At 73.2% G+C, this 56,708-nt stretch carries 51 protein-coding genes, 4 pseudogenes and 1 riboswitch (2 of these 56 cut by a window edge); of the genes and pseudogenes, 28 read left to right on the forward strand and 27 right to left on the reverse strand.

Translation table 11 applies throughout. The features are described 5' to 3' along the window. On the forward strand, positions 1-1,091 hold the 3' portion of the coding sequence (locus FU792_RS12530; protein ID WP_033418899.1) for an isochorismate synthase. The gene continues 244 nt to the left of window position 1, outside the view; only the last 1,091 of its 1,335 coding nucleotides appear in the window; the start codon falls outside the window, past its left edge; it ends in the stop codon at positions 1,089-1,091. Here the strand turns inward: FU792_RS12530 and FU792_RS12535 are convergent. Then, positions 1,078-1,602: a GNAT family N-acetyltransferase gene (locus tag FU792_RS12535; RefSeq protein WP_022925190.1), complete on the reverse strand. Its 525-nt coding sequence runs from the start codon at positions 1,600-1,602 to the stop codon at positions 1,078-1,080. The two genes, FU792_RS12530 and FU792_RS12535, sit on opposite strands and share 14 nt — an antisense overlap. Beyond that, positions 1,602-2,813, reverse strand: coding sequence for an MFS transporter (locus FU792_RS12540; RefSeq protein ID WP_022925189.1), 1,212 nt, complete (start codon positions 2,811-2,813; stop codon positions 1,602-1,604). Before FU792_RS12540 ends, FU792_RS12535 begins: the two co-directional genes overlap by 1 nt. Before the next feature lie 67 nt (positions 2,814-2,880). Between FU792_RS12540 and FU792_RS12545 the strand changes: the two genes are divergently transcribed. Continuing rightward, complete coding sequence (locus FU792_RS12545) at positions 2,881-4,209, forward strand: GNAT family N-acetyltransferase (protein ID WP_161600254.1); 1,329 nt, start codon at positions 2,881-2,883, stop codon at positions 4,207-4,209. A 9-nt stretch (positions 4,210-4,218) separates the two neighbouring features. Here FU792_RS12545 and FU792_RS12550 read toward each other — a convergent pair whose 3' ends face one another. Then, on the reverse strand, positions 4,219-4,401 hold the full coding sequence (locus tag FU792_RS12550) for a hypothetical protein (protein WP_202804744.1): 183 nt from the start codon (positions 4,399-4,401) through the stop codon (positions 4,219-4,221). 126 nt (positions 4,402-4,527) lie between these two features. Then, a complete protein-coding gene (menD, locus tag FU792_RS12555; RefSeq protein WP_022925186.1) occupies positions 4,528-6,243 on the reverse strand; it encodes a 2-succinyl-5-enolpyruvyl-6-hydroxy-3-cyclohexene-1-carboxylic-acid synthase in 1,716 nt (571 codons plus the stop codon). Positions 6,244-6,321: 78 nt separating this feature from the next. Here menD and FU792_RS12560 point away from each other — a divergent pair, with 78 nt between their 5' ends. The 5 genes and pseudogenes from FU792_RS12560 (at position 6,322) to FU792_RS19300 (ending at position 12,213) form a co-directional block, all read left to right on the forward strand. Next, on the forward strand, positions 6,322-7,821 hold the full coding sequence (locus FU792_RS12560) for a gluconokinase (protein ID WP_022925185.1): 1,500 nt from the start codon (positions 6,322-6,324) through the stop codon (positions 7,819-7,821). Continuing rightward, on the forward strand, positions 7,814-8,569 hold the full coding sequence (locus FU792_RS12565; RefSeq protein ID WP_149814804.1) for a hypothetical protein: 756 nt from the start codon (positions 7,814-7,816) through the stop codon (positions 8,567-8,569). Before FU792_RS12560 ends, FU792_RS12565 begins: the two co-directional genes overlap by 8 nt. 623 nt (positions 8,570-9,192) lie before the next feature. Then, positions 9,193-9,504, forward strand: a pseudogene (locus FU792_RS19295) (helicase-associated domain-containing protein); the annotation flags it as partial. Between the two features lie 64 nt (positions 9,505-9,568). Further along, positions 9,569-10,069 carry a hypothetical protein gene (locus FU792_RS17070; protein ID WP_168714882.1) on the forward strand — a complete coding sequence of 167 codons (501 nt, stop codon included), beginning with the start codon at positions 9,569-9,571 and terminating at the stop codon, positions 10,067-10,069. A gap of 223 nt (positions 10,070-10,292) precedes the next feature. After that, a pseudogene (locus tag FU792_RS19300) lies at positions 10,293-12,213 on the forward strand (acyltransferase family protein). Between the two features lie 19 nt (positions 12,214-12,232). On the opposite strand, the gene FU792_RS12580 reads toward FU792_RS19300, so the two are convergent. The 4 genes from FU792_RS12580 to FU792_RS17370 form a co-directional block, all read right to left on the reverse strand. Continuing rightward, positions 12,233-14,215, reverse strand: a complete 1,983-nt coding sequence (locus FU792_RS12580) for a M13 family metallopeptidase (RefSeq protein ID WP_022925182.1) — start codon at positions 14,213-14,215, stop codon at positions 12,233-12,235. Between the two features lie 58 nt (positions 14,216-14,273). Beyond that, positions 14,274-14,456, reverse strand: coding sequence for a hypothetical protein (locus tag FU792_RS12585; protein WP_149814807.1), 183 nt, complete (start codon positions 14,454-14,456; stop codon positions 14,274-14,276). Positions 14,457-14,711: 255 nt separating this feature from the next. After that, on the reverse strand, positions 14,712-14,990 hold the full coding sequence (locus FU792_RS12590; RefSeq protein ID WP_028131049.1) for a hypothetical protein: 279 nt from the start codon (positions 14,988-14,990) through the stop codon (positions 14,712-14,714). A 30-nt stretch (positions 14,991-15,020) separates the two neighbouring features. Beyond that, positions 15,021-15,485, reverse strand: coding sequence for an NUDIX domain-containing protein (locus FU792_RS17370; protein WP_022925179.1), 465 nt, complete (start codon positions 15,483-15,485; stop codon positions 15,021-15,023). Positions 15,486-15,602: 117 nt separating this feature from the next. On the opposite strand from FU792_RS17370, the gene FU792_RS12600 reads away from it, so the two are divergent. Both FU792_RS12600 and FU792_RS16825 read left to right on the forward strand, forming a co-directional pair. Beyond that, on the forward strand, positions 15,603-16,493 hold the full coding sequence (locus tag FU792_RS12600) for an ABC transporter ATP-binding protein (protein ID WP_022925178.1): 891 nt from the start codon (positions 15,603-15,605) through the stop codon (positions 16,491-16,493). Beyond that, a complete protein-coding gene (locus tag FU792_RS16825) occupies positions 16,490-18,085 on the forward strand; it encodes an ABC transporter permease (protein WP_022925177.1) in 1,596 nt (531 codons plus the stop codon). The genes FU792_RS12600 and FU792_RS16825 overlap by 4 nt, the downstream gene beginning before the upstream one ends. A gap of 203 nt (positions 18,086-18,288) precedes the next feature. Here the strand turns inward: FU792_RS16825 and FU792_RS12605 are convergent, their stop codons facing one another. The 6 genes from FU792_RS12605 to ribD form a co-directional block, all read right to left on the reverse strand. After that, positions 18,289-19,020, reverse strand: a complete 732-nt coding sequence (locus FU792_RS12605; protein WP_033418896.1) for a GOLPH3/VPS74 family protein — start codon at positions 19,018-19,020, stop codon at positions 18,289-18,291. Positions 19,021-19,059: 39 nt separating this feature from the next. Beyond that, entirely contained in the window at positions 19,060-19,998 is a 939-nt protein-coding gene (locus tag FU792_RS12610) for a hydroxymethylglutaryl-CoA lyase (protein WP_022925175.1), read from the reverse strand. A gap of 77 nt (positions 19,999-20,075) precedes the next feature. Next, positions 20,076-20,537 (reverse strand): 6,7-dimethyl-8-ribityllumazine synthase, encoded by a 462-nt coding sequence (gene ribH, locus FU792_RS12615; RefSeq protein ID WP_022925174.1) that lies wholly within the window; start codon positions 20,535-20,537, stop codon positions 20,076-20,078. Next, positions 20,534-21,775 (reverse strand): 3,4-dihydroxy-2-butanone-4-phosphate synthase, encoded by a 1,242-nt coding sequence (ribB, locus tag FU792_RS12620; protein WP_022925173.1) that lies wholly within the window; start codon positions 21,773-21,775, stop codon positions 20,534-20,536. The genes ribH and ribB overlap by 4 nt, the downstream gene beginning before the upstream one ends. Continuing rightward, complete coding sequence (locus FU792_RS12625) at positions 21,772-22,371, reverse strand: riboflavin synthase (RefSeq protein ID WP_022925172.1); 600 nt, start codon at positions 22,369-22,371, stop codon at positions 21,772-21,774. Before FU792_RS12625 ends, ribB begins: the two co-directional genes overlap by 4 nt. After that, entirely contained in the window at positions 22,371-23,621 is a 1,251-nt protein-coding gene (gene ribD / locus FU792_RS12630) for a bifunctional diaminohydroxyphosphoribosylaminopyrimidine deaminase/5-amino-6-(5-phosphoribosylamino)uracil reductase RibD (protein ID WP_022925171.1), read from the reverse strand. The genes FU792_RS12625 and ribD overlap by 1 nt, the downstream gene beginning before the upstream one ends. Positions 23,622-23,739: 118 nt before the next feature. Continuing rightward, a riboswitch (FMN riboswitch) is annotated at positions 23,740-23,870 on the reverse strand. A 202-nt stretch (positions 23,871-24,072) separates the two neighbouring features. On the opposite strand from ribD, the gene FU792_RS12635 reads away from it, so the two are divergent. Next, positions 24,073-25,752 carry a DNA repair helicase XPB gene (locus tag FU792_RS12635; protein ID WP_022925170.1) on the forward strand — a complete coding sequence of 560 codons (1,680 nt, stop codon included), beginning with the start codon at positions 24,073-24,075 and terminating at the stop codon, positions 25,750-25,752. Here the strand turns inward: FU792_RS12635 and FU792_RS12640 are convergent. From FU792_RS12640 to FU792_RS19305, 3 genes are all read right to left on the reverse strand, one after another. Further along, positions 25,698-26,378 (reverse strand): ABC transporter ATP-binding protein, encoded by a 681-nt coding sequence (locus tag FU792_RS12640; protein WP_022925169.1) that lies wholly within the window; start codon positions 26,376-26,378, stop codon positions 25,698-25,700. The genes FU792_RS12635 and FU792_RS12640 overlap by 55 nt on opposite strands. Before the next feature lie 11 nt (positions 26,379-26,389). Beyond that, entirely contained in the window at positions 26,390-28,297 is a 1,908-nt protein-coding gene (locus tag FU792_RS12645) for a hypothetical protein (protein ID WP_149814808.1), read from the reverse strand. 80 nt (positions 28,298-28,377) lie between these two features. Further along, positions 28,378-28,656 (reverse strand): lactococcin 972 family bacteriocin, encoded by a 279-nt coding sequence (locus FU792_RS19305; protein WP_084485173.1) that lies wholly within the window; start codon positions 28,654-28,656, stop codon positions 28,378-28,380. A gap of 131 nt (positions 28,657-28,787) precedes the next feature. On the opposite strand from FU792_RS19305, the gene FU792_RS12655 reads away from it, so the two are divergent. From FU792_RS12655 to FU792_RS12665, 3 genes are read left to right on the forward strand one after another with little or no spacing between them, the layout of a single operon-like run. Then, complete coding sequence (locus FU792_RS12655; RefSeq protein WP_028131047.1) at positions 28,788-29,495, forward strand: response regulator transcription factor; 708 nt, start codon at positions 28,788-28,790, stop codon at positions 29,493-29,495. Positions 29,496-29,512: 17 nt separating this feature from the next. Further along, complete coding sequence (locus FU792_RS12660; protein WP_022925166.1) at positions 29,513-31,003, forward strand: sensor histidine kinase; 1,491 nt, start codon at positions 29,513-29,515, stop codon at positions 31,001-31,003. Positions 31,004-31,047: 44 nt separating this feature from the next. Beyond that, positions 31,048-32,409: a S1C family serine protease gene (locus FU792_RS12665; RefSeq protein ID WP_084485172.1), complete on the forward strand. Its 1,362-nt coding sequence runs from the start codon at positions 31,048-31,050 to the stop codon at positions 32,407-32,409. A 34-nt stretch (positions 32,410-32,443) separates the two neighbouring features. Here FU792_RS12665 and FU792_RS12670 read toward each other — a convergent pair. Further along, positions 32,444-34,143 (reverse strand): annotated as a pseudogene (locus FU792_RS12670) (ABC-F family ATP-binding cassette domain-containing protein). 144 nt (positions 34,144-34,287) lie between these two features. Between FU792_RS12670 and FU792_RS12675 the strand changes: the two are divergent. From FU792_RS12675 to FU792_RS12685, 3 genes are all read left to right on the forward strand, one after another. Next, positions 34,288-35,565: an NAD-dependent epimerase/dehydratase family protein gene (locus FU792_RS12675; RefSeq protein WP_022925164.1), complete on the forward strand. Its 1,278-nt coding sequence runs from the start codon at positions 34,288-34,290 to the stop codon at positions 35,563-35,565. A 20-nt stretch (positions 35,566-35,585) separates the two neighbouring features. Then, positions 35,586-36,836 (forward strand): glycosyltransferase family 4 protein, encoded by a 1,251-nt coding sequence (locus FU792_RS12680; RefSeq protein WP_238705987.1) that lies wholly within the window; start codon positions 35,586-35,588, stop codon positions 36,834-36,836. Between the two features lie 81 nt (positions 36,837-36,917). After that, a complete protein-coding gene (locus tag FU792_RS12685; RefSeq protein WP_202980378.1) occupies positions 36,918-38,123 on the forward strand; it encodes an NRAMP family divalent metal transporter in 1,206 nt (401 codons plus the stop codon). Between the two features lie 124 nt (positions 38,124-38,247). Here the strand turns inward: FU792_RS12685 and FU792_RS12690 are convergent. After that, positions 38,248-38,508 (reverse strand): annotated as a pseudogene (locus FU792_RS12690) (MTH1187 family thiamine-binding protein); the annotation flags it as partial. A gap of 201 nt (positions 38,509-38,709) precedes the next feature. On the opposite strand from FU792_RS12690, the gene FU792_RS18935 reads away from it, so the two are divergent. Further along, positions 38,710-39,828 (forward strand): HelD family protein, encoded by a 1,119-nt coding sequence (locus FU792_RS18935; protein ID WP_338101124.1) that lies wholly within the window; start codon positions 38,710-38,712, stop codon positions 39,826-39,828. Further along, positions 39,762-40,760, forward strand: a complete 999-nt coding sequence (locus FU792_RS18940; RefSeq protein ID WP_338101125.1) for a helicase domain-containing protein — start codon at positions 39,762-39,764, stop codon at positions 40,758-40,760. The genes FU792_RS18935 and FU792_RS18940 overlap by 67 nt, the downstream gene beginning before the upstream one ends. 38 nt (positions 40,761-40,798) lie before the next feature. Here the strand turns inward: FU792_RS18940 and FU792_RS12700 are convergent, their stop codons facing one another. Next, the gene (locus tag FU792_RS12700; RefSeq protein WP_022925159.1) at positions 40,799-41,785 is read right to left on the reverse strand and encodes a glycosyltransferase family 2 protein; all 987 of its coding nucleotides are present in this window, start codon (positions 41,783-41,785) and stop codon (positions 40,799-40,801) included. Then, complete coding sequence (locus FU792_RS12705) at positions 41,782-43,167, reverse strand: hypothetical protein (RefSeq protein ID WP_149814810.1); 1,386 nt, start codon at positions 43,165-43,167, stop codon at positions 41,782-41,784. Before FU792_RS12705 ends, FU792_RS12700 begins: the two co-directional genes overlap by 4 nt. 263 nt (positions 43,168-43,430) lie before the next feature. Between FU792_RS12705 and FU792_RS17375 the strand changes: the two genes are divergently transcribed. After that, positions 43,431-44,075: a hypothetical protein gene (locus tag FU792_RS17375; protein WP_022925157.1), complete on the forward strand. Its 645-nt coding sequence runs from the start codon at positions 43,431-43,433 to the stop codon at positions 44,073-44,075. 1 nt (position 44,076) lies between these two features. Here the strand turns inward: FU792_RS17375 and FU792_RS12715 are convergent, their stop codons facing one another. Next, a complete protein-coding gene (locus FU792_RS12715; protein ID WP_022925156.1) occupies positions 44,077-44,337 on the reverse strand; it encodes a hypothetical protein in 261 nt (86 codons plus the stop codon). A gap of 269 nt (positions 44,338-44,606) precedes the next feature. Between FU792_RS12715 and FU792_RS12720 the strand changes: the two genes are divergently transcribed. Continuing rightward, positions 44,607-45,278: an HD domain-containing protein gene (locus FU792_RS12720; protein WP_028131043.1), complete on the forward strand. Its 672-nt coding sequence runs from the start codon at positions 44,607-44,609 to the stop codon at positions 45,276-45,278. Between the two features lie 581 nt (positions 45,279-45,859). On the opposite strand, the gene FU792_RS18945 is transcribed toward FU792_RS12720, so the two are convergent. Next, entirely contained in the window at positions 45,860-46,639 is a 780-nt protein-coding gene (locus FU792_RS18945) for a DUF4031 domain-containing protein (RefSeq protein WP_022925155.1), read from the reverse strand. 106 nt (positions 46,640-46,745) lie between these two features. Here FU792_RS18945 and FU792_RS12730 point away from each other — a divergent pair, with 106 nt between their 5' ends. Further along, positions 46,746-47,042, forward strand: coding sequence for a WXG100 family type VII secretion target (locus tag FU792_RS12730; RefSeq protein ID WP_022925154.1), 297 nt, complete (start codon positions 46,746-46,748; stop codon positions 47,040-47,042). 220 nt (positions 47,043-47,262) lie between these two features. On the opposite strand, the gene groL is transcribed toward FU792_RS12730, so the two are convergent. Together groL and FU792_RS12740 are read right to left on the reverse strand one after the other, a co-directional pair. Continuing rightward, the gene (groL, locus tag FU792_RS12735) at positions 47,263-48,888 is read right to left on the reverse strand and encodes a chaperonin GroEL (RefSeq protein ID WP_022925153.1); all 1,626 of its coding nucleotides are present in this window, start codon (positions 48,886-48,888) and stop codon (positions 47,263-47,265) included. A gap of 256 nt (positions 48,889-49,144) precedes the next feature. Further along, positions 49,145-49,981, reverse strand: a complete 837-nt coding sequence (locus tag FU792_RS12740; RefSeq protein ID WP_022925152.1) for an MBL fold metallo-hydrolase — start codon at positions 49,979-49,981, stop codon at positions 49,145-49,147. 147 nt (positions 49,982-50,128) lie between these two features. On the opposite strand from FU792_RS12740, the gene FU792_RS12745 reads away from it, so the two are divergent. Genes FU792_RS12745 through FU792_RS18570 form a run of 3 tightly spaced genes read left to right on the forward strand, consistent with a single transcriptional unit; the run spans position 50,129 to position 52,244 of the window. After that, a complete protein-coding gene (locus FU792_RS12745) occupies positions 50,129-50,572 on the forward strand; it encodes a universal stress protein (RefSeq protein ID WP_022925151.1) in 444 nt (147 codons plus the stop codon). Then, positions 50,569-51,624 carry a sodium:solute symporter family transporter gene (locus tag FU792_RS18565; RefSeq protein WP_149814811.1) on the forward strand — a complete coding sequence of 352 codons (1,056 nt, stop codon included), beginning with the start codon at positions 50,569-50,571 and terminating at the stop codon, positions 51,622-51,624. Before FU792_RS12745 ends, FU792_RS18565 begins: the two co-directional genes overlap by 4 nt. Then, positions 51,531-52,244, forward strand: a complete 714-nt coding sequence (locus FU792_RS18570) for a sodium:solute symporter family transporter (RefSeq protein ID WP_149814812.1) — start codon at positions 51,531-51,533, stop codon at positions 52,242-52,244. The genes FU792_RS18565 and FU792_RS18570 overlap by 94 nt, the downstream gene beginning before the upstream one ends. On the opposite strand, the gene FU792_RS12760 is transcribed toward FU792_RS18570, so the two are convergent. Further along, positions 52,241-53,908 (reverse strand): formate--tetrahydrofolate ligase, encoded by a 1,668-nt coding sequence (locus tag FU792_RS12760; RefSeq protein ID WP_149814813.1) that lies wholly within the window; start codon positions 53,906-53,908, stop codon positions 52,241-52,243. The two genes, FU792_RS18570 and FU792_RS12760, sit on opposite strands and share 4 nt — an antisense overlap. A gap of 86 nt (positions 53,909-53,994) precedes the next feature. Then, complete coding sequence (locus FU792_RS12765) at positions 53,995-54,285, reverse strand: DUF3263 domain-containing protein (protein WP_022925148.1); 291 nt, start codon at positions 54,283-54,285, stop codon at positions 53,995-53,997. A 291-nt stretch (positions 54,286-54,576) separates the two neighbouring features. Between FU792_RS12765 and FU792_RS12770 the strand changes: the two genes are divergently transcribed. The 4 genes from FU792_RS12770 to modA all read left to right on the forward strand — a co-directional run. Continuing rightward, entirely contained in the window at positions 54,577-55,254 is a 678-nt protein-coding gene (locus FU792_RS12770) for a uracil-DNA glycosylase (protein WP_028131041.1), read from the forward strand. Next, positions 55,251-56,120, forward strand: coding sequence for an SGNH/GDSL hydrolase family protein (locus FU792_RS12775; protein ID WP_022925146.1), 870 nt, complete (start codon positions 55,251-55,253; stop codon positions 56,118-56,120). Before FU792_RS12770 ends, FU792_RS12775 begins: the two co-directional genes overlap by 4 nt. A 72-nt stretch (positions 56,121-56,192) precedes the next feature. Beyond that, positions 56,193-56,588, forward strand: a complete 396-nt coding sequence (locus FU792_RS12780) for a TOBE domain-containing protein (RefSeq protein ID WP_022925145.1) — start codon at positions 56,193-56,195, stop codon at positions 56,586-56,588. Beyond that, positions 56,585-56,708, forward strand: partial view of a molybdate ABC transporter substrate-binding protein gene (modA, locus tag FU792_RS12785; protein WP_022925144.1) — the beginning only. Its footprint extends 725 nt past the window's final position; 124 of the gene's 849 nt are visible here — the first part of the coding sequence; its start codon is at positions 56,585-56,587; the stop codon falls past the right edge of the window. The genes FU792_RS12780 and modA overlap by 4 nt, the downstream gene beginning before the upstream one ends.

The raw sequence follows: 56,708 nt of genomic DNA on the forward strand, positions 1-56,708 counted from the left end.
AGGTCCGGCTGCCCGGCACCGGTCTCGTGACCTTCGGCTCCTTCACCTTCGCCGCCGACTCCCGGGACGAGAGCAGCCTCACGATCCCCCGGGTCGTCATCGGGCGCCGGGACGGCCTGGCCTGGGTCACCCAGGTGGTCGCCGAGGACGAACCGTGGCCGGTCGAGCACCCCGCGGAGCTGCTGGGGCGCGTCAATGAGGACATCGAGGTGGCCGACCCGCTGGTCGAGTCCGACGGCTCCGTGGGCGCCGAGGACTGGCCGGGCGTCGTGGCGGCCGCGGTGCGCCGGATCGACCAGGGTGAGGTCGACAAGGTGGTGCTGGCCCGGGACGTGACGGTGCGGCACCGCGAGGGTCGGGTGGTGCGGGTCGCCCCGGTGCTCGAGCGGCTGGAGAAGCGGTATGCCGCCACCTGGACTTTCGCCGTCTCGGGGCTGGTGGGGGCCACCCCGGAGATGCTGGTCCGGCTGCAGGGCGGCAAGGTCCGCTCGCGGGTCCTGGCCGGCACGATCCGACGGCCGAACGGCATCCCCGCTCCCGACACCGACGTGCCCGGCACCGGCGACCCCGCGCACCCGGTCGACCCTCGGCTGCGGCTCGTCAGCAGCACCAAGGACCTGGACGAGCACGACTACGCCGTGCGGTCGGTGGCCGAGGCCCTGGCGCCCCACTGCAGCGACCTCGTCGTCCCGGAGGCGCCCTACGTGCTGGAGCTGCCGGACGTCTACCACCTCGCCAGCGACCTCATCGGCACCATGCACAGCGAGGCCACCTCGCTGCGGCTGGCCGCGGCGCTGCACCCCTCGGCGGCGGTCTGCGGCACCCCCACCGAGGCGGCGGCGCGGGTGATCGGCGAGCTGGAGGGCATGGACCGCGGCCGGTATGCCGGCCCGGTCGGCTGGATGGACGGCTCCGGCGACGGCGACTGGGGCATCGCGCTGCGCTGCGGCGAGCTGGCCGACGACCGGCACTCGATGCGCATCTTCGCCGGCGGCGGGATCGTCGCGGCCTCCGACCCGGCCGCCGAGCTGGCCGAGACCGAGGTCAAGCTCACCGCGATGCGGCACGCCCTGGGCCTCACCGACGCCTGAGCGGCACCACCGGGGCCGGGATCCAGTAGCGGCGTTTGGGCATGCCGCCGCCGGGCGGGGTGCGCAGGTCCGCGAGGACCCCGCCGCAGCGCTCGATGGCTCGCGCGGAGCCGACGTTGTCGTCGTCGCAGGTCACCAGCACGTCCCCCACGCCGAGGCCGCGCAGCCGCTCGACCGACTGGCGCAGGATCTCGGTGGCGTGGCCGCGGCGGCGGAAGGGCGGGGCGACGGCATACCCCACGTGGCCGCCGACCTCGCGCAGGAAGGGCGTGACCTCGTGCCGGATCGACACCCGACCCACCGGTGTACCCTCGGCCTCGGCCACGAGGAAGTCCGCGCGCACCCGGCCCGGGGGCAGGTCGGACCCGTCGGCCTCGCGCCGCACCTGCGCCAGGATCTCCTCCCAGCTCCCCTGGGCGAGCAGCAGGTCGAAGCCCTCGACGGCGAGCTGCTCGTGCATGCGGCGCAGCGCGGTCTCGTCGGCCGCGGTAGGCGGGCGCAGGGTGAGCATCAGCCCAGGGTGGCGGGCGCGCGCCCGGGGCGGCCAGCCGTTTTCTCCCGCATCACCGGGGACAGCACGAGGAGCAGCCCGAGGAAGCCCACGACGAGGAAGAGCGCGCGGTCCAGGCCGATGGCCTCGGCGAGCACGCCGATCGTCGGGGCGCCGAAGAGGAAGGCGCCGTAGGCGATGGTCGACACCGAGGTGATGGCCCGGTTGCCCCGCCCGGGCACCTCGCCGGCGGCGGAGATCGCGGCCGGGAAGATCGTGGCCACGCCGAGCCCCCACATCAGCCCGCCGACCAGCGCCAGCGTGAGCGAGGAGGTCAGGGTGACGAGCAGGATGGCCGCGGCCGCCAGCACCGCCCCGGTGCGCACCACGGTGGCGCGCCCGAAGCGGTCGATGGCCGGGCCGCCGGCGAGCCGCCCGATCGTCATCGTCAGGTTGAAGGCGGTGAGGGTCAGCGCACCGAAGGCGGCGGGCGCCCCGTGCACGTCCACGAGCAGCAGCGCCAGCCAGTCGTTGGCCGACCCCTCGGCCAGGGCACCGGCGAGGCAGATGAGCCCGATGAGCACCTCGGTCGCGGTCAGCCCGCGCCGTTCTGGCTCGGGGGCAGCCCCGGACGATGCGCCGCCGTCGGGCACCGGCTCCGGATCCAGCACCTCCGGCGCCTCGGGCACGAAGCGGCTCGCCCCCCAGACCCCGGCGACCGCCGCCACCGCGGCGAGCACCGGCAGCTGGCCGAGCCCGATCCCCCACCACGCCGCGAGCGCGCTCGACCCGGCGCCGAGCACCGCACCCCCGGAAAAGGCGGCGTGGAAGTAGGGCATGAGCGAGCGGTGGCGCGACTGCTCGACATGGGTGCCTTGGATGTTCATGGCGACGTCCCAGACGCCGATGTTCATGCCGGTGAGCACGAGGATGCCGAGCAGCACCGGCACCGAGGGCGCGAGCGCCACCAGCCCCCACCCCAGGCACCCGAGCAGCACGGTGACGAGCACCACCCGGCGGGACCCGAAGCGGTCCACCGCCCGGCCGGTGAAGGGCATCGCGAGCAACGAGCCCAGGCCCATCCCCATGAGCACCAGACCCAGCTGTGCCTTGTCGGCACCGAGGTGGTCGCGCACGGCGGGGACCCGGGAGAGGGCCTGGCCCATGACATACCCCGAGCTCGCGAAGACCACGAGCACCGCGAGCACCGACCCGCGCACGTCCCGCTCCACGCGGTCCTCCTCCTCAGTCCCACGAAAATCCCCTGACGGACCAGCGTAGATGGTCCAGACTGACCCCGTGCCACCCGAGACCGATGCCGCCTTCACCTTCACCGACCTGACCACCGACGACCTGGCCCGCGTGCGGGACCTGGTCGAGACGGTGTGGTTCAGCGTCACCCCCGGCAAGACGCTGGAGGACCTCGACGACGAGGTGGACCTCAGCCACGCGCGCGGCGTGGTGCGGACCGGTGGACCGCTGCCCGGCGAGGCCGACGAGGGCGGGGCCGCGCCGCTCATGGCGTTCTACAGCGCCTTCGACATGGGGCTCACCGCCCCCGGGCCGGGCGACGCCCTGACCAGGGTCCCGATGGACGGTCTGACCTTCGTCAGCGTGCACCCCGACGCCCGCCGCCGCGGCGTGCTGCGGGCGATGATGACCGACCACCTGCACCGCGTCCACGAGCGCGGCGAGTGCGCGATCGCGGGGCTGCACGCGTCGGAGACCGCGATCTACGGCCGCTTCGGCTACGGCTGCGCCTCGGTCGAGGCCAAGCTGACGCTGGGGCGTGGCACCGAGCTGAGGGCGCCGGCCCCGCTCGCGGCCGAGGCGGACGGGGTGTCGACCCACGTCGTGACCGTGGACTCCGAGGCGGCGCTCGCCGTGCTGCACGAGGCGCACCTCGCCTGCGCCGGCGTCACGCTCGGCGCGGTCACCCGGCCCGAGGCCCTGGCGCAGCGATGGTTCGCCTTCCGCGACCACCCGCAGGCGCGGGGCAGCAAGGAGCCCCAGCGGCTGCTCGTCGCGCGGCGGGACGGACAGGTCAGCGGGTATGCCGTCTTCCGCCGGGAGAGCAAGTGGGAGGACGGCAAGCCGGCGGGCGAGGTCACCGTGGGCGAGCTGGGCGCCACCGACGACGCCACCCTGCTCGCGCTGGCCCGACGCCTGGTGGACCTCGACCTCACGGCGAGGACGACCTTCTGGTCCCGGCCGACCGACGACCCGGTCGCGTGGTGGACGGGCGGGCCGCGCGGCGCCGACGTGCAGCTCTTCGACGCGCTGTGGATCCGGCTGGTCGACCTGCCCCGAGCGCTGACCGAGCGTGGCTACGCCGACGGCTCGCCGCTGGACCTCGTGCTCGAGGTGACCGACGAGGTCTGCCCGTGGAACGCAGGGCGGTGGCGGCTGCGGATCGAGGCCGACGGGCGGGCCGAGGTGAGCGCGAGCGACGCCGACCCGGACCTCGAGACGCCGGTGGCGGCGCTGGGCGCGGCATACCTCGGCGGGCGGACGCTGCTCTCCCAGGCGGCCACCCTCGGGGTCACCGAGCGGACGCCGGGCGCGCTGCGCGGGCTGTCGCGCGCCCTGCGGGCCGACCGCGACCCGGTGCCGGCGATCGGGTTCTGACCCGACCCGCTACCGCGAGCGGTCGGTGACGACCGCCGTGTGCTGCTGCGCGAGCAGCCGGAGCGCCGAGAGCACGGCGTCGACCAGCACCGTGCCGACGACGACCTGCCGGACGGCGGCCTGCGGCTCGTCGGGGACGGAGGCGACGTCGACCCTCACCACCCCCTCGACCGCGTCCGCGTAGGCGTCCATGCGCTCCTCGTCCAGTCCGATCCCGGCGTCCTCGCAGGCATGGTCGCGATGGGCCGCCGCGGCCGGCACGCCCAGCAGCGGCTCGGCGGCGCGCTCAGCGCCTGACGCACCGTGCGCGCACCGGGGTCAGCGCAGCGCGTCCCGCAGCCGGCGGTGGCCGGCCCGGTCGACCGGGACCTCGACCACCTGTATGCCCCGGGCCGGCTTCGCGAGCGCCGCCCGGAGGTCGTCGAGGGAGTCGGCGCGGAGGTGGTCCACGTGGTGCGCCGCGCACAGCGCGGCCAGGTCGGCGCCGTGCGGGGTGCCGAAGACCCGCTCGGTGACAGCGGCCCGCTCCGGGGTGTCGCTGCGCCCGGGCTCGCCGTACTCCAGCGTCGAGAAGATGCCGCCGCCGTCGTCGTTGACGACGACCAGGGTGAGGTCCGGGCGCGGCTCCCCCGGCCCGACGAGCAGCCCGCCCGCGTCGTGCAGGAAGGTGAGGTCGCCCAGCAGCGCGGTCGTCCGCGCGCCGGTGGCCAGCCCGGCGCCGACGGCCGTCGACACGGTGCCGTCGATCCCCGCGAGCCCGCGGTTGGCGACCACCCGCACCGGCGGCTGCCCGCCGTCGAGCACCAGCGCGAGGTCGCGTGGCGGGTTGGACGAGCCGAGCACGAGCAGGTCACCCGCCGCGAGCGAGGCGACGACGGCGGCCGCGACGCCCGGACCGGTGAGGTCTCCCCCTGCCACCGCGTCGGACACCCAGGGCCCGAGCGCTCTCCCGGCGCCCACCCAGGCGTCCACCCACGCACGAGCACCCGGCGCGGGCTCCGGCGGCACGGCCAGCACGCCCGGGCCGTGCACCCGGCTCACGACGTGCGAGGGATCGGTCCACGTCGCCCGGGCCGACACCTGCTCCACCTCGACCCCCGGCAGCCGCCCGAGGGCGCCGAGCTCGCGGAAGAGCGTCAGCCGCCCCACGGTGAGCACCCGGTCGGGCCGCAGCTCCGCCAGCTCGCCGCGGGCGACCCGGTCGGCCACGAGCACCCCTTGCGGCACGACACCGGGCCCGGTGGGCAGCACCCCGAACGGCTCGGCCAGCACCGGCCACCCGGCGGTGGCCGCCCAGCGCAGCGCGGCCCGGGTCTGCTCCGGGTCGGGCAGGTCGCCGAGCAGCACCACGGTGCGCTCCGTGCCCGCGACCGGGTCGGCCGCCGCCGGCGGCGGTGCGGCCACCACGGTCCACGGCGACCCGTCCGGCCTGCCCGGCGGCGCCTCCCCCGTGCTCTGGAGGTCCGGGGCGAGCGGGTCGCGGAAGGCCACGTCGAGGTGCACCGGTCCACCGTGAGCGCCACCGCCCTCAGCTCCGGTCCCGTGCCCCCGGGCGGCGGCCAGCGCGCGGCACACCGTCGTCCGCCAGTGCGCCGCCGCGGTCGCGGCGATGCTCTCCGGTGCGGGCAGGTCCGCCTCCCACGACACGGCACCCGCGAAGATCCCCGGCTGGACGGTCGTCTGGTTGGCGCCGGTGCCGCGCAGCTCGGCGGGGCGGTCGGCGGAGAGCACGACGAGCGGTATGCCGCTGTGGTGCGCCTCGAGGACGGCCGGGTGGAGGTTGGCGACCGCGGTCCCCGAGGTCGTGACGACCGGGACCGGCCGCCCGCTCCCCCGGGCCAGGCCCAGCGCCAGGAAGCCGGCGCTGCGCTCGTCGACCCGCACGTGCAGCCGCAGCCGGCCGGCCCGGTCGGCCTCGGCGAGCGCGTAGGCCAGCGGCGCGGACCGGGAACCGGGCGCCAGGACCGCCTCCCGCACCCCGCCGCGTACCAGCTCGTCGACGAGGACGGTGGCCAGGGCGGTCGAGGGGTGCACGCCCCGATGCTCCCACGGACCTCGCTTCGCCCTCGCCGATGCCTCGGATCGCCCCGATCCGGCCTAGAGTTGGCGCTCATGGCCTCGAACTTCGACATCGAGCGCAAGGACGCCGAGCTGCCCCTGGTCCTCGCGGTCGACGTGGGCTCCACCGCCAGCCGGGGGATGATCTACGACGCGCAGGGCCGCCCGGTGGGCAAACGGGCCAAGGTCGCGCACTCCTTCACCGTGGCCGCCGACGGCACCTCCGAGATCGATCCCGACCAGGTCGTCCAGGAGGTCCGCGGGATCATCGAGGACCTGCTGGCCGCCCTCAAGGACGAGCAGGTCGCCGGGGTCGCGCTCGACACCTTCGCCTCCTCCCTGGTCGTCGTGGACGCCGATGGGGCAGCCCTGACCCCCTGCTTCACGTATGCCGACGGGCGGTGCGCGGCGCAGGTCGTCGAGCTGCGCGAGGAGCTCTCGGAGGAGAACCTGCAGCAGCGCACCGGCACCCGGGTGCACTCCAGCTATTGGCCGGCCCGGCTGCGCTGGCTGCAGGCCGAGCGCCCCGAGGTGATGAAGCAGGCGGCCACCGTCCTGTCCCTCGGCGACTACGTCATGCTCCACCTCACCGGGACCCTCGCGACCGGCACCTCCACCGCCTCCTGGACCGGTCTGGTCGACCGGCACACGGCGCAGTGGTATCCCGAGCTCGTCGAGATCAGCGGCATCGACGCCGACCAGCTCCCGCCGATCCACCACCTGGACGAGCCGGTGGCGGTCGCGCCGGAGCACGCCGAGCGGATCGCGCAGGAGTGGCCGGCCCTGGCGCAGGCGCAGTGGTATGCCCCCATCACCGACGGCCTGGCCGCCAACGTCGGCCTCGGTGCGCACGACGAGACCGCGATCGGCGCCTCGTGCGCCACCTCCGGAGCGATCCGCGTCCTGGTGCGGGAGATGCCCGAGACCCTCCCGCCGGGGCTGTGGTGCTACCGCGTGTCGCACGACCGCTCGCTCATCGGCGGCGCGCTCAACGACGTGGGTCGTGCCCTCGCCTGGGCGGACGTCACCCTGGCTGTCGACGACGTCGGCCCGGAGGCGCTCTCCGAGGCGCTGCGTGCCGAACCGCACGAGACGACGCCGCTGGTGCTGCCGTTCTTCACCGGCGAGCGGAGCACCGGCTGGGCCTCGGAGGCACGGGCGGTCATGGTGGGCGTCACCGCGGCCTCGGCGCCGGCCGAGGTATACCGGGGTGTCGTCGAGGGGATCGCGCTGTCCTACGCCCGCATCGCCAAGCAGCTGCGCGAGGTCGCGCCGCAGCCGGAGAAGCTCTACGCCGGCGGCGGCGTCGCCGCGGACCGGCCCGAGCTCATGCAGATCATGGCCGACGCGATGCGGACGCCGGTGACGCCGGTGAAGATGAAGCGCTCGACGCTGCACGGCACCGCCCTGCTCGCGCTGGAGAGCCTGGCCCCGGACGTGCGCCGGGCCCGGCCGGAGCGCGGCGAGACCCTGGCCCCGGACTACGCCCGCCGGCCCTACTACAGCGAGCGCTTCGGCCGCTTCCAGCTCGTCTACGAGGCGCTCTTTGACTGACCGGCCCGCCCGCTCCCTCGCCGACGACCTCCGGGACCGCACCGACGACGAGCTGGCCGCCCTGCTCCAGCGCCGTCCGGACCTCGCGCGACCCGCCCCGGCCGACGTCACCGCGCTCGCCGGACGCGCCACCACCCGCACCAGCGTGCAGCGCGCGCTGGACGGGCTGGACCTCGCGCACCTGCAGGCGCTGGAGGCGCTGCTCGTGGCCCACCCGGCCGAGCCGGCCGACCTCGCCACCCTGCTCGCGACCGACGAGGACACCGCCGCGCGCCTGACGTCGGACCTGCGGGAGCTGGCCCTGGCGTGGCGCTCGCCGGAAGGCCTGCGGCCGGCCCGGACCCTGGGCGAGGTCGTCGGCGTCCCGGCGGGCCTCGGGCCGGTGGGCGAGCGGGTCCCCGAGCCCGACCGGCTGAGCACGGCGCTGGCGGAGCTGGACCCGCGGCAGCGCAGCCTGCTCGACGCGCTGACCTGGGGCCCGGCCCGCGGCGCGGTGGCGATCGCCGCCCCGGACGGCACCGCCTCGCCGGTCGCGGCCGCGGCCGGCGAGCTCGTCGCCGCAGGGCTGCTGGAGCGTGAGGACGAGGGCCACGTGGTGCTCCCCCGGAGGTCGCGCTCGCCCTGCGCGGCGGGCGGCTGCACCAGCACCCGGCACCGCGCCCACCGGCCGTGGAGCACGCCGCTCTCGACCCCGACGTCGTCGACGCCGCCGCCGGGGGCAGGGCCGGCGAGCTCCTCGTCCTCGTGACGGAGATCGTCGAGGAGTGGGGCACCCGCCCACCGCGGGTGCTGCGCTCCGGCGGCGTGGCCGTCCGCGACCTCTCCCGCCTCGCGGCCCACCTCGAGACCTCCCCGGAGGAGACGGCCTGGCTGCTCGAGACCGCGCACGCCGCCGGGCTGCTGGCCGTCGACGACGGCAGCCGCCGCCAGGACCAGCCTGCCCAGTGGGCGCCGACCCCGGCGGCGGACGACTGGTTGGACAACGCCGCCGGGGCACGGTGGGCCGCTCTCGCGAGCGCCTGGTGGGCCTCCTCCGCCGCGGCGGACCTCGTCGGGACCACGGACAGCGGCCGCGTCAACGCGCTGTCGACCGCGACGTCATACCCCCTCGGGCGGCAGCGCCGCCAGGACGCGCTGCGCGCCCTCGCCACGCTGCCGGCCGGAGCCGTGGCGCAGGAGGACGCGCTGGGCGAGCTGCTGCGGTGGCGGCACCCGCTGCGGATGGCGCGGCACGCCGCCAGCGCCGACACCGCTGCCAGCCTCGTCACCGTGCTGCGCGAGGCGGAGTGGGCCGGGGTCACCGGTCGGGGGGCGCTGAGCGGACCGGGCCGGGCGGTCGTGGCGGGTGACGCCGGCGGTGCCGCCGACCTCATGGAGCCCCTGGTCCCGGCGGCCGTCGACCACGTGCTGCTGCAGGCCGACCTCACCGCGATCGCGCCGGGCCGGCTGGACGGAGCGGCACGGGCGCTCATGCGGCTCGTCAGCGACGTGGAGTCGCGCGGCGGCGCGAGCGTGCACCGCTTCGGCGAGGAGAGCGTGCGCCGCGCGCTGGACCTGGGGTGGACCGCCGACCGGGTGCTCGAGGAGCTGGCCGCCGTCTCCCGCACCGGGGTGCCGCAGCCGTTGGACTACCTCGTCCGCGACGTGGCACGGCGGCACGGGGTGGCCCGGGTGGGGGCCTGCTCGGCCTACCTGCGCTGCGAGGACGCCGCGCTGCTGGACCGGATCGAGCGGGACCGCGCCCGGCATGCTCCAGTGGCGACGGATCGCCCCGACGGTGCTCGTCTCACCGGTGCCCGCGCCCACGGTGATGGACCTGCTGCGCGAGGAGCAGTACGGCCCGGTCGCCGACGGCGGCGACGGCGGGCTGGAGCTGGCAGGTGCCCGGCAGCACCGGGCCGCCCCGGCCGCGACCCCGGCGGTGCGCACCCACGGCGTCGACGAGGTGGTGGCCCGCCAGGTCGTCGGGGTCATGCGCCGCGGCGACACCGGTCGTGCGGCGAGCCACGACGAGGAGGGCACGATCACCGACCCGGTGGTGGTCGCCGCCACGCTGCGCGAGGCCGCGGTGGACGGGCAGGCGCTGTGGATCGGGTATGCCGACGACGTCGGCGGCGTCGCCACCCACCTGGTGCGGCCGCTCGCGGTCGAGGCCGGCCGGGTGCGCGCGAGCCTGGGAGACGCCGACAACGACAACGTGCGCACCTTCTCGCTGCACCGGGTCACGAAGGTGCGTCCGGCGCGGTGAGCGGCGGCGACACCGGGGGCATCGGCACGGTGACCGCCCCGACGACGGCGGCGGGCGCGGACCCCGTCGGCTGGGACGGCGGGGCGGGCAGGGGGCCACGGTCCGAGGTGGAGCACCCGGTCCTGGAGGCGCACCACCGTCCTGAGCTGCACGGCCTGCGCGGCCTCGCCATCGCGCTGGTCGTGGTCTTCCACGTCTTCGGGACGGGCGCGTCTCCGGCGGCATCGACGTCTTCCTGTCGATCTCCGGCTTCCTCTTCACCGGGATGCTGGCGCGCGAGGCGGTGCGCACCGGCGGGGCGGTCCACGTCGGGCGCTACCTCGGCCGGATCGTCCGCCGCCTCCTGCCGAGCGCGGTGCTCGTCCTGGCCGCCACGTGGGTCGCGGGCCGGCTGCTCCTGCCCGAGACGCGGTGGGAGCAGCTGGGCCGGGAGCTGCTCGCCGGCCTCACCTACCAGGAGAACTGGGAGCTCATCGACTCCCAGCTCGGCTACGGCGCGGCGGGGGCGCTGACCAGCCCGGTCCAGCACTTCTGGTCGATGTCGGTGCAGGGGCAGTTCTACCTGGTGTGGCCGCTCGTGGTGGTCGGGTGCGTGCTGGTCTCGCGGGCGCTGCGCCGGTCGGTGTGGCCGGTGCTGCTCGTGACTGTCGCCGGGGTCACGGCGGCCTCGATGGTGTGGGCGGCCCGGTTGCACCTGGCCGACCAGCAGGTGGCCTACCTGCACACCGGCGCGCGGCTCTGGGAGCCGGCGCTCGGCGGGGTGCTGGCGCTGCTCGCCCTCGAGCGGCGGCTGCCACGGGGCGTGCGCGTCGTCTGCGGCTGGGCCGGCGTCGCGCTGGTCGCCACCTCGGGGCTCGTGCTGGACGGCGCCGCGCTCTTCCCCGGCCCGGCCGCGCTGTGGCCGGTCGGCGGCTTCGCGCTGGTCATGGCTGCCGGGTCGACGGGCACCCGGTGGGGCGCCGACCGGTGGCTGTCCGGCCGGTGGCTGGCGTGGGCCGGCGACATCGCCTACCCGCTCTTCCTCTGGCACTGGCCGATCGTGGTCTTCACCCTCGTCGTCACCGGGCGGGACCGGCTGGGGCCGCTCGACGGGGCCCTGGTGATCCTCGCCTCGGTCGTCGTCGCGCACCTGACCCACACCCTCGTGGAGCGCCCCCTCACCGGCCCGCCACTGCGGCGGCCCTGGCGCGTGGTCCTCGTCGGGGCGCTGGTCGTCGGGCTCGGCGCCGGTGCGCTCGGCGCCTGGAGCTCCACCCTGGTCCAGCAGCGCGAGGCCGCGCTCGCGCAGGCGGCGCAGGACGACCCGGCCTACCCCGGGGCCGCGGCCCTGGGCGAGCCCGGCTTCGGCAACACCGGCGCCACCCCCGTGCCGGACCTGGCCGCCGCGCCCCGGGACAACGCCGACGTCTACGACCAGGGGTGCATCCAGGACCACGCGGACACCGAGGCGGCCTCCGAGGTGCTGGTCTGCGAGGGCACGGCCCCCGGCGCCGACACCACGCTGGTGCTCACCGGCGGCTCGCACATGGTGCACTACCTGCCCGCCCTGCAGGTGGTCGCGGAGCAGCAGGGGTGGGACGTCGTCGTCATCAGCCGCTCCGGGTGCCACCTGAGCGCCAACACCGGCGACTACCCGACGGCGACGGACGCCCTCCCGACGCACAGCTGCGTGGCGTGGAACGACGCGGCGCTGGAGACCTTCGTCGAGCTCGACCCGGACGCCGTCTCACCTCGGCTCGACCACCCAGCCCGGCAGCGAGCAGGTCTCGCGCGGCTTCGTCGACGTCTGGGACGAGCTGGACCGGGAGGGCATCGAGGTCATCGGCTTCCGCGACACCGCGCGCCTGCCCCAAGGGGTGCCGGACTGCCTGGCCGAGCAGCCGGAGGACATCGACGGCTGCGGTATGCCACGGGCGCAGGGCTACCGCGACGCGCCGCCCTGGACCGGTCGCGACGACCTGCCCGGCAACGTCTCCTTCGTCGACCTGATCGACGGCGTGTGCACCGACGAGACCTGCCCGCCCATCGTGGGCGACGTCGTCGTCTACAGCGACCACAGCCACCTCACGGCGACCTACGTCCGCACCCTCGCGCCGATGCTGGACGCCGAGCTGCGGCGGGTGGCGCCGCAGCTCTACCGCTGAGCCGGCGGCATACCCGCTCTCAGAAGATCCGGACCCGCTCCTGCGGGTCGAGCCAGAGGCCGTCGCCCTCCTGGGTGCCGAAGGCCTCGTGGAAGGCGTCGACGTTGCGCACCGTGTTGGCGCGCAGGTCGGCCGGGGCGTGCGGGTCCACGGACAGCAGCCGGCGGGCCTCCTCCTCCCGGGCGACGGTGCGCCAGACCGAGCCCCAGCCGAGGAAGAAACGCTGGTCACCGGTCCACCCGTCGACCTCCGGGGCCTGGCCGTCGGTGGCGATGCGGTAGGCGAGGTGGGCCAGCTCGAGGCCGCACAGGTCACCGATGTTCTCGCCGACGGTGAGGCCGCCGTTGACCGTCGCGGTCCGACCCGGGATGTCGCGCGGGGAGAAGGCGCCGAACTGCTCGACGAGCCGCTGGCTGCGGGCGTCGAAGGCCTCCCGGTCGGCCTCGGTCCACCAGTCGGTGAGCGATCCGTCACCGGCATACCTGCTGCCCTGGTCGTCGAAGCCGTGCCCGATCTCGTGCGCGATGACCGCCCCGATCCCGCCGTAGTTGGCGGCGTCGTCGGCGTCGACGTCGAAGAAGGGCGGCTGCAGGATGGCCGCCGGGAAGACGATCTCGTTGAGCATCGGGTGGTAGTAGGCGTTGACCGTCTGCGGGGTCATCAGCCACTCGTCCGGATCGATCGGGCCGCCGATCTTGCCGAGCTCGCGGTCGGTCTCGAAGGCGGCGCCGCGGCGCACGTTGCCGACGAGGTCGGCGGCGTCGAGCTGGTAGGCCGAGTAGTCGCGGAAGGCGGGCGGGTGGCCGATCTTGGGCCGGAAGGCCGCGAGCTTCTCCAGGGCGCGCTCCTGGGTCTGCTCCCCCATCCACTCCAGCTCGGTGATGCGCTGCCGGAAGGCCTCGGTGACATGGGCGACCAGCTCGGTCATCCGCTCGCGGGCGGCCGGCGGGAAGTGGGCCTCGACGTAGAGCTCGCCCGCCGCCTCGCCGAGCAGCGCCTCGACCAGCCCGACGCCGCGCTTCCACCGCTCCTTGTTGGCCGGCGTGCCGGACAGGGTGCGGCCGTGGAAGTCGAAGTGCGCCTCGACGAGGTCGTCGGTGAGGTAGGGCGCGAGCGAGTCGACGAGCCGCACGACGAGCCAGGCCTGCCAGTCGGCCAGCGGCACCTCCTGGAGCGCCTCACCGACGGCGGCGAGGACGTCGGGCTGCCGGGCGACGACCGCGTCGAGAGCGCCGTCGGGGGCGCCGAGTCCCTGCGCCCAGGCGTCCCAGTCCCAGCCGGGCGTCCGCTCGGCCAGCTCGGCGCGGGTGAGCCGGGTGTAGCTCTTGACCGCGTCCCGCGCGGCGACCCGGTCCCAGTGCGCGGCGGCGATCCGCTCCTCGAGGGCATACAGGCGCTGCACGGCGTCGTCACCGAGCACGTCGTCGAGGCCGGCCTCCGCGAGGGCCGGGGCGGCCAGGTCGAGCAGGCGGGCGAGGTAGGCGCGGTAGGCGTCGCGGACCGCGGCGTGCTCGTCCGCGGTGTAGTAGGCCTCGTCCGGCAGCCCGATGCCCCCCTGGTGCAGGTAGGCGATGTAGCTGTCCGGATCCCCCGCGTCCGCGGTGACCCACACGTGCGCCAGCCCGTCGACGCCCTCGCGCTGCAGCCGGGCGGACAGCCCGACGAAGGCGCTCGCGTCCGTGACCTGCGCGACCTGCCGCAACGGCTCGACCAGGGGGTCGAGGCCGACCCGAGCCACCTGCTCGGTGTCCATGAAGCTGGCGTAGAGCGCGCCCACCTTGCCGGCCGGGGTGTCCAGCGCGGGCTGCCGCTCGGCGGCGCGCTCGATGAGGTCGCGGACCGCGGACTCGGCGTTCTCCCGCAGCGTGTCGAAGGCGCCGTAGCGCGACCGGTCCTCCGGGATCGTCGCGGACGCGAGCCAGCCCCCGTTGACGTGCGCGAAGAGGTCGTCCTGCGGGCGGACGTCAGCGTTCATGGTGTCGCGGTCGATCCCTGACTTCATGCCCCCCACGGTATGCCGTGCCGCCGCGCGGTTCGCGCCCAGCAGGCTTGCCGCGGTGTCAGGCGCGGCGGCCCCGCGCGCGCGGGTGTGTCCACCAGGAGAGGCCTGCCAGGATCGTCCAGCCAGCGGCGATGAGCAGGTTCCAGACCAGCCCGTCCTCGAACCACCGCCTGCCCAAGGACCATTGCACGAAGAAGAAGATCCAGAAGCTCGCTGCGAAGACCGGGAATGCCCACCTCATCAGGCGAGCACCTTTGCCCTCACCGAGCGCCGCTACCTCACGGCGCTGGTCCTCCCGTGTCCCCGGGCGCCAGCGCCCGTCCTCGCCCATCGGCATACCGCGTGAGTATGCCAGTGCGGACCGGGCATCTCCGCCCGCAGCGTCCGCGCGAGGCCTCAGGCCACCGACCCGCCCGGCCTGAACGGCTCAGGCGTTCATGTGCGCGGCTGAGCCGGCCGGCCCGGGCGTGTCTCGGGACGGAGCACGCATCCTGCGTCAGGTGCGGCGAGCCCGTGCGCGCAGGTGCGTCCACCAGAAGGCGATGGCCATGAACGTCCAGGCTGACGCGAAGAGCACGTACCAGATCAGCCCGTCGTCGAACCAGGTCCTCCCTTGCCGCACCCCGAGCAGCACCCCGGCCCAGAAGAGCACCGCGAAGACCGGCGAGGACCACCTCAGCAGACGGACATCGAAGTCGTCCCCGCGCGCGGCTGCCTCGCGTCGCTGGTCCTCGCGCGTCCCCGGTCGCCAGCTCCCGTCCTCGCCCATCGGCATACCGCGTGAGTATGCCAGCGCGGGCAGGCCTTAAAGCAGGTCGGCGAGGGCGTCGGGCACGAGCCGGGGCAGGTCGACGCCGGTCGCCGGGCGCCACACCCCGACGTCGCTGGGCGCGTCGAGCACCGGGAACGGACCGGCGCCGAGCATCGCCCGGCCGGTGAAAGTCGCGTCGTGGACCACGATGTACTCGTGCCCGGGGCGGCCGTTGAAGACGAAGATGTTCTCGATGACGCCGAGCCGCCCCCCCACCTCGAGCTCGGCGCCGAACTCCTCGCGGAACTCACGCCGCAGCGCCTGCTCGGAGGTCTCGCCGAACTCGATCCCGCCGCCTGCGGGCCGGTGCAGGGTCTCGTCACGCGCGGGGTCGAGGTATTCGGTCACGAACAGCGCGCCCGTGCCCGGGTGGCGGATCAGGGCGAGGCTGAGCACCCTGATGTGCGTGGGCGGCAGGTAGTCGCTGGCGCTCACCCCGGCCGGGGTCTCCTCGGTCACCTGCGCAGCGTAGTCCGGGGCGGACCGACCTGCGCCCCGGCATACCGCCGCTCCGACCGCGCAGGTGTCCCCGCGACGTCCGGCGAAGCGGCGGTGACGAGGAGTAGCGTCGGCCGCGTGGACGCCATCGAGCTCGTCGAGGTCACCAAACGGTTCGGCACGACCACGGCGCTGGACCGGCTCACCATGTCGGTCGCGCAGGGCGAGGTGCACGGCTTCCTCGGTCCCAACGGCTCGGGCAAGTCGACCACCATCCGCGTCCTGCTCGGGCTGCTGCGCGCCGACTCCGGAACCGCGCGGCTGCTCGGGGGCGACCCGTGGGCGGACGCACCCGCGCTGCACCGGCGCCTGGCCTACGTGCCCGGTGACGTCGCGCTGTGGCCCGGGCTCACCGGTGGCGAGGTCATCGACCTGCTCGGACGGCTGCGCGGCGGGCTGGACCAGGGCCGTCGCGCCGATCTGCTGGAGCGCTTCGACCTCGACCCGACCAAGAAGGGCACGACCTACTCCAAGGGCAACCGGCAGAAGGTCGCGCTCGTCGCGGCCCTCGCCTCGGACGTCGAGCTGCTCCTCCTCGACGAGCCGACGAGCGGGCTGGACCCGCTCATGGAGGCGCAGTTCCGTCTCGTCGTCGAGGCCGAGCGCGAGCGGGGCCGGACCGTGCTGCTCTCCAGCCACATCCTGTCCGAGGTCGAGCACCTCTGCGACCGGGTCTCGATCATCCGCGCGGGGCAGATCGTGGAGTCCGGCACGCTCGCCGAGCTGCGCCACCTCACGCGCACCTCCGTGGTCGCCGAGCTCGCCGTGCCGGTGCCCGCCGGGGTCGCCGACGCGCCCGGTGTTCACGACGCGCAGATCGAGGGTCACCGCCTGACGTGCCAGGTCGACGACACCGAGCTGGGCTCGGTGATGTCGCGGCTCTCCGCCCTGGGCATCCGGTCCATCACCTCCACCCCGCCGACGCTGGAGGAGCTCTTCCTGCGGCACTACGACGAGTCGGCGCCGTGACCGGCCTCGGCGAGCTGGTCCGGCTCGCGGCTCGGCGCAGCCGGTGGTTCTATCTCGCCTGGGTGCTCGCGCTCACGGTCGTCGTGCCGGCCACGGCGGCCGCCTACGAGCAGATCATCGACCCCGACAACGCCGACCTCCTCATCACCACGATGACCGCCAACCCGACGATGCGGGCGATGCTCGGCCCGCCCGTGGACCTCACCACCGCGGGCGGGTTCACCGTCTGGCGGGTCGGCACCTTCGTGGCCGCGATGACCGCGATCATGGCCGTCCTCGGCATCATCCGCTCGACGCGGGCCCAGGAGGAGGACGGGCGCACCGAGCTGCTGCGCTCCGGCGCGGTCGGGCGGCACGCCCCGCTCGCCGCCGGGATGCTCGTCACCGTGGGCGCCTGCCTGGCTCTCGGGGTGCTCGTGGCCGGGGCCATGACGGCCCTCGGCGAGCCGGTGGCCGGGTCCGTCGCCTTCGGTGCCGGTCTCGCGCTCGTCGGCGCCACCTTCGCCGGGGTCGGGGCGGTCGCCGCCCAGCTGAGCGCGTCGGCGCGCACCGCCCGCGCGATTGGGATGTGGACGATCGCGGCGGCATACACCCTGCGCGCGGTGGCCGACGGGTCGAGCGACGAGGCAGTGTCGCGGCTGGCCTGGGGCTCGCCGCTGCAGTGGATGGCGCTGGTGCGGCCGTATGCCGGTGAGCGCTGGTGGGTGCTGCTGCTGCCCGCGGCGGCCGGCCTGCTGCTGCTCGCCGGCGCCGTGGCGCTGGAGGCGCGACGTGACCACGGGTCCGGGCTGTGGGCGGCGCGGCGGGGCCGTTCGGCTGCCCCGGCGGGTCTGCGCAGCGGCGCCGCCCTGGCGTGGCGGCTGCACCGGGGTCAGGTCGTCGGGTGGAGCCTGGGGATGCTGCTCTTCGCTCTCGCCATGGGCTCGTTGTCGACGAGCTTCGCCGACATGCTCGAGCAGGTGCCGCAGCTGCGGGTCGTCTTCGAGCGCATGGGCGGCGGCGCCGAGCAGCTGGCGGAGGCGTTCTTCGTCGCGATGCTGGGCATCGTGTCGGTCGTCATGGCGGTGGTCGCGGTGCAGCTCTTCGGGCGGCTGCCCGAGCAGGAGGAGCGCGGGCACGCCGAGCTGGTGCTCTCGACCGCCCTGCCCCGGGGCCGGTTGCTCGCCAGCCACCTCGTCATCGCCGCCGCCGCGCCGGTGCTGCTGCTCGCCGCGGTCGGGGCGGTCCTCGCGCTCAACCAGGCGCGGGCCACCGGGGACGCGTCCTGGGTCGCGCAGACCGCGGGAGGTGCGCTGGCCCTGGCACCGGGCGGTCTCGTCGCGCTCGGGGTCGCGGTGCTGCTCCACGGGTGGGCGCCCCGGCGCGCGTGGCTCGCCTGGGTGGTCGTCGGGTGGAGCCTGTTCATGGTCTGGGTGGGCACGGCGCTCGGCCTGCCGGAGTGGCTGACGCGGCTGACCCCGTGGGCGGCGCTGCCGCAGCTGCCGGTGGAGGAGATGGACTGGGCCGCCGTGCTCGGCACGCTCGCGGCCGCGGTGGCGCTCATGGCCCTGGGCGCGGTCGGCTACCGACGGCGGGACATCACCGGCACCTGACACCCGCGAGCGGTCCACCCCGGGCGGCCCCGATCCCACGTGTCCGGATCATCCGACCACCGCGTCGTCCACCGAGAGCCTCGAGGTCACTCGAGAGCCTCCTCAAGGAGGCTCGCAGGTGACGAACCGGCTGCCAGTCACGCCACCGGCCCGCCCACCACCGGGCGGCGACGCCGATGGACGCGGGAGCACGGGCATACCTCTCAGAGCTCGCCGAGCACCCGCACCAGCGCGCGCACCGGCAGGCTCAGGAGCCGGCCGGCGCCGACCACCACGTCCAGGAACTCCAGCGCCTCCCCGACCCCGGAGAGGACGTCGCCCATGCCCTCGGCGACGTCCCGCCCCTCGACCCGCTCGCGGGCGTCGTCACCCAGTGTCGACGGGAAGTAGTGCAGGTCGGTCCGCAGCGTCTCGACGATGACGGCGGCCCGGTGGTCGAGCGTGAGGACGTCCTCGCCAGGGAAGAGGGTCGGCAGCAGGCCGAGCTCGAAGACAAGGGCGACGAGCAGCGCGGTATGCCGGTCCGGTCGCCGGTCCACCCCCAGCGCCTCGCGCAGCCGGGCGAGGACGCCCGCCTCACGGTGGGCGTCCCGCGGGAGGTGCCGGGAGCGGTTCAGCCAGCGCCGGCGGAGCGCGCCGGAGCCCCGCAGCCGCGCCAGCAGATCCTCGACCTCACCGCGACGAGGGCGCTTCAGCTCGGCCGGGCGCTGCCCCACGACCTGCTGGGCCACCTGCTCCAGCAACCGGTCGCCACCCGTCGTCCCGCTCAGGCCGGCCACCAGCACGCCGTGGTCGTCCAGGGCCAGCCGGCGACGTGCGAGCAGCTCGACCACGAGCGACACCCGCACCGCCGCACGGACGGCCGGGCGCCGGACCAACCAGGTGCCCGTGCGGTCGTCAAGCAGCAGCAGGATGAGCTCTTCCCCCAGCAGCATCGACCCATCGTAGGCCGCCGACACCCCGCCGGGAACGGCTCAGCCGCCGGCGAGCGCCCGCACGACCCGCGAGGGAGCCGGTCGGCCGAGCTGCTCGGCCATCCAGGTGCTGGTCCGCACGAGCGCGTCGAGATCGGCGCCGTGCTCGATGCCCAGGCCGTCGAGCGCCCACACCAGGTCCTCGGTCGCGAGGTTGCCGGTGGCGGACTTGGCATACGGGCAGCCGCCGAGACCACCCGTCGAGGCGTCCACCACCCGGACCCCGCGGCCGATGGCGGTCATGGTGTTGGCCAACGCCTGGCCGTAGGTGTCGTGGAAGTGCACCGCGCTCTGCTCCGGGCCGATGCCTGCGTCGTCGAGCGCGTCGAGGAGCCGGTGCACGTGACCCGGGGTGCCGACGCCGATGGTGTCGCCGATCGAGAGCTGGTCGCAACCGAGGTCCATGAGCCGGGAGCAGACGTCGACGACCTGCTCGACCGGCACCGGTCCCTCCCAGGGGTCGCCGAAGCACATCGAGACGTAGGCCCGCACCCACGCGCCGGCGTCCAGCGCGCGCTTGACCACGGGCGCGAACATCTGGACCGACTCCTCGACCGACCGGTTGAGGTTCTTGCGGGCGAAGGTCTCGGTGGCGCTGCCGAAGATCGCGATCGAGGTGACGCCACGCTCCAGGGCACGGTCCAGGCCGCGCTCGTTGGGCACGAGGACCGGACGCTGCCGCCCCGTGCCGATCTCACCCAGCTCGTCCAGCAGCTCCTCGGCGTCGCCGAGCTGGGGCACCCACTTCTGCGGGACGAAGCTCGTGAGCTCGACCGTGTCCAGCCCGGCGGCGAGCAGCCGCCGCACGAACTCGGCCTTGACCTGCGTCGGCACGACGGACTTCTCGTTCTGCAGGCCGTCGCGGGGTCCGACCTCGTAGATCGTCACCCGGTCGGGCTGGCCGGGCAGCGGCTCGGTCATCGGCAGGGTGCGGCTCATGCCGTCAGCCTCTCAGATGCCGCCACGGCAGGGGTGAGATCCCCGGCCCGAGCAACCTCACGCGACGCCCGGTCGGTTCAGCCCAGGGCCAGGGCGGTCGCGACGGCGGCGGTCGCGGCCTCGTGGCCCTTGTCCTCGCCCGACCCCGGCAGCCCGGCACGGTCGAGCGCCTGGTCCTCGTCGTCACAGGTCAGCACGCCGAAGCCGACGGGCACGCCGGTCTCGACCGACACCTGGGTCAGCCCGGAGGTCGCCGCCTGACAGACGTAGTCGAAGTGCGGTGTGCCGCCGCGGATCACCACACCGAGGGCGACGACGGCGGCATACCCCTCCCGGGCCAGCCGGGCCGCGGCCACCGGCAGCTCGAAGCTGCCCGGCACCCGCACCTCGCGGACGTCCTCGACCCCCATCTCGGCCAGCGCCCGCCGGGCGCCGTCGAGCAGACCGTCCATGACGACCTGGTGCCACGACGCGGCGACCACGGCGACGCGCAGCCCGCTCCCGTCGACGCTGAGGGTGGGTGCTCCGGCCTTGCTCATGCTGTGCTCCTCGTCTCGTGGGTCGGGGTCGTCAGGTGCGGGGAGTGCCCGAGGCGCTCCACCTTTGTCCGCAGGTATGCCTGTGCCTCGGCCGGCGCCGGTCGTCCCGACGGCAGCGTCTGCGCCACGACGAGGCCGAGGTCGGTCAGCGCGCTCACCTTGTCGGGGTTGTGCGTGAGCAGCCGCAGCGGCCGCCCGGCCTGCCCGAGGTCCTCGAGGATCGCCGCGGCGACGGAGTAGTCGCGCGCGTCCACGGGCAGCCCCAGCGCCTCCTGCGCGGCGACGGTGTCGAGCCCGCCGTCCTGGGCGGCATACGCCCGCAGCTTGTCGACCAGCCCGACGCCGCGGCCTTCGTGCCCGCGCAGGTAGACCACCGCGCCACCCTCGACAGCGACCCGCGCCAGCGCGTCCTGCAGCTGCGGCCCGCAGTCGCAGCGGTGCGAGCCCAGGGCCTCGCCGGTGAGGCACTCGGAGTGCACGCGCACCAGCGGGCTCGGCCCCGGGTCGGGGCGTCCGAGGAGCGCGAGGTGATCGACGCCGGTCACCAGGTCGCGGTAGCCGTGGACGACCAGCTCGCCGTGCTCGGTCGGCAGCGTCGAGCTCGCGACCCGCTGCACCCGGTCGTGCCGCTGCCGGTAAGTGACCAGCTCGGCGATGGTGAGGACCGGCAGGTCGTGCTCGGCCGCGAGCGCACGCACCTGCGGACCGCGCAGCATCTCGCCCTCGTCGTCGACCAGCTCGCCGATGACGCCGACAGGCGCGAGGCCGGCGAGCCGACACAGGTCGACGGTGGCCTCGGTGTGGCCGCGCCGGGCGAGCACGCCGCCGTCGCGGGCGCGCAGCGGCACGAGGTGACCGGGTCGCCGCAGGTCGGCGTTGGTGCTGCGCTCGTCGGCCAGCACCTGCGCCGTGCGGCAGCGGTCGGCGGCGCTGATGCCCGTCGTCACGCCGGTCGTGGCGTCCACGGTGACGGTGTATGCCGTGCGCAGCTCGTCCTCGTTGGCGGCGTCGGCCACCATCGCGGGCAGCCCCAGCCGGTCGGCCCAGGCGCCGGGCATCGGCGCGCAGAGGAAGCCCGAGGTGTGCCGGACCGCCCATCCGGTCCACCCCGGGGTCAGCGTCTGCGCGGCCAGGACCACGTCACCTTCGTCCTCCCGGTCCTCGTCGTCGAGCACGAGCACCGGGCGACCGGAGCGCAGCGCGTCGAGCGCCCGGGGGACCGCCGCGACGGCGCTCATCGGGCGAGCTCCGGGTCGAGCAGCCGCTCGGCATACTTCGCGAGCACGTCGACCTCGACGTTGAGCGCCTCGCCGGCGCCGCGACGGCCGAGCGTGGTCAGCCCGAGGGTGGTCGGGATGAGCGAGACCTCGAACCAGTCCGGCCCGACCGCGGAGACGGTGAGGGAGACGCCGTCGAGCGCGACCGAGCCCTTGTGCGCGACGTAGCGCGCCAACCGCGGCGGCAGCGCCAGCCGGACCACCTCCCACCGCTCCCCCGGCGTGCGCGAGACCACCGTCGTGGTGCCGTCGACGTGGCCCTGCACGACGTGGCCGCCGAGCCGGCCTCCGACCGGGAGCGAGCGCTCGAGGTTGACCGGGTCGCCCACAGCCAGACCGCCCAGGGTCGTGACGGCGAGCGTTTCGGCCATGACGTCGGCGACGAAACCGTCCTCGGTGCGCCGCGTGACCGTCAGGCAGACGCCGTTGACGGCGATCGAGGCGCCGTGGGTGGCGTCGGCGGTGACGAGCGGGCCGCGGATCACGACGACGCTCGCGTCCGCGCCGTCGGTGCGGGAGACGAGGGAGCCGAGCTCCTCGACGATGCCGGTGAACATCAGGGGACCTCCTGGTCGGACGGGGTATGCGCGTGCTCGCTCGACGCCGCGTGAACAGCAGCGGTGCCGGTGGACGCCGAGGCGGCGCTGTGGGTGGGTGCGGAGCCGTTCCGGGTCGTAGCCGGGCCGGGCACCGACCGGAGCCGCAGCTGCAGGTCCGGTCCGAGCCGGTCGACGTCGACGAGCTCCAGGCGCGCGGCGTCGGCGAGGGTGCCGATGCCGAGGTCGGGGACAGCACCGGGCCCGGCACCGAGCAGGGCCGGCGCGAGGTGGACGAGCAGCTCGTCGACCAGCCCGGCCCGCCAGAACGCCCCGGCCAGCGTCGGGCCGCCCTCGAGCAGCACGCTGTGCACCCCGCGACCGCGCAGCTCGGCCAGCACCTGCGCCGGGTCGTGGGTGCGCAGGTGCAGCACCGGCCCCTCTTTCGACGACACCTGGTCGTCGCGAGGTCCTTCTCCCGACGACCAGCCGTCGGCGTTGCCCTCTCCCGGCACCATCTCCCCCGCCCGCGTCTCCCCCAGCCGGCTCCCCGCGGGCAGGTCCCGGTGGCCCACGACGACCCGGAGCGGTTGGTCCGGCAGGAGCCGACCGGCGCGGTCCCGAGCGGTGAGCGAGGGGTCGTCGGCCAGCGCGGTCCCGGTGCCGACGACGACAGCCCCGACCCGCGTCCGCACCTGGTGCGCCTCCGCGCGTGACTCCGGCGAGGTGATCCAGCGGCTGGTCCCGTCGGCCGCGCCGACCCGGCCGTCGAGGGTGCTGGCCACCTTCCACGTGACGTGCGGGCGCCCCAGCGTCGCCGCCCGGGACCAGTCGGCCACGACCTGCTCGGCCCCGGTGTGCCGGTGCTCGCGCACGACGACCCCCGCCTCCCGGAGCACCCGGGCACCGCCACCGGCGTGCGTGGGGTCGGCACCGGCATACACGACCTGCGTGATGCCGGCGGCGACCAGCGCGTCGGCGCACGGCGGCGTCCTGCCGTGGTGCGAGCAGGGCTCGAGCGTGACGACGGCGGTCGTGCCACGCGCCGAGTCACCCGCCGCGGCGAGCGCCACGGCCTCGGCGTGCGGCGTCCCGTGGCCGGCGTGGAAGCCCTCCCCCACGGTCACGCCCTCGGGGTCGAGCAGGACGCACCCGACCCGCGGGTTGCGGTCGTGGCGGGGCCCGCACCGAGCCAGCTCGACCGCGCGGTCCAGCGCGGCCTCGACCGCGGCCGTTGGCGGCGCGGGGTGCAGGGTGTGGTGGCCGGTCACCCGTCGTCCTCTCCAGGTCGGTGCCCGGGGACGTGGGGAGGCTGCGGGGACGACGGCGACGCCGCCACGGGTCGCGAGGCGTGCCCGCGACGGGTGGGCGGACGGCCAGGCCGCCGACCCACGCGCTGCCTCCCTTCCGGACTTTCACCGTCGGTCCTGGAGTTCCACCAGGTCAACCGGCCGCTGGCTGCGGTCGGGTCGCGGACTGTCACCGCCGGCTCGGAGTTTCACCGACCCCGGAGCGCGTATGTCGTTCCCTGCCAGTCTAGCCCCGCCTTCCCCACCGAGCGTCGCGGATGGTTGCCCAGCTCCCCACCGAGCGCCGCGAATGGTTGGCCGGTACCCCTTCGAGCGTCGCGAAGGGTTGGCTCGGCAACCACAGGCGACGCCCGGTCGGGTGGTGGTCGCGCGTCGCGGAATGCGCGCGGGGCGGCATACCGTTATCCGCACGATGAACGGCCCCCTGATCGTCCAGTCCGACAAGACCCTGCTGCTCGAGGTCGACCACGACGGCGCCGAGGCGGCGCGACGCGACATCGCGCCCTTCGCCGAGCTCGAGCGCGCCCCCGAGCACGTCCACACCTACCGCGTCACCCCGCTCGGCCTGTGGAACGCCCGTGCCGCGGGCCACGACGCCGAGCAGGTGGTGCACGCCCTCATCGAGCACAGCCGCTTCCCCGTGCCGCAGTCGCTGCTCGTCGACGTCGCCGAGACGATGGCCCGCTATGGCCGGCTCACGCTGACCAAGGAGGTCGTCGGCTCCGGCGAGGGCGCGGGCGAGCCCCGCCTGGTGCTCCGCACGACCGACCGCGCCGTGCTCGCAGAGGTGCTGCGGCACAAGAAGATCAAGCCCCTCGTCGGCGACCGGATCGACGACGACACCGTGCTCGTGCACCCGTCCGAGCGCGGCCACCTCAAGCAGGAGCTGCTCAAGGTCGGCTGGCCCGCGGAGGACCTCGCGGGCTACGTCGACGGCGAGGCGCACCCGATCGAGCTGGACACGAGCGACTGGAGCCTGCGGCCCTACCAGCAGCAGGCGGTCGACGGCTTCTGGGACGGCGGCTCCGGTGTGGTCGTGCTCCCCTGCGGCGCCGGCAAGACGCTCGTGGGCGCGGGCGCGATGGCGAAATCGGCGACGACCACCCTCATCCTCGTCACCAACACGGTGAGCGCGCGGCAGTGGCGTGAGGAGCTGCTGCGGCGGACCTCACTGACCGAGGACGAGATCGGGGAGTACTCCGGGTCGCGCAAGGAGATCCGCCCCGTGACGATCGCGACCTACCAGGTGCTGACCCTCAAGCGGAAGGGTGTCTTCCCGCACCTGGACCTGCTGGACGCGCGCGACTGGGGGCTCATCGTCTACGACGAGGTGCACCTGCTCCCCGCGCCGATCTTCCGGATGACCGCCGACCTGCAGGCGCGGCGCCGGCTCGGGCTGACCGCCACTTTGGTGCGCGAGGACGGGCGCGAGTCCGACGTCTTCTCGCTCATCGGGCCCAAGAGGTATGACGCGCCGTGGAAGGACATCGAGGCGCAGGGCTACATCGCGCCCGCCGACTGCGTCGAGGTGCGGGTGACGATGTCGGAGTCGATGCGGATGGCGTATGCCGTCGCGGAGCCGGACGAGCGCTACCGGTTCGCGGCGTGCGCCCCGGCGAAGGACGCCGTGGTCGACGAGCTGGTGCGACGGCATACCGGAGCCCCGACGCTGGTCATCGGGCAGTACCTGGACCAGCTCGAGCAGCTCGCCGGGCGGCTGGACGCGTCGCTCATCACCGGCGAGACGACGGTGCCGCAGCGCCAGGAGCTCTTCCGGGCCTTCCGCGAGGGCGAGATCAGCCTGCTCGTGGTGAGCAAGGTGGCGAACTTCTCGATCGACCTGCCCGAGGCGAGCGTGGCGATCCAGGTGTCGGGGACCTTCGGGTCGCGGCAGGAGGAGGCGCAGCGGCTCGGCCGGGTGCTGCGGCCCAAGGGCGACGGGCGGACCGCGCACTTCTACACGATCGTCGCGCGGGACACGGTGGACGCGGAGTTCGCCGCCCACCGCCAGCGCTTCCTCGCCGAGCAGGGGTATGCCTACCGGATCGTGGACGCCGACGACTTGGCCGGGTTCTGCGAGACGTCGGACTGACCAACGTCGATCACCACGTCGGCATCTTCGATCAACTGTTCGTCATGAGTAGCCACGACAACAGTGGCACCACGTTCGGACTGAAGCCTCAGTAACTCGTGCACCATCAGCCGGTTCTCCTGATCCAGCGAAGCGGTCGGCTCGTCAGCGAAGACAACAGCGGACTCCTTGGCTATCGCCCTGGCCAGACTTACTCGCTGCTTCTCTCCCCCACTCAGCGCGGCCACTCGCTCGGTTTCGCGACCCTCCAGTCCCACGCGCCCCAAGGCACGGCACGCTCGCTGCGCCCGGTCGCGGCGCGGATACCCCAACAGAGCGATTTCAACGTTCGCCTGGACGGTGTCCTCGTGAATGAGGCCATAGTCCTGGAACACGAAGGTGGCCGAATCTCGCCAGAAGCGGAGTCTGCGCCGTGATGACCACCCCCCGGCGTCGTCACCATTAACCAGCATCGTGCCGGTCGAGGGACGCAACAGGAGGCCCATCACGTGCAAAGCGGTCGTCTTGCCGCTTCCGCTTGGCCCGGCGAGCGCAAGGATCTCACCTGGGCTTGCCAGGATCGAGACCTCTCGCAGTGCGACGTGTCCTCCGACGGACACGGCAACGGAGTCTGCAGACAGTTTCATGACGTCCCTTCCTAGCTGGATGCTCGCGTGAGAACGGAGATGACCTGGGCCTGCGCTGCCGCACGATGAACCGCGGCAGACACCATGCCTGCAATGAAGGGCAGTAGCGACGCGGTGACCAGAACAACCGGTGTGTGGTCCTGGAACAGCAGCAGTATGGCGCTCGCCGCGAGGGCGATCCCCACGTCAACAATGATGGGGGTTCGGAGTAGGGCAAGCCACGGCCGTCCGGCTGTCCGGTTCACCGTGAGCCTGGTCGCGCGAACGGCCCAGTAGACACGCGCACCCAGCGAGGCGGCGACAAGCCACGCCGTGACGAGCATCCCAACCGCAACGGTGCGAAGGAGAGCCGCGCGCTCTGCCTGCTGTGCTTGTAGCAGTGCGACATCAGCAACGCGTTCGATCGATAACAATGAACTTCCCAATCCCTCATCAGCGATATGCGTCGCCAACGAACCGGCGTCTTCGAAGAGGATGTTGCCCGTAGACATTGCCGAGAGGACAAACGCTGGCTTCATCACCTCGACGTCGGGCACGACGAGAACTAGGGGGCGCTCCAGATTGCTGAACTCCTGGGCACCTGCGCCGCCCAAGAAGCGGGAATCAGCTTCGGCCGTCTGCATCGTGGGCAATGGTCGCTCGGACCAGAGATCCCAGGATGCTTGCAACTGTGAGCGAGTGACGTCACTGACACCCTCAAGAGCGGACACGTCACCTTCGAGATTCATAAGTTCAAGGTAGGTCTGGTCCACGATCACCAGACCATCGAAGTTGTCGCCTCGCCAGAAACCGGGATCCTCTTCGAAGAGCACGTAACTGAGGGCCGAATCCTCGGCCGGAGTTCTGGCAATTACCTCACCTGCGGCGTGCTCAAGCTTCTGGGTTTCAATAGATAATCCGCCCAGCCTCGTCACGACGTGGGACGACAGCGGCTCCCAGGTCTCTAGGCCGCGCGCCTGTTGCCGCTGCACGTGGACCGAGACCACCAGTGCAGGCAGTGCGAGAGCGACCGTCACCATGGTCAAGGATCGGAGGACGTCCGCTGCCCTTTTGTGCCCTCGCCGCGGGACACTGCGTTCGGCCAGGTGCTGTGCCCGGGGAAGGTTGAGCAGTGTGCTCAGCGACGCTGATAACACCCCCCCAACTACCAGCGCCCCTACCAACGTCGATGAGATGACGAGGTAGCCAGGCAGGTGCTCTGGTCCGCGCCGCACGAGCAGGAGTGCCCAGGCGCAGACCGAGACCAGCAGACCGGCCGGCGCTGCAAGACGCAGGAAGGCACGTCCTTCGTAGAGGACCACACGGGTCAGCGGCTCACCGTGAAGGACCAACAGCGCCCTGCGGCGGGCGCGACTCGCGGACCAGGCCGCAACGGTAAGAACCAGGAGTAGCAGGCCCGCTAAGCTGGCCGGACCCGCCCCGGTGTCGAGCAGCACGGTCGCCCATACCGTGGGGGTTGAGACGCTATAGCTGGTGGCTGCCACGCCGATGCCGCCGAGGGCATCCTCGACCTCCGAGAGATCCGCATCGCTCGCCCCGACCAGGTAGATCTTTCCCGCCATGGAACTGCTGCCCAGGTCTGTCAGTGGGACTAGATCCCCCCGGAGGCGTCCGTCATACCAAGAGAATGCCCTGCGCTCTTCAGGTGCCTCCGGTCCAGCTACGAACAGGTCCCTAGCTCTGGCCGGCGACTCCGCCCCCACAACGGGCTTGACGATGAACAGGCCGCGGTCCGCGGCCACCCTCTCCAGAGTCGCAACAAACTCGCGCTTGGCAGGTGGCGGATCACCAACATCCACGCTGATGCTGACAGTCGCCCCCAGGGGTCGCAACTGCTCGTCAATGGCCATGAAAGTCGCTGCCACGTAGCATAGAAGTGCTGTTACAGCAGCAACGGCCGCTATCACGAGTTTGTTCACGATCTCCCTCTCCGACCGGCACGGTGCGGGCGACCCTTTTTCGCCCGCACCGCGCACCCCGCTCAGTTGGTGTTGCTGAATCAGCAGAGCCAGTAATAGTAACTCCTATTCCAGCTCCACCACAGGCCCGCCTCCGAGAAATTACCTGCAGCCGTCTGGATGCTCCTGCTCTCGGCACCATTCGGGTCTGTGACAGTAGACCCGTGACACTGCGACGGATGGTTGTACCGAGACACGGCTTTCTGCCAACTGTAACCGTAGCGCCACTCCCCACCTTCATTTGGGTACTCAACTTCGATGGCGTTCGACGGTGAAGCCCCCACTACCGAGAGCGTCCAAGCGAGCGTCAGCGCTGACACCCCCCCCCGGGGAACGGCACAACCATGTGCCTCAGAGTCTACGCAACCATGACAAAGCGTCCAGGTCCTTGTTCCGCAACACCCAGATTACTCCCAGTATATTCTCAGCCAACATGACCACTGTGTTCACCATGAGTGCCACTGCGACCGAACCGGAGGCCACCCTGCTGGTGGTCGAGGACGAGACCAACATCCGGGAGCTGCTTACCACGAGCCTGCGCTTCGCCGGCTTCGCGGTGCACGCGGCCGCCGACGGGCGCAGCGCGCTGCAGCTCTCCGGCGAGCACGACTTCGACCTCGCCGTGCTCGATATCATGCTGCCGGACATGGACGGCTTCACCGTGACCCGCACCCTGCGCGAGCGCGGCCTGGACCTGCCGATCGTCTTCCTCACCGCCAAGGACTCCCTGGACGACAAGATCAAGGGCCTGACCGTGGGCGGCGACGACTACGTCACCAAGCCGTTCAGCCTGGAGGAGGTCGTGGCGCGCATCCGCGCGGTGCTGCGCCGCACCCGGGTCGCCGAGGAGGGTGACGACCACGCGCTGCGGGTCGCCGACCTCGAGCTCGACGAGGACAGCCACGAGGTGCGCCGGGCCGGCAAGGTCATCGAGGTCTCCCCCACCGAGTTCAAGCTGTTGCGCTACCTCATGCTCAACCCCGGCCGGGTGCTCTCCAAGAGCCAGATCCTGGACCACGTGTGGGACTACGACTTCCGCGGCGAGATGAACATCGTGGAGTCCTACATCTCCTACCTGCGGCGCAAGATCGACGTCGTCGGCGAGCCGCTCATCCACACCAAGCGCGGCGTGGGCTACGTGCTGCGCGAGCCGCGCTGAGGCGGCATACCCCTCCCGTGCTGCAGCACCTGCGCCGCGCCGCCTACTCCAAGCTCCACCGGCTGTCCCTGACCCGACGTCTGGTGACCGTGCTGGTCCTGCTGGTCCTGGCGGCCTACCTGCTCACCACCTCGGTCACGATCACGATGCTGCGCGGCTACCTCGTGGACCGCGTGGACGCCGACCTCAAGACCTACATCGACCCGCTCGCGGAGCGGGTGTCGGCCCAGCTGCTGGAGGACGCGACCGGCCAGCAGAGCTCCAGCGCCGAGCTGTGGCTGCCGCCGAACTCCTACTACATCCTGCTCACCCCGGGGGAGCGCTCCTCGCGCACGATCACCCTCGCCTCCCGCGGCATGGACGACACGCCGGACCTGCGCCGGGTCGACCTCGACGACGACCGGCTCGGGACACCGTTCACCGTCGGCAGCACCGAGGGGGTGGGGACCTGGCGGGTCCTGGCGGTGCCGCTCGACGAGCGGCAGGACGTCTTCACCGGCACCATCGCGGTCGCGCTGCCGCTGGACGAGGTCGACAGCACCGCCCGGCAGCTGGCCTTCCTCACCGTGGTCATCGGCCTGACCACGATGGTCGTCGTCGGGGTGCTCGGGTGGTTCGCGGTGCGCCGCGCCTTCCGCCCGCTGAGCCGGATGGAGGACACCGCGGCGGCGATCGCGGCCGGCGACCTCACCCGGCGCATCCCGCCGCCCGGCGCGCGGGACGAGGTCAGCTCGCTCTCGGAGTCGCTCAACGGGATGCTCGCGCACATCGAGCACTCGTTCGCGGTGCGCGAGGCCTCCGAGCAGCGGATGAGGGACTTCGTCGCGGACGCCTCGCACGAGCTGCGCACCCCCCTCGCGACGGTCAAGGGGTATGCCGAGCTGCACCGCTTCGGCGCCATGACCGACCCCGAGGACGTCGCCGGGGCGATGCGCCGGATCGAGGACGAGGCCACCCGGATGACCCGGCTCGTCGAGGACCTGCTGACCCTGACGCGGTGGGACTCCCAGCCGGAAATGGCCCCCACCCGGGTCGACCTCACGGTGCTCGCGTCCGACGTCGTGCAGGACGCGCGGGTGCGGGCGCCGCAGCGCGCGGTGCGGCTGGTGCCGCTGGACGGGGCCGAGCCGGACGCCGCACCAGTCGTGACCGGCGAGGACGGCGCGCTGCGGCAGGTGCTGACCAACCTGGTCGCCAACGCCCTGGCGCACACCCCGGACGGCACCCCGGTCGAGGTGGCCGTGGGGCGCACCGGCGAGCGCGTCGTGGTGGAGGTGCGCGACCACGGGCAGGGCCTGTCCGACGGCACGGCCGACCGCGTCTTCGAGCGGTTCTACCGGGCCGACAAGTCTCGGAGCCGGGCCTCCGGCGGCACCGGGCTGGGGCTGGCGATCGTCGCCGCGATCGTCGGGCGCCACCAGGGGTCGGTGCGGCACACCCCGACGCCCGGGGGTGGCGCGACCTTCCGGGTCGAGCTGCCCGCGGACCGGCGTCCAGGGAACTCATAGCCTCTGCCCAGGCTCCCCTGACGTCGGCGTGATGTCATCGGACCATGACGACGCCACAGCACGACCCGCAGGACCGGAGCGCCGACCAAGCGTCCCGGGCCGACGCCACCAGCCCCATCCACCCGGATGCCACCGCGCCGGTCCCCCGGGCCGAGGGTTCTCGGGCCGAGGAGTCCCGGGCCGAGAGCCCCCGGGCCGAAGAATCCCAGGCCGAGACCTCCGCGACCCAGGCTCCCCCCGCGGCGCCCCCGGCCGCCCCCCGCCGAGAGCGCCGCCGCGTCGGCGACATCGCGGTGGCGAGCGTGCTCGCGGCGCTGCTCGCCTCCGGCGGCACCTATGCCGCCATCCAGCTCGCCGAGGACGGCTCCGGGCAGGCGGCGCAGGAGAGCACCCAGGAGACGGAGGACGAGCAGGCCTCCGGCGACGCCGAGGGCACGACCGTGTCGCTGACCGGCGAGCAGGACTGGGCCTCCGTGGCCGACGCGGTGACGCCGAGCACCGTCTCCATCGCCGTGGCCGGCGCCCAGGGCGAGGCCTCGGGGTCGGGCGTGGTCTGGGACGACGAGGGGCACGTCGTCACCAACTCCCACGTCGTCGAGGGTGCCCAGGAGGTGCAGGTCACGCTGCCCGGCGGTCGCTCCTACTCCGCCGAGGTCGTCGGCAGCGACCCCTCCAGCGACCTCGCGGTGCTGCAGCTGGACTCGGTGCCGGACGAGCTCACCCCGATCGCGGTCGGCGACGACTCCGCGCTCGGCGTCGGCGACCCCGTCATGGCGGTCGGCAACCCGCTCGGCCTGTCCGGCACGGTCACCACCGGCATCGTCAGCGCCCTGGACCGGCCGGTCACCACGCAGGGCTCGAGCCAGAACCCCGCCGACCCCAACTCCGCGGTCTTCACCAACGCCATCCAGACGTCGGCGGCGATCAACCCGGGCAACTCCGGCGGGGCTCTGGTCAACGCGGCCGGCGAGCTGGTCGGCATCAACTCCTCGATCGCCTCGCTGGGCTCGGCGATGGGCGGGCAGAGCGGCTCCATCGGCATCGGCTTCGCGATCCCGTCGAGCAAGGTGCAGCTCATCGCCGACCAGCTCATCGAGACCGGCACCGCGACTCATGCCTTCCTCGGGGTGGGCCTGGACGACGCCACGGCCGAGACCGACGGCGCCACCGTCTCGGGCGCCGTGGTCACCCAGGTCGAGCCGGACTCGCCGGCCGCCGAGGTCGGGCTCGAGAGCGGCGACCTCATCGTCGGCATCGACGACGAACCCATCACCAGCTCCACCGCCCTGGTCGGCCAGGTCCGCGAGCGCGGCGCCGGCGACGAGGCGACGATCGCCTACATCCGCGACGGCGAACGGGCCGAGGTCACCGTCACCCTCGTCACCCGGCCGGACGAGGAGGGCTGACAGCCCCCACGTCATCTGAGCGCCGGTATGCCCGCTACCGGGCGCGATCGACCCTGGTCTCCTCCACACCGGTCCGTCGGTCTCCCGCACCCGCCCGTCGGCCCCGAAGACGACGAAGCGGTCGAAGGAGTCGGCGAACCACCGGTCGTGGGTGACCGCGAGCACCGTGCCCTCGAAGGCCTCCAGGCCCGCCTGCAGCGCCTCGGCCGAGTGCAGGTCGAGGTTGTCGGTCGGCTCGTCGAGCAGCAGCAGGGTCGCGCCGGACAGCTCCAGCAGCAGGATCTGCACCCGCGCCTGCTGGCCGCCGGACAGCGAGTCGAAGCGTTGCTCGCCGGCCCGGGCCAGCTCGTAGCGGTCCAGCACCCGCGCGGCCTCCTGCTGCGGCATACCGCGCCGGTGCTCGTCGCCGCGGTGCAGGATCTCCAGCAAGGTCCGCCCGCGCAGCTCCGGGTGGTCGTGCGTCTGGGCGAACCAGCCGGGCCGCACCCGGGCGCCCAGCCGCGCCACGCCGGTATGCCCGACCGGCGCCGGCACGACGTCACCGACCGGCCGGTGCTCCGGCTCGGGGTCGCTGCCACCGGCGGCGAGGAGCCGCAGGAAGTGCGACTTACCCGAGCCGTTGGAGCCGAGCACCGCGACCCGGTCGCCGTACCAGACCTCCAGGTCGAAGGGCCGCATCAGCCCGGTCAGCTCGACGTCCTCGCAGATCACCGCCCGCTTGGCGGTCCGGCCGCCGCGCAGCCGCATCCGCACCCGCTGCTCGTGGGCGACCGCCTCCGGCGGCCCCGCCTCCTCGAAGCGGCGCAGCCGGGTCTGGGCCGCCTGATACTGGCTGGCCATGTCGGCGTTGTAGGCCGCCTTGGCCTTGTAGCGCAGCATGAGCTCGCGCAGCTTGGCGTGCTCCTCGTCCCAGCGGCGCCGGGCCTCCTCCAGACGGGCGTTGCGCTCCTCGCGGGCCTGGTGCCAGGTCGCGAAGCTGCCCGGGTGCACCCACAGCGTGCTGCCCGCCGCGCCCGGCTCCAGCGTCGCCACCCGGGTCGCGGCCTGGGCCAGCAGCTCCCGGTCGTGGCTGATCAGCAGGATGGTCTTCGGGCTGGCGCGCAGCTGCTCCTCCAGCCAGCGCTTGGCGGGCACGTCGAGGTAGTTGTCCGGCTCGTCGAGCAGCAGCACCTCGTCCGGCCCGCGCAGCAGCGCCTCCAGCGCCAGCCGCTTCTGCTCCCCGCCGGAGAGCGTGTCGGTGCCCCGCCACTGCGCCTGCTCGAACGGTATGCCCAGGGCCGCCACCGTGCACACGTCCCAGAGCGTCTCCTGCTCGTAGCCGCCGACATCGGCCCAGTCGGCCAGCGCCTGGGCGTAGGCGAGCTGGGCCGGCTCGTCGTCGACGGTCATGATCGCCAGCTCGGCGGCTTCCAGCGCCCGCGCCGCGTCCCGGATCCGCGCCGGCGCCACCGAAACGAGCAGGTCGCGCACCGTGGGCGGTTCGGCCCCGGCGGTGTCCCGCCCCATCGTGCCGATGAACTGCGGCATCACCCCCAGCCCGCCGCTGCGCGAGACCGAGCCCTCGTGCGGGCGCAGCTCGTCGGCGACGATCCGCAGCAGCGTGGTCTTGCCGCTGCCGTTCGGTCCCACCAGGGCGACCCGTGCCCCGTCGCCGAGGCGCAGGCCGATGTCGCGCAGCAGCGGCCTGCCGTCGGGGAGCGTGTAGCCCACCGCGGCGACGTCGACGTGACCCATGCCCCCATCGTGCCTGGTCTGGCGCGGACGCCCCAGCCCTTTTCACCGCGCCGCCAACCGCGGCACACGGCATACCCGGGCGGCATTGATACCTTGACCCCCACGCGCCGACCGGTGCGTGCCCGACGGCAAGGAGCTCCCCACGTGTTGATCGCTGTGCTCGGCGGCGACGGCTTCTGCGGCTGGCCCGCGGCGCTGCACCTGTCCGACCTCGGCCACGAGGTCGTCATCGTCGACAACCTCGTCCGGCGCCGGATCGACGAGGAGCTCGGGGCGCAGTCGTTGACCCCCATCGCCGGCATCGAGGAGCGGCTGGCCGCGTGGCACGAGGTGTCGGGGCAGCAGATGCGCTTCCGCGACATCGACCTGGCGCAGGACTACGACGGGCTGCGCTCCTTCCTCGAGACCGAGCGCCCGGACGTGGTCGTGCACTTCGCCGAGCAGCGCTCCGCGCCCTACTCGATGAAGTCGCCGCGGCACAAGCGCTACACCGTCGACAACAACACCGGGGCCACCCACAACCTGCTGTGCGCCCTGGTCGAGACCGGGCTGGACGCGCACCTGGTCCACCTCGGCACCATGGGTGTCTACGGCTACGGCACCGCCGGTATGGCGATCCCCGAGGGCTACCTCGACGTCCAGATCACCGGTGACGACGGCGCGCAGGTCGACCAGCAGATCCTCTACCCCACCAACCCGGGCTCGGTCTACCACATGACCAAGTGCCTGGACCAGCAGCTCTTCGCCTACTACGCCAAGAACGACGCGCTGCGGATCACCGACCTGCACCAGGGCATCATCTGGGGCACGCACACCGACCAGACGCTGCGCGACGAGCGGCTCATCAACCGTTTCGACTACGACGGCGACTACGGCACGGTGCTCAACCGCTTCCTCATGCAGGCCGCGGTCGGCTACCCGCTCACGGTGCACGGCACCGGCGGGCAGACCCGAGCCTTCATCCACCTGCGCGACATGGCGCGCTGCGTGCAGATCGCGGTCGAGAACCCGCCCGCCCGCGGCGACCGGGTCAAGATCTTCAACCAGATGACCCAGACCCACCGGGTGCGCGACCTCGCCGAGCTGGTCGCGCGGATCAGCGACGCCGAGGTCGAGCTGGTGCCCAACCCGCGGCACGAGGCGGCGGAGAACGAGCTGCACGTGCACAACGAGACCTTCCTCGACCTCGGCCTGGAGCCGACGCTGCTCGAGGAGGGCCTGCTCATGGAGGTCGAGGACGTCGCCCGGCGGTATGCCGACCGCGCCGACCTCGAGAAGATCCCGTGCACCTCGACCTGGACCTCGGCCCAGGAGGCCGGCGTCCCGGCCTCCCGCTCCGCGCTCGCCGGGGCGGGTGCCGCCGTGTCCGTCGAGGGCAACCCAGGAGACCGCGCCGGGGACCGCGCGGAGCATCCCGCCTGACGCGGGCCCAGGCATACCCCATGCGGATCGCGCTGTTCACCGAGGTCTTCCTGCCCAAGGTCGACGGCGTCGTCACCCGCGTCACCCGCACCCTGGACCAGCTGACCGAGCTGGGGCACGAGGCGCTGGTCTTCGCCCCGGGCGAGCCGCCGACCCACCACGGGCCGCACCGCGTCGTGAAGGTGCGCTCGGTGTCCTTCCAGCCGTGGTACCCCGAGATCATGGTCGGCCTCCCGACCGCCCGCATCGCCCGCGAGATGCAGGCCTTCCACCCCGACATCGTGCACGCGGTGAACCCGGTGTGGCTCGCCGCCTACGGCGTCATCTCCGCCCGCCGCCGCAACCTGCCGCTGCTCGCGAGCTTCCACACCGACGTGCCGTCCTACACCACCCGGCTCGGCAACGGGCTCTCGTTGCTGCGCGCGCCGAGCCAGGCCTGGATCACGGGGATGCACAACCTCGCCGAGGTCAACCTGTGCACCTCCGCGCAGATGGTCTCCCGGGCGCGGGAGGTCGGGATCCGCGAGGTCGACCTGTGGCCCAAGGCGGTCGACACGGTGACCTACCACCCCTCGCGGCGCACCCGCGAGATGCGCGAGCTGCTCACCGGGGGCCACCCCGAGGCGCCGCTCGTGCTCTACGTCGGGCGGCTGTCGCGGGAGAAGGACCTCGACCAGCTGCTGGAGCCGATCCGCGAGCTGGCGGCCGAGGGGGTGCGGCTGGCCTTCGTCGGCTCCGGGCCGGCGCGCGAGGAGCTGGAGCGGCTCTTCGCCGGGACGCCGACGGTCTTCACCGGCTACCTCGCCGGGCAGGAGCTGGCCGCGGCCTACGCCAGCGCCGACGCCTTCGCCTTCCCCTCCACCACCGAGACGCTCGGGCTGGTCGCGCTGGAGTCGATGGCCAGCGGCGTGCCCGTGGTCGGCGCGCGGGCCGGGGGGATCCCCTTCGTCATCGAGGACGGCGTGACCGGCTTCCTCGTCGAGCCCGGCGACACGGCGGGGTATGCCGACGCCTCCGCCGGGTGCTGCTCGAGCCCGAGCTCAAGGGCCGGATGGGCGCTGCCGCGCGGGCCGACGCGCAGACCCACTCCTGGCGGGCCTCGACCGAGTCGCTCGTGGAGTCCTACGAGCTGGCCGTGCAGCGGCACCGGGGCCGGCGGCCGGTCGTCAAGCCGCTGCGCGCGCGGCAGCACCGCGACCTGCGCTGAGCCGGGCGTCCGGGACGAGGTGGCTCCAGGTCGGGAAGGCCGCAGCGAGCCGCCGCGGTGCTAGCGTGCGGGCCATGGTGATCGACGGGGACTCCACCACGACAGCAGCGACCGGCCGCTCCACCTGGGGCAGCCGTGGGCCGCGATGGGGCCGGGGCTGCTGGCGGCCTCGGCCGCGATCGGCGCCTCCCACCTCATCTCCTCCACCCAGGCCGGGGCGCTCTTCGGCTGGCAGCTGGTCTGGCTCATCGTGCTGGCCAACGTGCTGAAGTATCCCTTCTTCCGCTTCGGCCCGCAGTACGCCGCCGAGACCGGACGCAGCCTGGTCGAGGGGTATGCCCGGCGGGGGAAGGCATACCTCTGGGTGTTCTTCGTGCTGGCCGCCGTGTCCTCGGTCATCTCCACCGCCGGCGTCGCGCTGCTGTGCACCGTGATCCTCGCCTACCTGCTGCCCGCGTCGTGGGGCCTGGGCGTGCCCCTGCTCGCGACGGTCCTGCTCGGTGTGACCCTCGTGCTGCTCGTCGGTGGCCACTACAAGGCCCTCGACGGCGTCACCAAGATCATCATGGTGACCCTCGCCCTGTCGACCGTCGTCGCGGTGGTCATGGCGGCGGGCCAGGGCGCGGTCCGGCAGCCCGGCTTCGAGGACCCCTCCCCCTGGACCCTCGCGACCCTCCCCTTCCTCGTCGCGGTCATCGGCTGGATGCCGGCGCCGATCGAGATCAGCGCGCTGAACTCGCTGTGGGTCAAGGCCAAGGCGCAGGGGCGGCGGCTCGCGGTGCGCGACGTGCTCTTCGACTTCAACACCGGCTACGTCGTCTCCACCGTGCTCGCGGTCTTCTTCATCGGCCTCGGCGTCTTCGTGCAGTACGGCAGCGGCCAGGAGCTGCAGATGGCCGGCGGCGCCTACATCCCGCAGCTCATGAGCATGTACGGCGCGGCGATCGGGCAGTGGGCGGTCCCGCTCATGGCGCTCATCGCCTTCGCCTGCATGTTCGGCACCGTCATCTCGGTCGTCGACGGGTATGGGCGCGCGGCCGCCGAGTCGCTGCGCCTCATCCGCGGGCAGGAGTCGATGAGCCGGCGCTCCAAGGACCTGTGGATCACCGGGATCTCGCTCATCGCGCTGGCGATCGTGGTGTGGATGAGCGCGTCGCTGGCCGACATGCTGCGCTTCGCGATGGTCAGCGCCTTCCTCACCGCGCCGGTCTTCGCGTGGCTCAACTTCTCGATCATCCGCAGCGAGCGCCAGCTGTCCGGCACCATGCGGGTGCTGTCCTACGTCGGCCTGGTCTTCCTCGTCGGCTTCACGCTGCTCTTCCTGGCCTCGCAGTTCGGCCTGCTCGCCTGACCTCGAGGATCTCGGTCGCCGACCGTCCCACCGGCTCGGAAGGGCGCGACTGCACCGGTCATGTCGTGGCATCGCGTCGGCGGGCGACATATCTGCTGCAGTCGCGCAGCGCCGGACGCGGGACTCAGCCGTCGGCGAGACGGTCGGTGACGCGCTCGACCTTCTCGGTGAGCTGACCGGTATACCCCGGGCGCAGGTCGGCCTTGACCACCAGCGACACCCGGGGCGAGTGCTCGGCGACGGCGTCGCAGGCCGCCTTGATGACCGGCATCACCTCGTCCCACTCCCCCTCGATCGTGGTGAACATCGAGGTCAGCTCGTAGGGCAGGCCGGAGTCGCGGACGACCCGGAGGGCGTCGGCGACGGCTGCGCTCACCGAGCCGGAGTCGCTGGCGGCCTGGGTCGGGGCGACGGGAGAGAAGCGCGAGGGCGAAGAGCATGGGGATCACGCTATCCCTGCGCTGTTGGACGAGGTGGCGCTGCCCCTGCTCACCGGTGACGGGCTCTAGTCGAGCGGACGGCCGGCGCCGGAGGAGTATGCTCGCCCCTCCTCCCCCCTCCCGACGCCACGACGAGGTGAGCCGTCATGCCCGCTGCCCCCACCCACCCTCCAGATCCGCAGGCCGACCTCGCCGCCGAGCAGGCCCACCTGGCCCGCGCCCGCGACGAGCTCACGCGCATGCGCGAGCACACACTCAGCCTGACCGCCGACGGAGGCGACGCCCTCGCCGGTGAGGCGCTGGCGCAGACACTCTGGCTGCGCGCGAAGGCGCTGCAGGACGACCCCGGCACCACGCTGTTCTTCGGCCGGCTCGACACCGCCGAGGACGCGCTCTACATCGGCCGCCGGCACGTCTCCGACGCGGACGGCGACCCGGTCGTCGTCGACTGGCGGGCCGGGGTGTCGACACCCTTCTACCGCGCCACCCCGACCGATCCGATGGGTGTCCAGCGCCGGCGCCGCTTCGGCGTCGAGGACGGCCAGATCACCGCGCTGGAGGACGAGTGGCTGGGGACCGGCGAGCCCGGGGAGAGCAGTGGCAGCGGCATCCTCGCCCGCGAGATCGAGCGACCGCGCATCGGGCCGATGCGCGACATCGTCGCCACCATCCAGCCGGAGCAGGACGAGATCGTCCGCGCCGACGTCGCCACCACGCTGTGCGTGCAAGGGGCACCGGGCACCGGCAAGACCGCCGTCGGGCTGCACCGCGCCGCCTGGTTGCTGTATGCCTACCGCGCCCGGCTGGCCCGCTCCGGCGTCCTCGTCGTCGGGCCCAACCGCGCCTTCCTGGAGCACGTCGGCGCGGTGCTGCCCTCGCTCGGGGAGATCACCGTGCGGCACACCACGGTCGAGGAGCTCGTCGCCGACGCCACCGGCGCGACGGTCCGCTCGACCGACAGCACCGAGGTCGCGCGGCTCAAGGGTGAAGCGCGCATGGCCGAGGTCCTGCGCGCCGCGCTCTGGGGGCAGGTGTCCAGCCCGACCGAGGCGCTGGTGGTGCCGCGCGGGTCCCGCCGGTGGCGGGTCCCGGCATACCAGGTGCAGGAGATGGTCGAGGAGCTGCGCACCCGCGCGTGGGGTATGCCGCCGCCCGCGCATTGCTCCACCAGCGGCTCGCGCACGCGGTCATGGTGGCGATGGAGCGCTCCGGGGACGCGCCGGACGACCGGGTGCAGGACAGCGTGGCCCGGTCCGCGCCGGTGAAGGCCTACGTCAAGGACCTCTGGCCGCAGGTGAAGCCGGCCGCCGTGCTCGCCGGGCTGCTCACCACGGGTGAGCACCTGGCCGACGACCAGCGCGCCATGGTGTGGGAGCGGCCCCCGCGGTCGGCGGCCTCGGCCCGGTGGAGCGCGGCGGACCTCGTGCTGCTCGACGAGCTCACCGACCTGGTCGACCGCACCCCGAGCCTGGGGCACGTCGTGCTGGACGAGGCGCAGGACCTCTCGCCGATGCAGCTGCGGGCCGTGGGGCGGCGCGCCTCGACGGGCTCGCTCACCGTGCTGGGCGACCTCGCGCAGGGCACGACACCGTGGTCGACGACGTCGTGGGAGGAGTCGCTGCACCACCTGGGCAAGGAGCTCTCGGCCGGGTCGACGCACCTCGAGGAGCTCGTCCGTGGCTTCCGCGTGCCGTCGTCGGTCATCGAGTTCGCCGCCCGGCTGCTGCCGTCGATGGCCCCCGACCTCGCGCCGCCGGAGTCGGTGCGGTCCAACCCGGGACGGCTCGACGTCGTGCAGGTCGAGGACCCGGTGGAGGGCGCCGTACGGACCGTGCAGGAGGCGGCCGCGCACGAGGGGTCGGTGGGGGTCGTGGCGCCGGACACGTGGGTGGGCCGCGTCGGGGACGCGCTCTCGAGGGCAGGCGTCGGGCACGAGGTCATGGACGGTGAGCACGCCGACGACACGCTGCGACTGCGGGTCTTCCTCGTCCCCGCGACGGTCGCCAAGGGGCTGGAGTTCGACCAGGTGGTCGTGGTAGAGCCCGCGGCTATCGCCGCCGCCGAGCCGGATGAGCGCACCGGCCTGCGCCGGCTCTACGTCGTGCTCACCCGCGCGGTCAGCGGGCTGACGGTGGTGCATACCGACCCGTTGCCCGACGCCCTCGCCGTCTCTTCTGCGGGACCGACGTCGGCCTAGCATGACCTCCATCGGGAAGTTCGACGATGACGGTCGTGCTATCCCGTGGTCGGTCCGGGCGGGGGCGGCGGCTCCTGCCCGCTGAGGCTGTCGTGCGCCACGTAGTACGTCGGCCGGCCGAGCTGCATCGTGTAGGTCCGCCCGACATACTCCCCCAGGATCCCCAGGCACAGCAGCTGCACCCCGCCGACCGCGGTGACGACCATGAAGGTCGAGGTCCAGCCGGGCACGTTGAGGCCGACGGCATACCCGACGAGCGCGTAGACGAGAAGCCCCAGCGCGACCACGGCCCCGACGAAGCCCAGCCACGTGGCGAGCCGCAGCGGCGCGATGCTCGCCCCGGTGATGGAGTCCAGCGCGAGCCGCACCATCGAGGAGAGGGGGTACTTCGAGCGCCCGGCCGCCCGCGCGTCGCGACGGTAGGTCAGCACGCCGGAGGGGAAGCCGAGCGAAGGGACGACCAGGCGCAGCACCCGGTGGTGCTCGGGCAGCGCGGTGACCGCCTCGACCGTGGCGCGCGACATCAGCCGGTAGTCGCCGGCGTTGGACGGCCCGTGGTCGGCGCCCAGCCGCCGCATCGTGTCGTAGTAGCCGCTGGCCGTGACTCGCTTGAACCGCGTGTCGGTCGTGCGGTCGTCGCGCACGGCGTAGACCACGTCCAGCGACTCCGCGCGCGCCAGCCGCACCATGTCCGCAATGAGCTCGGGCGGGTCCTGCAGGTCGGCGTCGATCGTGACCACCAGCTCCCCACGGGCGCGCTCCAGCCCGGCGGAGATCGCGGCCTGGTGACCGGCGTTGGCGCGCAGCCGGACGACCCGCAGCTGGGCCCAGCTATGCCGCTCGCGCGCCAGCAACACCGGGGTCGCGTCGCTGCTGCCGTCGTCGACGACGAGCACCTCGTAGTCGAGCCCCAGCCCGTCGAGCACCGGCCGCAGCCGCCGCACCAGCAGCGGCAGGACGTCCTGCTCGTCGAACATCGGCACGACGACGCTCAGCGCGATCGGGCCGGCCTGCGGTGCGCTCATCGGGCCTCACGGGTCGCGGTCGGGTGGTCGGCCGATCCTAGCCCGGCGCGCAGCAGGACCAGCAGCACCACGGGGACCAGCGCGAGCACGTAGCGCGGTCGCGCCTCGAAGATCAGCAGGTATGCCGTCAGCCCGCCGAGCGCGAGCGCCCAGGTGGTGAGCAGCGGGTCGGCGCGGGCCCGCAGGAGCACGGCCCCGGTGAGCAGGACGACCGCGACCCACAGCCCCTGCACCACCCCCGCCCGCTCGTCGTAGAGCTCGCCGGCGCCCCTGCTGGCCGCGGTCATCCCCGACAGCGACTCGGGCAGGCTGCTCGCCTGCCGGCTGTCGGCGCCCTCACCGTGCGCCCAGAAGGTCCCGTCACCCCAGACCCACAGCGCCTTGGCTCCGACGAAGCGCAGGTTGCCGACCAGCCCGCGCCCGCCGACCTGGTCCCACGCCTGGGCCCGCAGGTCCGCCGCGCGGCTGGCGGGGTCCATCGCCGCCGTGGCGTCGACCTGGTCCTGGCGGTAGGCACCCCACCGGCGCACCGGCGAGTCCTCCGCGGAGTCCCAGGTGCCCATCGCCAGGAAGTGCTCCGGCGGGAAGGGCGCCTCCACCTGCGCCAGCCGCTGCGCGTCCAGCCCGGTCCCCCGCGCCGAGGCCCCGTCGAGCAGCGCCACGGTGCCCCACGAGACGGCGCCGAGGAGAGCCACGGCGACGACCCGTCGCCACTGCCGCGACCACAGCACGACCAGCACGAGCGCGATCGCGACCACGACGACATACGGCTTGAGCGCGACGCCCAGCCCGAGCGAGACCGCCCCGGTCAGCGCCCACGGCCAACTCCACCCGGCAGCGCCGCCGCACCGCACCATCGCCAGGGCAGCGACCGAGACCGCCGCGGCCGCCGGGAGGTCGGTGTAGGGCACGGCGACGTTCGGCGACAGGCCCACCAGCACCAGGGCGAGCGCCTGCACCGGCAGCACGGCCCGCGGGTGACCGAGGAGCTGGGCGGCGCGGCCGAGCGACCACAGCACCACCCCGACGCACAGCACGTGCGGCAGCAGCACCGCCCCCAGCGCGGGCAGCGAGACGACCGAGCCCGCCTCGACCGCCACCTGCTCCAGCCAGAGGAGGCGCACGTTGTGCGGGTAGCGCGCGTAATAGGTCAGCGCCTCGGCGGGCAGCGGCTCCCCCACGGCGAGCGTCGAGGCGCTGGAGAAGATCCGCCGGGCGTCGAAGCCGAAGGGGATGAGCGCGAGCGCCGCGTGCGCCCCGGCCAGCAGCGTGCCCGCCGCGGCACTGGCCCAGAGGGTCCCGGACCGCGCCTCCCCTCCCCCCACGCCTGCACCGGGTCGGAGGAGCGCCCGCCCGAGGAGCACGAGGACCAGCAGCGACACCCCGCGGCCACGCGGACCACGACCGGCGGGAAGACCAGCCAGCCGTTCAGCGGTGTCACCAGCGCGACGACGGCCGCCACCAGCAGCCCCACAGCGAACGCCCGTTGGAGCAGCAGAGCCATCCCCCGGTCGGCACCCGTGAGCCGCCCCGACCCCTGACCTGTCATGAGGACAGCGTAGGTAGCGGCGGGCCCCGCCTCGCACCACCTGGGCGGACGGCATACGGTAGGCCGCAGCAGACTTCCCGCACACGAGGAGAGCACATGCACCCCACGCACATCCCACTCCGGGTCGCCACCGGCGCGTTCATCCTGAACTCCGGCATCGGCAAGCTCAAGGCCGGTGAGGAGGAGGCCGAGCAGATGCACGGCTGGGCCTCCAGCGTCTACCCGGTGTTCAAGGACATGAAGGCCGGCGACTGCACCAAGGCGCTGGCCTACGGCGAGATCGGCCTCGGCGCGATGCTGCTGCTGCCGACCGTGCCCTCGGCCGTCGCCGGCGCCGGTCTGGCCGCCTTCGGCGTCGGCCTCACCGGTCTCTACCTCAAGACCCCGGGCATGACCCAGGAGGACGGCATCCGGCCCACGCCGGACGGCCTCGGCCTGGCCAAGGACACCTGGCTGGTCGGCGCCGGCCTGACGCTGGCCACGCAGTCCTTCCTCTCCGGCACCAAGCACGCCGCGAAGTCGGTCGCGGACGGGGTGAGCAACGCCGCCGGGTCGGTCGCTGACGGCGTCACCGGCGCCGCGAGCTCGGTCGGCCACGGCATCGCCGGAGCCGTCCCGGGCGGCGGCTCGAAGAAGGCCAAGGGCGCCTTCTCCAGCCTGTCCAAGGGCGCGCACGACGCCCGCGGCGACCTGTCCGAGGCGCTGTCCGACCTGGCGGAGTCGGTGCTCGGCCGCCGCTGAGTCAGCCCAGACATACCTCGAGGCCGTCGCGCAGCTGCGCGACGGCCTCGAGGTATGTCTGGCGCCGCGACGCGTCGGTGGTCAGCGCCGCCACGCGGTGCAGGTGCGGCTGGATGACGAAGGTCTCGTGGACCAGGAAAGCCGCGCGCCGGACCAGCAGGGGCTGCAGGTCGTGCAGCCGCGCCAGCGTCCGGGCGAGAGCCGCGAGCAGGTCTGGGGCACCCGCACCGCGAGGCCGGGCTCCACCAGCCAGACTCTGCACGACTCCCCCCGCCCCAGGAGGCGGACCTGCAGCGGGTCCGGAGGCACGGCATACCCGGCACGCGCCCACCACCCGGGGTGGGCGGCGACGAGGCCGGCGACCGCCGCGGCGTCGAGCTGGGTCGGGAGCACCGCACGATCCTGGCACGCGGGACTCGTCACGTCGGACGTCCACCACGTCAGGCGTTCCCGCACGGAGGGTCGTCGCAGATCCGTCGTGCACGTCGGTCCGCACGCCGGCCCGCCGCCCGCCCGTGCCACAGTGGGCGCGTGACGCATCCCGCCGAGGCGCTGCTCGACCGTTGGCTCGACGACGCCGCCCTGCTCGCCCCGGACGCCGGGCGCGACCTGTGGCTGGCCGAGGGCTCGCTGCTGCTGCGCGGGTGGTCCGAGCCGCAGCGGCGCTACCACACGACCGAGCACCTCACCGAGGTCCTGGCCGCCCTCGACGAGCTGCAGGAGGCCGGTGCGGTCGACGCGGACGAGGCGCTCGTGGCGCGGACCGTCGGGTGGTACCACGACCTCGCCTACGACCCCCGCGCCAGGCCCGGCAGCAACGAGCACCGCAGCGCCACCTTGGCCCGCGACCACCTGCACCGCCTCGGCGTCGACGACGGCACGGTCGACGCCGTCGAGGCCGGCGTGGTCATGACGCTGGACCACGAGGGTCCCGGCGAGGGTGGTGCCGCCACGGACGCCGTCCACGACGCCGACCTCTGGATCCTCTCGGCGCCGCCCCCGCGGTATGCCGCCTACCGCGCCCAGGTCCGCGAGGAGTACGCCCACGTGCCCGAGGACGCGTTCCGCGCCGGCCGCCTCGGGGTCATGGGGCCGCTGGCCGGGCGCGAGCGGCTCTACCGGACCGGGCACGCGCACGAGCACTGGGACGCCCGCGCCCGGGCCAACCTGCAGGCCGAGCTGGCGGAGCTGCGGCGGCCCTGAGCGCCCACGCCGCTTCGGTGGGGCTGCGGCGGGCCTGAGCGCCCGCGCCGCTTCGGTGGGGCTGCGGCGGGCCTGAGCGCCCACACCGCTGCGTTGGGGCTGCGGCCAGGTGGCGAGCAGGGACGTAACCACATCTGTCCTACGTGTCACACGCGCCCCGCGCTGCGGAGACGTGTCCCGACGCCGGGGATATCACCCCGGCTCGCGTGACTTTCCCCGCAGCCTGATGCGTATGGGGCCAGCTTGACCCAGGTGAGGTCGACGGCTCGGCCGGACACCACCGGTCCCGCACGCCACACGCGCCCCGCACTGCGGAGACGTGTCCCGACGCCGGGGAAATCACCCCGGCTCGCGCGACTTTCCCCGCAGCCGGGTGCCCGAGGGGCCCGTGTGACTCATGTGGCACAGCTCCCGCCGGTGGCGGTGCCTCACCCACGGACGCCGAGCCCGTCGGCGGTGCGACCCGCGGGCACCCCGAGCACGACCTGCGTAGGCCCCCGAGGCCCGACCTGCGGAGCCCCACCCCCGCGAGGCACGGCCTGCGCAGCCCCACCCCGCCCGGAGGCACGACCTGCGGAGCCCTACCCCCGGGCCCACCACCACTCGGCGAGCGGCCACCAGGCAGCCTGGCCCGCGACACCCCGCGCCTCGGCCAGACTCAGCCAGCGCGCCTCGAGCACCTCGACCCCGTCCGGCCGCAGCGGGACCGGGGAGGGCAGCGTGGCGGCATACACCTGGACGTAGTTGTCGCCCTCGTCCCAGCTGCGGGCGCCGTGCCCGGGGGGCAGGGTGATCCGCTGGTAGCCCACGGCGACCAGCCGCTCCTGCTCCAGCTCGACCGCGATCTCCTCGGCGACCTCTCGCACGGCCGCCGCCCGCGCGGAGGCATCGGTGACCTCGCGCTTGCCGCCGGGGGCGCCCCAGCCCTCCCGGGTCGAGTTGCGCACGAGGGCCATGCGCTCCGGGACCCCCTGCGCCCGGGCCAGCACCACCGACGCCCCGGCGCCGAGACGCTCCAGCGGGGAGGCGACCACCTCCAGCAGGTGCGGGGTCGGCGCGGCCCCCGCCAGCCCGTCCTCGACCCGGGCCAGCGGCCGCTCCCCCTTGCGCTTGCGGAAGCGCAGCCCGCTGTCCCGCAGCCGCCGGGCCAGCTCGGTGCCGCTCACCTCGGCCGCGCCCGCAGCGACGACCTCGGCATACCGCTCCTGGGGTATGTCGTAGTGGTCGCCCTCGAAGGACCGCCGAGGGATGCCCGACCGCTGCGCGAAGGCGTGCAGCTCGGCGAGCGAGATGTCGCTCGCGAGGTGCGACCAGAGCCTGCCGTGGGCCCGCCACAGCGGCGGGTCGACGAGGACGGTCATGACCGCAGACCCTACCTGTGGACAACTTCTGCGGAGCGGGCGCGACACCGCCTAGCGTCGGAGGCACGAGGTGGCCACCCGGCCACCGTCACGAGGGAGGGAACCCATGAGCAACACCTTCGCCGTCGACACGGCACGGATCGCCGCCGCCTCCGGCGACATCGAGCGCATCGCCACCAGCATCGAGGGCGAGGTCCGGGCGATGATGGCCAAGCTCAACGCGCTGCAGGACTGCTGGCGCGGGTCGGCGGCCGGCAGCTTCCACAGCGTCACCCAGGACTGGAGCGCCACCCAGGAGAAGGTCCGCACCTCGCTGCAGCAGATCTCCACGACGCTGCGCACGGCCGGCCAGGACTACGAGCTGGTCGAGCAGACCAACCGCACCCGCTTCACCCCGGCGTGACCGCTGCCGGGTGACATGTCCGGGTCGAGCGACCTACCCCGAGTGACGGCACCGCCGCGCGCCGTGGCAGGCGTCGCGGGCGCAGGGGTCCCCAGCCCCGCCGTCGCGAGCTCCCCGGCACAGGCCGACGGGCGGCCCCTCCGCAGTGGAGGGACCGCCCGTCGGTGGTGGTTCGCCCGCGAGGAACGCGGGCGCGCCTAGCGTCTGATCACGGGATCGATCAGAAGTCCATGCCACCCATACCGCCGTCGGCGCCGGCCGGCATGGCCGGGGCCTTCTCCGGCTTGTCGGCGATGACCGCCTCGGTGGTGAGGAAGAGCGCGGCGATGGAGGCGGCGTTCTGCAGCGCAGAGCGGGTCACCTTCACCGGGTCGGCGACGCCGAACCCGAGCATGTCGCCGTACTCACCGGTCGCGGCGTTGAGGCCCTCGCCCGGAGTGAGGTTGCGGACCTTCTCCGCCACGACGCCGCCCTCGAGACCGGCGTTGATCGCGATCTGCTTGAGCGGAGCCTCGATCGCCACCCTGACGATGTTGGCACCGGTGGCCTCGTCGCCCTCGACGGACAGCCCGTCGAAGGCGCGGGACGCCTGGATGAGGGCGACGCCACCACCGGCGACGATGCCCTCCTCGACAGCCGCCTTGGCGTTGCGCACCGCGTCCTCGATGCGGTGCTTGCGCTCCTTGAGCTCGACCTCGGTCGCCGCGCCCGCCTTGATGACGGCCACGCCGCCGGCCAGCTTGGCCAGCCGCTCCTGCAGCTTCTCGCGGTCGTAGTCGGAGTCGGAGTTGTCGATCTCGGTGCGGATCTGGGAGACCCGGCCGGCGATCTGGTCGGCGTCGCCGCCGCCCTCGACGATGGTGGTCTCGTCCTTGGTGACGACGACCTTGCGGGCGGTGCCCAGCATGTCGAGCTCGGCGTTCTCCAGCTTGAGGCCGACCTCCTCGGAGATGACCTGGCCGCCGGTGAGGATGGCGATGTCGGCCAGCATGGCCTTGCGCCGGTCACCGAAGCCCGGGGCCTTGACGGCCACGGACTTGAAGTTGCCGCGGATCTTGTTGACGACCAGGGTCGCCAGACCCTCGCCCTCGACGTCCTCGGCGATGATCATCAGCGGCTTGCCGGACTGCATGACCTTCTCCAGCAGCGGCAGCAGGTCCTTGACCGAGGAGATCTTGGAGTTGACGACGAGCACGTAGGCGTCCTCGAGGACGGCCTCCATGCGCTCGGTGTCGGTGACGAAGTAGGGGCTGATGTAGCCCTTGTCGAAGCGCATACCCTCGGTGAGCTCCAGCTCCAGCCCGAAGGTGTTGGACTCCTCGACGGTGATGACACCCTCGTTGCCGACCTTGTCCATGGCCTCGGCGATCATGCCGCCGATCTCGGTGTCGGCCGCGGAGATCGACGCGGACTGCGCGATCTGCTCCTTGGTCTCCACCGGCTTGGCCATCTCGAGCAGGTCGTCGTTGACGGCCTTGACGGCGACCTCGATGCCCCGCTTGAGGGCCATCGGGTTGGCGCCGGCGGCGACGTTGCGCAGGCCCTCCTTCACCATGGCCTGGGCCAGGACGGTCGCCGTCGTCGTGCCGTCACCGGCGACGTCGTCGGTCTTCTTGGCGACCTCCTTGACCAGCTCGGCGCCGATCTTCTCGTAGGGGTCCTCGAGCTCGATCTCCTTGGCGATGCTCACACCGTCGTTGGTGATGGTGGGAGCGCCCCACTTCTTCTCGAGCACGACGTTGCGGCCCTTGGGGCCGAGGGTCACCTTGACGGCGTCGGCAAGGGTGTTCATACCCTTCTCGAGCCCGCGGCGAGCCTCCTCGTCGAAAGCAATGGTCTTGGCCATCTGAGCTGCTTCCTCCACATGCGGATGGACGGGTGACCGGGTGCCGCCCGCGACGGACGAGCCGGAGGCGCGGGGATCAGGTCTCCCCGGCTCCCGACCCTCGACAGGCCGGTCGGATTATCACTCTCATGGTGAGAGTGCTAGGACCATGATGAGCACTCGGGGCCTCCGAGTGCAAATGACGCGGCCGGTATGCCCGGAGGCGCCCGGGCCGGCCGGCGCCACCACCGTGGATCGCCCGGTCCCCGGACGGGAATCAGTGCCGCAGCTCCAGCGCCCGGATGGCGGCCAGCCGGAGTGTGTCCTCGCCGAGACCGAGGCCGCGGCCCGCGTTGGCCAGCGAGTCCACGCCGGCGATCCCGGTGCCCAGCACCTCGGTGAAACGCTCGGCCATGGCGGCGAGCTGCTCGGCCTGCGCCTCGACGAAGGTGCGGTCCACGACGTGGCCGTGCCCGGGCACCCAGGTGTCCGCCGTCTCCCCGGAGCGGCGTTCGAGCAACGAGCGCAGCGTCGGCGCCCACTCCATCGGGAAGGCGTCCTCCATCGCCGGGTCGGCACCCTCCTCGACGAGGTCGCCGGCGAAGACGACCCCGGCGTCGGGCACCCCCACCGCCAGGTCGTGGTCGGTGTGCCCGCGCCCGGCATACTGCAACTCGACGGTCCGACCACCCAGGTCGAGCGCGGTGTCGTCCTCGATGAGGTAGAAGGGCAGCACGATCTCGGTGTTCTCGACCTGCTCGGCGAGGTGCTCGCGGTCGGTCGAGCGCAGGTGGTCGACCACCTGCTGTCGCTGGTGCTCGCCGGTGCGCCGCAGCCCTTCGGCCGCGCCGGAGTGGGCATAGATCTGGGAGTCGCGGAAGGCGGCGTTGCCGAAGCAGTGGTCGTAGTGCGCGTGCGTGTTGACCACGACCAGCTCGGTGTCGGTGATGCGGCGCACCGCCTCCAGCAGGTCCTGGCCCTGCGCGTGGAAGCTGCGGGTGTCGACGACGAGCGAGCGCTCCTCCCCCACGACCAGGCCGCAGTTGAGCTTGAGCTCCTCGTGCCGACGGACGTGGACCCCCGGAGCCACTTCTCGCCAGGTCGCCTCACTCATGCCGCACCAGTCTACGGGCTGCCCAGCCCCCGGCGGCCCGGCCCCGGAGCCGACTTGACGCCGCGTCATTTCAGCGGGCGCGGACGGCGCCGGCTTGTCAGGCTGGGCCCGTCAGCGCCGACACGACCTGCCCAGGGGAGGCACCACATGTTCCCGACCCGGATCCTGCTCGCGACCGACGGCTCGCCCAGCGCGGCCCTCGCCCGCGAGCGCGTGATCGACCTGGTGCGGCATACCGAGGCCGAGGTGCACGTCGTGCACGTCGCCCTCGTCTCGCCGTGGACCAACCCGACGCCGCTGAGCCCCTCGCTGCGCGAACGGGTCGAGGCCGAGGCCAGACCGGTGCTCGCCGACGCGGTCAGCCAGCTGCAGGGGGCGCACGTCGCCGTCGCCGGCAGCCACCTGCGCACCGGCCGCGCCACCGACGAGATCCTGCGCCTGCGCGACGAGATCGACGCCGACCTCGTCGTCATCGGCAGCCGCGGGCAGAACGCCTTCGTGCGCGTCCTGCTCGGCAACGACGCCGAGGGCATCGTCCGGCACGCGCCCTGCGCCGTGCTCGTCGTCCGCACCGAGGAGGAGACCCGATGACCGCCGACGTGATGCTCCCGCTCGCCGACGCCGGAGGAGGTATGCCGGACTTCACCGTCCGCGCGCTCGACCTCTCGGTCATCATCGGCTACCTCGTGCTCAGCCGGATCATCCCGCTGGTGGTCGGCTCCCGGATGCAGAAGAAGGCGCACGCCGAGGCGAAGGCGAGCGGCAAGGAGAGCGACGCCTCCGAGGACTACTTCCTCGGGGGCCGCAACTTCATCTGGCCCTTCGTCGGGCTCTCGCTGGTGGCGACCAACATGTCCGGCGCGACCTTCGTCGGGCTGGCCGGCGGGGCCTACGAGCAGGGCATCTCGATCTTTGCCTACGAGTGGATGTCGGCGGTCATCCTCGTCGTCTTCATCTTCTTCATCCTGCCGTTCTACCTGCGCTCCAAGGTCTTCACGCTGCCGGAGTTCCTCGAGCAGCGCTACGACCGGCGGGCGCGGATGGCCTTCGCCGGGTTCAACCTCTTCGCCAACATGTTCATCGACATGGCCGCCGCGCTCTTCGCCGGCGCCGTCGTCGTCAAGGTGCTCTACCCCGACATCCCGATGATCGTCTCGGTCGCGGTGCTCGCCATCCTGGCCGCGATCTACACCGTCATCGGCGGGCTGGGCGCGGTCATGGTGAGCGACTCGATCCAGGCGACCGTCACCCTGCTGGGCGGCGTGATCGTCCTCATCGCGACCTTCAATGCGATCGAGTCGTGGGACTCCATGGCGCAGGTCGCGGGTGACGAGAAGATGAGCCTCATCCTGCCCGCGGACCACCCCGACCTGCCGTGGCCGGGGCTGCTCACCGGGGTGCTCATCGTGGGGCTCTACTACTGGACCACCAACCAGCTCGTCGTGCAGCGCACCCTCGGCGCGAAGTCGCTGGACCACGGCCGGTGGGCTCGCTGCTGGCCGGCTTCATCAAGCTGGCCTTCCTCTTCCTCTTCATCTTCCCCGGGGTCATGGCGCTCTCGCTGTACCCGAACCTCGAGAGTCCCGACACGGTCTTCCCGACGCTCGTCTTCGACCTGTTGCCGGTGGGCTTGCGCGGCCTGATCCTCGCGGCCGTCATCGCGGCGATCACCTCGACCGTCGACTCGATCCTCAACTCGGCGTCGACCATCGTGACGATGGACTTCGTCAAGACGCTGCGCCCCAACACCTCGCAGCGCGGTCTGGTGCTCACCGGTCGGGTCGCCACCGTCGTCGCGCTGGTCGTGGCGATCATCTGGGCGCCCTTCATCGCCCAGTTCGACACGCTCTACAACTACCTGCAGTCGGTGCTGTCCTTCCTCGTGCCGCCGGTCGTCGCGGTCTTCCTCGTCGGCATCGCCTCGAAGCGGATCAGCGCCACGGCGGCCTTCCTCACGCTGGTGATCATGCAGCCGCTCGGGCTGCTGATGTTCATCCTCACGCAGGTGCTGCCGGAGGAGCCCTCGATCCAGTTCCTCTACGCCGCGGGCATCAGCACGGCGGCCTCGATACTGCTGCTGGTCGTCATCAGTCTCCTCGGGCCCTCGCCGGACGAGTCCAAGACGGCCGAGCTCACGTGGAAGAGCGACTACTGGACCGAGGAGAGCCAGGCGCTGCAGGGCACCGCGGTCTGGGCGAACTACCGGGTGCTCTCGATCGTCCTGCTCGTCACGACGGCGGTGATCGTGGTGATCTGGGCCTAGCTCAGGCCGGTGATGGTGCCGTCCTCGGCGATGTCCATGCCGAGCGCAGCGGGGACCTTCGGCAGCCCGGGCATGCGCATGATGTCGCCGGTGAGGGCGACGACGAAGCCGGCGCCGGCGTTGACGACCAGCTCGCGGACGGTGATCGTGAAGCCGCGGGGCGCCCCGAGCAGCGTCGGGTCGTCGGAGAAGGAGTACTGCGTCTTGGCCATGCAGACCGGCAGGTCGCCGTACCCCTGCTCGGTGAGCTGGGTCAGCTGCGTCTGCGCGGCCGGGGCGAAGGAGACGCCGTCGGCGCGGTATACCTCGCGTGCCACGGTCTCGATCTTGGTCTGCAGGTCCGCGTCCGCGGCATACAGCGGCGCGTAGTCGCTGCCCCGCTCGCACAGCTGGACGACCGCGCGGGCGAGCTCCTCGCCGCCTTCGCCGCCGCGGGTGAAGACCTCCGAGCGCGCCACCTCCACGCCGAGCTGACCGCAGCGTTCGCGCACCAGGTCGAGCTCGGCGTCGCTGTCGCTCGGGAAGCGGTTGAGCGCGACGACGACGGGGACGCCGAACTTCGCGAGGTTCTCCAGGTGCTGCTCAAGGTTCGCCAGCCCGGCGCCCAGGGCCTCGACGTCCTCGGTGCCCAGGTCGGACTTCGGCGCGCCGCCGTTGAGCTTGAGCGCGCGGATCGTGGCGACGATGACGGCGGCGTCGGGGCGCAGGCCGCCCGCCGGGCAGACGATGTCGAAGAACTTCTCGGCCCCCAGGTCGGCGCCGAAGCCGGCCTCGGTGACGACGTAGTCGGCGAGCTTGAGCGCGGTGCGGGTGGCGAGCACCGAGTTGTTGCCGTGCGCGATGTTGGCGAAGGGGCCGCCGTGGATGATCGCCGGGGTGTTCTCCAGGGTCTGGACGAGGTTGGGCTTGACGGCGTCCTTCATGAGCATGGCCATGGCGCCCGCCGCCTCGAGCTGCCCGGCGGTCACCGGCTCCTTGTCGTAGGTGTAGCCGACGACGATGCGCCCGAATCGCTCCTTGAGGTCCTCCAACCCCGTGGCGAGACACAGCGCCGCCATGATCTCGCTGGCCACGGTGATCTCGAAGCCGGACTCCCGCACCACCCCGTCGCCCTTCTTGCCCATGCCGACGACGATGTTGCGCAGGGCGCGGTCGTTCATGTCGAGGACGCGGGTCCAGGTGATGCGCTTGGGGTCCAGGCCCAGCGGGTTGCCCTGGTGCAGCGAGTTGTCGAGCAGCGCGGCGAGCAGGTTGTGCGCCGAGGTGATGGCGTGGAAGTCGCCGGTGAAGTGCAGGTTGATGTCGTCCATCGGGACGACCTGGGCATACCCGCCGCCGGCCGCGCCGCCCTTCATGCCGAAGCACGGGCCCAGCGAGGGCTCGCGCAGGGTGGTGATGGCCCGGGCGCCGATCCGGTTGAGCGCCATGGACAGGCCGACGTTGGTCGTCGTCTTGCCCTCCCCCGCGGCGGTCGGGTTGATCGCCGTGACCAGGATCAGCTTCCCGTCCGGCCGGTCGGCCAGGCGATCGAGCACCTGCAGCGCGATCTTGGCCTTGTCGTGCCCGTAGGGCTCGAACTCGTCCTCGGTCAGCCCCAGCCCCGCCGCGATGTCGGCGATCCGCTCGAGCGTGGCCCCCTGCGCGATCTGAACGTCGGTCAACATCCCTGCCTCCTCGCAGCCGGTGATCGTCCGCACAAACTACAAGGCCCACCGCCCGGAGGGGCAGTGGGCCTGGCGGGTGTCGCGCGTCAGCTCTCGATGCCGAGCCGGCGCATCGAGCGGGCGCGCTGGCGGCGGGACCGGTCGCGGCGCAGGCGCTTGATGAGCAGCGGCTTGTAGGCGAGCGCGGCCTCGTCGTCGATGAGCTGGTTGAGCAGCTGGTAGTAGCGCGTCGAGCTCAGGTCGAAGAGGTCCTTGATGCCCTGCTCCTTGGAGCCGGCATAGGTCCAGTGACGGTTCTCGAAGTCGAGGATCTCCTGATCCCGCTCGGACAGGCCGGCGGGGGGTTCCACCTGCTGCACGTGCCTGGCAGCGCCCATGGGTGATGTCCTCTCGTCACAACGCTCGATCTGGCCGGATCGAGAGCCAGTCTAGGGCACACGACTTACAGCCGTGTCATTTGCCCGCGCGCGTCCCCGCCTCCCTGCCGCCCCTCCTCACTCCCATCCCCTCCTCCTTCCCACCGAGCGCCGCGAATGGTTGGGCCGGGCAACCACAAGCGACGCCCGGTGGCCCGCAGGGCAACCACAAGCGAGGCCCGGTGGCTCGGCGGGCGCGGGGCGACGGGTGGCGGGGGCGACGGGGGGCGGGGGCGGGCATACCCTGGCGTGGTGACCCCCACCCCCCTGCGCGACCTGGTGCACCCGAGCTGGGCCGAGGCGCTCGCGCCCGTGGAGGAGACCGTGGCCGAGCTGGGCGAGTTCCTGCGCGGGGAGGTGGCGGCCGGCCGCGGTTATCTGCCCGGTGGTGACCACGTGCTGCGCGTCTTCACCCGGCCGCTCGACGACGTGCGCGTGCTCATCGTGGGGCAGGACCCCTACCCCACGCCCGGGCACGCCGTCGGCCTCAGCTTCTCCGTGGCGCCCGACGTCTCCCCCGTGCCGCGCAGCCTGCAGAACATCTACACCGAGCTCGTCGACGACCTGGGTATACCGCGCCCCACCACCGGCGACCTCTCCCCCTGGGCCGATGCGGGGGTCATGCTGCTCAACCGGGTGCTGACCGTGCGCCCGGGCACGCCGGCCAGCCACCGCGGCAAGGGCTGGGAGAAGGTCACCGACCTGGCGATCGACGCACTGGTGCGCCGCGGGGGACCGCTCGTCGCGATCCTGTGGGGCCGAGACGCGCGCAATCTCGCCTCCCGGCTCGGCGACGTGCCCCGGGTCGAGAGCGCACACCCCTCGCCCCTGTCGGCGCGGGGCGGCTTCTTCGGGAGCCGGCCGTTCAGCCGGGCCGACGAGCTGCTGCGCCAGCAGGGCGGCGAGGCGATCGACTGGAGGCTGCCGTGAGCGACCGCGACACGACCGAGCACCCGCTGCGCCTCGTCCACGGCGACGTCGGCCCGACGGTCCACGGGCAGGCCGGCAGCATCCGGCCCGAGCCGCGCGCCTGGCGCCGCTACGTGGCGATCGGCGACTCCTTCACCGAGGGGATGAGCGACCCCGACCCGGCCACGCCCGGCGCCTACGTCGGCTGGGCCGACCGGCTCGCGGCCTTGCTCTCGTCGCACGTCGACGACTTCTCCTACGCCAACCTCGCCGTGCGCGGCCGCAAGCTCGCCGACGTCGCCGGCCCGCAGCTCGACGCCGCCCTCGCCCTGCAGCCCGACCTGCTGAGCATCGTCGGCGGCGGCAACGACATCCTGCGCCCCAAGGCCGACATCGACGACCTCGCCGTGCAACTCGACGCGGCCGTCGCCCGGGCGCGCGCGACCGGCGCGGATGTGCTCATGGCGACCCCCACCGACCCGTCCGGCGCCCCGATCATCGGCCGCACCCGGGGGCGGGCAGCGGCATACATCGCGCACATCTGGTCCATCGCGCAGCGGCACGGGTGCTTCGTGCTCAACCAGTGGGCGTGCGACTTCCTCAAGGACTGGCGGATGTGGGCGCAGGACCGGATCCACATGACGCCCGAGGGTCACCGCCGGATCGCGCTGACCGCCTACGTCGCGCTCGGGCACACCGCCGACGAGGCCGACTGGCGGGCGCCGCTGCCACCGCAGGCGCCGGCCGGGACCGTCGAGACGCTCCGCGGGCATGCGCGGTGGGCGCGGGAGTATGCCGGGCCCTGGGTGCAGCGGCGTCTCACCGGTCGCTCCTCCGGGGACCACGTGCTGGCCAAGCGGCCGGAGCTCCGACCCCTCGGGGAGTGAGCTGGCCCGCAAGGAGCGAGCAAGAACCACAGGGCCTTGTGCCGGCGCAGATGCACGTCTAGATTGCCCTGCATGACGCAGATGCGTGTCTCGGAGGCGGCCGAGCTGCTCGGGGTGTCCCCCGACACGGTCCGGCGGGCCATCGAGGCAGGACGGTTGCCGAGCACCAAGGATGCCGGCGGGCGGGCCGTCGTCGAGGGAGCCGACGTCGCCGCGCTCGCGCAGCAGCAGGCGCACCCGGCCGAGGTGGGCGCGGTCGGCCTCTCCTCGCCCCGCAACCAGCTGCGCGGAGTGGTGACGCGGATCGTCAGCGACCCCGTCATGTCGCAGGTCGACATCCAGGCCGGTCCGTTCCGGCTGGTCTCGCTGCTCTCGACCGAGGCAGTGCGCGAGATGGGCCTGGAGGTCGGCTCGGTCGCCATCGCCAGCGTCAAGGCGACCAACGTCAGCGTGGGGCTGCCGGCGTGAACGGGGCGGGCAACCGACGACGACGCCACCCCCGGCGCGCCGGTATACCTCGGGTCGCGGACCGCCGAGCCTCCTCCCCCCTGCGCACGCTGGCACCCGCACTCACCCTGGCCGCCCTCC

It is taken from the genome of Serinicoccus marinus DSM 15273 (assembly GCF_008386315.1).
GTDB lineage: Bacteria > Actinomycetota > Actinomycetes > Actinomycetales > Dermatophilaceae > Ornithinicoccus > Ornithinicoccus marinus.

Bases quoted from the DNA above. Each gene is read 5' to 3' on its own strand.
- FU792_RS12535 (WP_022925190.1), bottom strand. From the start codon at position 1,602: ATGCTCACCCTGCGCCCGCCTACCGCGGCCGACGAGACCGCGCTGCGC.
- FU792_RS12550 (WP_202804744.1), bottom strand. From the start codon at position 4,401: ATGGACGCCTACGCGGACGCGGTCGAGGGGGTGGTGAGGGTCGACGTC.
- FU792_RS12560 (WP_022925185.1), top strand. From the start codon at position 6,322: ATGGCCTCGAACTTCGACATCGAGCGCAAGGACGCCGAGCTGCCCCTG.
- FU792_RS17070 (WP_168714882.1), top strand. From the start codon at position 9,569: ATGCTCCAGTGGCGACGGATCGCCCCGACGGTGCTCGTCTCACCGGTG.
- FU792_RS12580 (WP_022925182.1), bottom strand. From the start codon at position 14,215: ATGAAGTCAGGGATCGACCGCGACACCATGAACGCTGACGTCCGCCCG.
- FU792_RS12585 (WP_149814807.1), bottom strand. From the start codon at position 14,456: ATGAGGTGGGCATTCCCGGTCTTCGCAGCGAGCTTCTGGATCTTCTTC.
- FU792_RS12590 (WP_028131049.1), bottom strand. From the start codon at position 14,990: ATGCCGATGGGCGAGGACGGGAGCTGGCGACCGGGGACGCGCGAGGAC.
- FU792_RS12605 (WP_033418896.1), bottom strand. From the start codon at position 19,020: ATGCTGCTGGGGGAAGAGCTCATCCTGCTGCTGCTTGACGACCGCACG.
- FU792_RS12610 (WP_022925175.1), bottom strand. From the start codon at position 19,998: ATGAGCCGCACCCTGCCGATGACCGAGCCGCTGCCCGGCCAGCCCGAC.
- ribH (WP_022925174.1), bottom strand. From the start codon at position 20,537: ATGAGCAAGGCCGGAGCACCCACCCTCAGCGTCGACGGGAGCGGGCTG.
- ribB (WP_022925173.1), bottom strand. From the start codon at position 21,775: ATGAGCGCCGTCGCGGCGGTCCCCCGGGCGCTCGACGCGCTGCGCTCC.
- FU792_RS12625 (WP_022925172.1), bottom strand. From the start codon at position 22,371: ATGTTCACCGGCATCGTCGAGGAGCTCGGCTCCCTCGTCTCCCGCACC.
- FU792_RS12635 (WP_022925170.1), top strand. From the start codon at position 24,073: ATGAACGGCCCCCTGATCGTCCAGTCCGACAAGACCCTGCTGCTCGAG.
- FU792_RS12640 (WP_022925169.1), bottom strand. From the start codon at position 26,378: ATGAAACTGTCTGCAGACTCCGTTGCCGTGTCCGTCGGAGGACACGTC.
- FU792_RS12655 (WP_028131047.1), top strand. From the start codon at position 28,788: ATGAGTGCCACTGCGACCGAACCGGAGGCCACCCTGCTGGTGGTCGAG.
- FU792_RS12665 (WP_084485172.1), top strand. From the start codon at position 31,048: ATGACGACGCCACAGCACGACCCGCAGGACCGGAGCGCCGACCAAGCG.
- FU792_RS12680 (WP_238705987.1), top strand. From the start codon at position 35,586: ATGCGGATCGCGCTGTTCACCGAGGTCTTCCTGCCCAAGGTCGACGGC.
- FU792_RS12685 (WP_202980378.1), top strand. From the start codon at position 36,918: ATGGGGCCGGGGCTGCTGGCGGCCTCGGCCGCGATCGGCGCCTCCCAC.
- FU792_RS18935 (WP_338101124.1), top strand. From the start codon at position 38,710: ATGCCCGCTGCCCCCACCCACCCTCCAGATCCGCAGGCCGACCTCGCC.
- FU792_RS18940 (WP_338101125.1), top strand. From the start codon at position 39,762: ATGGAGCGCTCCGGGGACGCGCCGGACGACCGGGTGCAGGACAGCGTG.
- FU792_RS12700 (WP_022925159.1), bottom strand. From the start codon at position 41,785: ATGAGCGCACCGCAGGCCGGCCCGATCGCGCTGAGCGTCGTCGTGCCG.
- FU792_RS17375 (WP_022925157.1), top strand. From the start codon at position 43,431: ATGCACCCCACGCACATCCCACTCCGGGTCGCCACCGGCGCGTTCATC.
- FU792_RS18945 (WP_022925155.1), bottom strand. From the start codon at position 46,639: ATGACCGTCCTCGTCGACCCGCCGCTGTGGCGGGCCCACGGCAGGCTC.
- FU792_RS12730 (WP_022925154.1), top strand. From the start codon at position 46,746: ATGAGCAACACCTTCGCCGTCGACACGGCACGGATCGCCGCCGCCTCC.
- groL (WP_022925153.1), bottom strand. From the start codon at position 48,888: ATGGCCAAGACCATTGCTTTCGACGAGGAGGCTCGCCGCGGGCTCGAG.
- FU792_RS12740 (WP_022925152.1), bottom strand. From the start codon at position 49,981: ATGAGTGAGGCGACCTGGCGAGAAGTGGCTCCGGGGGTCCACGTCCGT.
- FU792_RS12745 (WP_022925151.1), top strand. From the start codon at position 50,129: ATGTTCCCGACCCGGATCCTGCTCGCGACCGACGGCTCGCCCAGCGCG.
- FU792_RS18565 (WP_149814811.1), top strand. From the start codon at position 50,569: ATGACCGCCGACGTGATGCTCCCGCTCGCCGACGCCGGAGGAGGTATG.
- FU792_RS18570 (WP_149814812.1), top strand. From the start codon at position 51,531: ATGGCGCTCTCGCTGTACCCGAACCTCGAGAGTCCCGACACGGTCTTC.
- FU792_RS12760 (WP_149814813.1), bottom strand. From the start codon at position 53,908: ATGTTGACCGACGTTCAGATCGCGCAGGGGGCCACGCTCGAGCGGATC.
- FU792_RS12765 (WP_022925148.1), bottom strand. From the start codon at position 54,285: ATGGGCGCTGCCAGGCACGTGCAGCAGGTGGAACCCCCCGCCGGCCTG.
- FU792_RS12780 (WP_022925145.1), top strand. From the start codon at position 56,193: ATGACGCAGATGCGTGTCTCGGAGGCGGCCGAGCTGCTCGGGGTGTCC.